The organism is Caenibius sp. WL, from assembly GCF_019803445.1.
In the GTDB taxonomy this organism is placed as follows: domain Bacteria; phylum Pseudomonadota; class Alphaproteobacteria; order Sphingomonadales; family Sphingomonadaceae; genus Caenibius.
Genome location: NZ_CP081844.1, coordinates 2984605 through 3041743 on the forward strand (window position 1 = coordinate 2984605; position 57139 = coordinate 3041743).

Genomic DNA, 57139 nt, shown 5'->3' on the forward strand with positions numbered 1-57139 from the left:
TGAGCGGCGAAGTCGACCCGATGTGCCGTTATCCTGCATGGTATCCCTCATAAATCTCGGCGTTCCGCCGAAAGTGCGAGATCCCGTTTGTCTGATTTTGTCGGGTTGCCGCTCGCACTCCAGCGGGATTGGACCATCGTCTATCCCAAGAGAGTGTTTTTTTGGTTAACGCGCACCTAGCGTTGCCGGAAACCCACAGGCGGCGCCGCTCTCGGGCCCGCAATCGCCCCCCGGTTTGCAATCCGCTTGCCGCATGGGCCGACATGGTATAGATGGCCGCCGTTCGCGGGTGCAGCATGCTTGGCATCGTCGGTCCCGCCCCCAACAACCGAAAGCACCGAGCCCACGCATGTCCGTAGAGAACCTGCGCAATATCGCGATCATTGCCCACGTCGACCATGGCAAGACCACGCTGGTCGACCAACTTTTCCGCCAATCCGGCACGTTCCGGGACAACCAGCGCGTGGAAGAACGCGCCATGGATTCCAACGATCTGGAAAAGGAACGCGGGATCACCATCCTGGCGAAGCCGACTTCGATCGAATGGAACGGCACCCGTATCAACATCATCGACACCCCCGGCCACGCCGACTTCGGCGCTGAAGTGGAACGCATCCTCTCGATGGTCGATGGGGTGATCCTGCTGGTCGACAGCGCCGAAGGCGCGATGCCGCAGACCAAGTTCGTCACCGGCAAGGCACTGGCTCTCGGCCTGCGCCCGATCGTGGTGGTCAACAAGATCGACCGCCCCGACGGCCGCCCGCAGGAAGTGCTGGACGAAGTGTTCGATCTCTTCGTCAATCTCGACGCCAATGACGAACAGCTCGATTTCCCCGTGCTCTATGCCTCGGGCCGCAACGGCTACGCCGGGGTCGATCAGGAAGTGCGCGAAGGCGATCTGACTCCGCTGTTCCAGAAGATCGTGGACCATGTTCCGGCCCCCGGCCTCGACACTTCGGGCCCGTTCTCGTTCCTCGCCACGCTGCTGGACCGCGACAATTTCATGGGCCGCGTGCTGACTGGCCGCGTGCAGTCGGGCACGCTCAAGCTCAACGATCCGATTCACGCGCTCGATGCCGATGGCAACGTGCTCGAAGTCGGCCGTGCGACCAAGCTGCTGTCGTTCCGCGGGCTGGAACGCGTACCGGTGGAAAGCGCGCAGGCGGGCGATATCATCGCCCTGGCGGGGCTTGAAAAGGCCACCGTCGCCAACACTATCGCCGATCCTTCCGTGCGCGAGCCGATTTCGGCCCAGCCGATCGATCCGCCGACGCTCGCCATGCGCTTCGCCGTCAACGACAGCCCGCTGGCCGGCCGTGAAGGCGACAAGGTGACCAGCCGCATGATCCGCGACCGCCTGATGCGCGAATCGGAAACCAATGTCGCCATCCGCATCACCGAAAGCGCCGACAAGGATAGCTTCGAAGTGGCGGGCCGCGGCGAATTGCAGCTCGGCGTGCTGATCGAAACCATGCGCCGCGAAGGCTTCGAACTGGGCATTTCGCGTCCCCGCGTGATTTTCGATACCGACGAGAACGGCCAGCGCACCGAACCGTTCGAAACCGTCGTGATCGACGTGGACGATGAACATTCGGGCACCGTTGTCGAGAAGATGCAGCGCCGTAAGGCCGAACTGACCGAGATGCGCCCGTCCGGCCAGGGCAAGACCCGCATCACCTTCTCCGCCCCTTCGCGCGGGCTGATCGGCTATCACGGTGAATTCCTGTCCGACACGCGCGGCACTGGGATTATGAACCGCCTGTTCGAGAAATACGCACCGCACAAGGGCGTGATCGAAGGCCGGATCAACGGCGTGCTGATTTCCAACTGCGCGGGCGAAGCCGTCGGCTACGCGCTCAACGCGCTGGAAGATCGCGGCATCCTGTTCGTGAAGCCGCAGGACAAGGTCTATGAAGGCATGGTGATCGGCGAGAACGCCAAGCCCGACGATCTGGAAGTGAACCCGCTCAAGTCCAAGCAGCTCACCAACTTCCGTTCGACCGGCAAGGACGATGCGATCCGCCTGACTCCGCCCACGATCATGAGCCTCGAACAGGCCATCGCCTATATCGATGACGATGAAATGGTCGAAGTGACGCCGCAATCGATCCGCCTGCGCAAGGCGATCCTGTGCCCACACGAACGCAAGAAGGCCAAGCGCAAGGAAGCCGCCTGATTTTCAGGCCGGTGCGGGATCGGGCTTATCGAAGCCGGTCCCGCGCTGGCCCACAGGCTTTGCGGCGGTTCAATCGTCCAGCGCAAAGCCGATTTTCAGCGTCACCTGATACTGGATGGCGCCGTTATCATCGACAAAGCCGCGCGCGGCGGCCATTTCGAACCAGCGAACTTTGCGGATCGTGTCCCGGGCCCGATCGAGCGCGGCCTTGACCGCCCCATCGATACCTTCGTTGGAGGTGCCGACGATTTCCACCAGTTTGAAGACGTGGTTTTCCATTTCGATCTCCTTTGCCGATTCAACCCGCCCGATGGTCAAGGCTACCTCTTGCCGGGTTTTCTCACAAGCTGAATGACTTACGCGGCATTGCTCCATGCGTTCCCGCTGGGCCGTCCCGGCGGGCCCCCCACGCCCCCGATGCGCGGCCGGTGCATTTTCGTCCCCAGCTCGCTACGGCAATTCTCTCGCCAAGCGGCTTCTGCATGCTTATGGGCCAAGGCGTGATGGAGATTTCGCAACTTCGGATTGCCCTGTTCAGCGGGAACTACAATTATGTCCGCGATGGGGCGAACCAGGCGCTCAACCGGTTGGTCGATTATCTGCTGCGGCAGGGCGCGCAGGTGCGCGTCTATGCCCCGGTGGTGGAAAATCCGGCGTTCGAACCCACGGGCACGCTGATCCCGATCCCCTCCATGGCGATCCCCAATCGCAAGGAATACCGTTTCCCGCTCGGCCTTTCGTCGCGGGCCCGCCGCGATCTGGAAGCTTTCGCGCCCAATGTGTTGCACGTGTCGTCCCCCGATATCACCGCGCACCGCGCCGTTTCCTGGGCGCGCGGGCGCCATCTGCCTATTCTCGCATCGGTGCATACCCGTTTCGAAACCTACATGCGGTATTACGGGCTGGGCTTCACCGAGCCGCTGATCGAAGCGATCATGCGCCGGTTCTACCGCCGCTGCGATGCCGTGGTCGCCCCTTCGGAAAGCATGGCCGAAGTGCTGCGCAAGGAACGGATGGGCTTCGATATTTCGATCTGGTCGCGCGGGGTCGATCGCGCGATCTTCCATCCCGCTCGGCGCGATCCCGCCTGGCGGCACGCGTTCGGGATTGCCGATGATGAAGTGGTGATCGGCTTCCTCGGCCGCCTGGTGATGGAAAAGGGGCTCGACGTCTTTTCCGACACCATGGACGAACTGCGGCGGCACGGGGTGCCGCACAGGGTGCTGGTGGTGGGCGATGGCCCGGCCCGGAACTGGCTCACCAACCGCCTGCCCGGCACCGCTTTCGCCGGTTTCCAGAGCGGGGCCGATCTCGGCCGCGCGGTCGCCAGCATGGATGTGCTGTTCAACCCTTCCACCACGGAAACTTTCGGCAATGTCACGCTGGAAGCCATGGCCTGCGGCCTGCCGGTGGTTGCGGCGGCGGCGACCGGCAGCGAAAGCCTGGTCGACGATGGCATATCCGGCCGCCTGATCACTCCCGGGGCGATCCACCAGTTCGCCCAGGCCCTGCGCGCCTATATCGAACAGCCGGAATTGCGCCTCCGCCATGGGCAAGCGGGCGAAGCGCGCAGCCGTGATTTCGATTGGGACAAGATCAACCACACCGTGGCCGAAACCTATCTGCGGCTCGTCCGCCAACGGCAGGGCCATGGCTGATCTCTTCGGAGACGATACACCCCCCACCCCCGCACGGGACGAACCGCGCGACGATGCGCCGCTGGCCGATCGCCTGCGCCCCCGCGCTCTCACCGACATTATCGGGCAAGAGCATCTGACCGGTCCGGAAGGGGCCATCGGCCGCATGGTGGCCGCCGGCCGCCTGTCCAGCATGATCCTGTGGGGGCCGCCCGGCACCGGCAAGACCAGCATCGCCCGCCTGCTGGCCGATGCCGTGGGGATGCGCTATGTCGCGGTCAGCGCGGTCTTTTCGGGTGTGGCCGATCTCAAGAAAGCCTTTGCCGAAGCGGAACTGGCGGGCAAGGCGGGCCAGCGTACCCTGCTGTTCGTGGACGAAATCCACCGCTTCAACCGCGCGCAGCAAGATGGTTTCCTGCCCTTCGTCGAACGCGGCACAGTCACTCTGGTCGGCGCGACGACCGAAAATCCCAGCTTTGCTCTCAACGCCGCCCTGCTCAGCCGGGCGCAGGTGCTGATCCTGCACCGGCTCGACGCCGCGGCCCTGTCCGTTCTGCTGGATCGGGCCGAAGCGCTCGAAGGGCCCCTGCCTCTCACCGGGGCCGCGCGCGAGGCGCTGATCGCCTCGGCGGACGGGGATGGCCGTTTCCTGCTCAATCAGGCGGAAACGCTCTATGCCGCGCGCATTCCCGAACCGCTCGACCCGGCGGGGCTCGGCAAGTTCCTGCAACGCCGGGTCGCCGTGTATGACAAGGATCGGGACGGACACTACAACCTGATTTCGGCCCTCCACAAAAGCCTGCGCGGTTCCGACCCTCAGGCTGCGCTCTACTATCTCGCGCGCATGCTCACCGCCGGGGAAGAACCGCTCTACGTGCTGCGCCGCCTGACCCGGTTCGCCAGCGAGGATATCGGGCTGGCCGATCCGCAGGCGCTGGTCCAGTGCCTTGCGGCCAAGGACGCTTACGAATTCCTCGGCAGCCCGGAAGGCGAGCTCGCCATTGCGCAAGCCTGCCTCTATTGCGCCGTGGCCCCCAAATCGAACGCCGCCTACGCCGCGCAGAAGGCGGCATGGGCCAGCGCGAAGGAAACCGGCAGCCTGATGCCACCCAGCAATATCCTCAACGCGCCGACCAAGCTGATGAAGGACATCGGCTATGGCGCGGGCTACACATACGATCACGATGCCGAAGAGGGATTTTCGGGCGACAATTACTGGCCCGAAGACATGGCGCCGCAAAGCTATTATCACCCGGTGGAGCGCGGGTTCGAACGGCAGGTGATCGAGCGCATCGCCTACTGGAACCGCCTACGCGAAAAGCGGCAAGGATAGCCGCCGATGCATCCGGGTCGGTTTCGCCACTTCGCGGCCATCGACTGGTCGGGCGCCGCCGGGGAGCGCCAGCGCGGTATCGCCCTTGCCCTCTGCGATGCGGAAGGCGGCCCCCCGCGCCTTGTCCGCCCCGGCCATATCTGGTCGCGCGAGGAGATTCTCGGCTGGCTGCAACACGATCTGCCCGCCGACACGCTGGTCGGGCTCGATCTGGGCATTGCGCTGCCGTTCAGGGATCGGGGGGCCTTCTTCCCGGGCTGGGAGGAAAGCCCGCCCGATGCGCGCAGCCTGTGGGCGCTGATAGACGGCCTGTGCGCACAAGAGCCCCATCTCGCCGCCAGCCATTTCGTCGATCATCCGGAGGCCAGCCGCCATTTCCGCCGCCACGGCGGGCGCGAAGGCGACCTGTTCGGCGGCGGACGCGGGCGTTTGCGCATAACCGAACACGCGCAGCAGGCGGCAGGGTGCAAACCCTATAGCAATTTCAATCTGGTGGGTGCGGCGCAGGTCGGCAAATCGAGCCTTACCGGTATGCGGGTGCTCCATCAGCTTGGCGGTGCCCTGCCTGTCTGGCCGGTCGATCCGTTGCCGGAAACCGGCTCTGCAATCGTCGAAATCTACACCGCGCTCGCCGCGATAGCAGCGGGCCGGTCCGCCCAGAAATCGAAGATGCGCACCCGCGCCGACCTCAATGCCGCGCTGATCGCGCTCGGCAGCCCGCCTTTCCACGGCCGGATCGCGATGTCCGATCACGCCGCCGACGCCCTTCTGACCGCCGCCTGGCTCCGCATCGCCGCCCCGCGCCCCGAATTGTGGCGCCCAAAATCGATGACCGACGAAATTGCCCGCACAGAGGGCTGGACCTTCGGCGCAGTTTGAAGCAAGGGAACCTTGCACACCGCGCTGCACAAGGGCCGGCTTAGCTCAGTTGGTAGAGCACCTGATTTGTAATCAGGGGGTCAGGGGTTCGAGGCCTCTAGCCGGCACCAAAAACCCCATATTTTGCAAGGGTTTGTGCAGAAGAAAACTTAATAAGCGCGCTTACATTCCAACATCGGGCCGGGGAACGGCGGACCGATTCACTTACTTACGGGCGGTTCATCCTGCGCTTTGCCCTCCGGCGGCCAGCCCGCAACGCGCATCGCACCAGCTGTTCTGATCCGGCCGCTGCTGAAGCAATCCCTTCTATTCCGCTTCGTCATCCATGTCCTCCTCGCCGTCGAATGCATCCATATCGATTTTTCCTGACCGCAACATTTCCTTCTGTTTCGAAACCAAATCCGGCACATCGCGGGGGACCACATCGGCGATGGCAGCGTTATGGCCGGGCTCGGTCTTATCAACCAAATCGGGATTCAGCGCATCCTGCGCTACATCCTGTGCTTGCGTGCCGTCTTCATTCTGTTCGGAGTTCTCTCGATCCGGGTCATTGAAATCGCTTTGGGATTTCCGCTGGCCTTGCGGGTGCCGCTGACGCTTGTCCTGCTCGCTTCGATTGGTCATATCCATGCTCCGCTATCCCCGTCATACTTCAGACGCCCATTCCCACGGTGTGTTCCCCACATCGCGCAGGTCGGAGCAGCATCGTTCCGGAAGGGATCAGCCAGGCAGGTGAGCGCGCAGCTTTTCTTCGAAAAACTTTGCGAAGCCTTGCTGGTCAGGCCCGATACCGGTCAGGACGATATGCGTGAAACCCGCATCGATATATTTCCGGATCGCTTCCATATGGATGTCGGGGTCGGGGCCTGCCGGAATCTTGTCCGCCAGATCATCTGGCCGAACATATTGGCTCGCCGCTTCAAACCCCTTCACCGCGGGAATTTCGCTGTTCACGGACCAGTCGAATGCGGAAAAGCGGAAGCGCTCATGCGCGAGCTTGCGTCCTTCCTCGACGCTCGGCGCATAAGCGAGCGTGATTTCGCCATAGCGCGGCCCGTTTTTCGAGAAGCCCTCTGCCAGCTCGGCATCCGGCTGTGTCGCCATGATGCCATCTGCCTTTTCATTCGCCAGCGCGAGGGAATGCGATCCGCTCACCCCGACGATCACCGGAATGGCATCCGAAGGACAGTCATAGAGTTGAGCGTGATCGAGAACGAAGTATTCGCCCCGGTGATTGTGCACTTCGCCATCCCAAAGCAGATGAAAAATGTCGATCGCCTCGGCCAGCATCGCGTGCCGCTCCGGGATTGAGGGCCAGCGCGCGCCGGTGACATGCTCGTTCAGCCGCTCACCCGCCCCCACGGCCAGACTGAAGCGATTGTCGCTCATGATCGCAACGGTCGCTGCCGCCTGCGCGATGATAGCAGGATGATAGCGAATGATCGGGCAGGTCAGACCGGTGGTGATTCCGATGCGCGAGGTTGCATGCGCGATCGCGCCAAGCACGCTCCATGCGAAAGGGGAGTGGCCCTGCGCTTCGAGCCAGGGATGAAAATGATCCGAGATCGACACGAAATCGAACCCGGCCTGCTCCGCCCTTACGGCATTTTCGACCAAGGCCTTGGGACCGTGCTCCTCGGTCATCAGCTTGTATCCATATTTTGCCATCGTTTGCGCCTATTTCTGTCCCGCCAACCATCTGACGCAGAAAAGACCGACTCGTTCCGTGACGCGGGAGCGTCGCGACGATCTGCTGGATTGGCGGGATGATCTCCCTCAGCATCGCTTGAGCAGACGGCCAGTTACCGATGGGATCGGGGGGTAGCGCACCAATTGCGCGCTGCCCGCGGAACAGTCTTGCGGGCAGAGCATTGGGAAGAAGGGATCGGCTCTGAAGGAGCTACCTGATGAAGATTGCCCAAGTCGCACCACTTGCTGAAAGCGTGCCGCCAAAGTTGTATGGCGGAACCGAACGCGTGGCCTCGTGGTTGACGGAAGAACTTGTTAGCCGCGGCCATGACGTAACGCTTTTCGCCAGCGGCGATTCCCGTACAAGTGCCCGCCTGATTTCCGTTACCGACCGGGCTTTGCGGCTAGACCCGACGATTGTGGAGCCTCTGGGTTATCAGATGATGATGCTGGAGGAAGTGCGGAAACACGCCGACGAATTCGATATCATCCATTTTCATCTGGAATTGCTGCATGCCCCTCTGGCCCGCAGCTTGCGCGTGCCTTCGGTCACCACTCTGCATGGCCGGCTGGATCTGCCTGATCTTGCCCCCTTCTATCGAGCTTTCGCAGAACTGCCGCTCGTATCGATTTCCGATTCCCAACGCCTTCCGATGCCGCCGGTCAACTGGGCCGCAACGATTTATCATGGCATGCCGGGCGACCTGCTGCGCCCCGGCCTTCAATCTCATGCCGGGGATTACCTGGCGTTTCTCGGCCGGATTTCACCGGAGAAGCGGCCCGACCGTGCGATAGAGATTGCCGCGAGAGTGGGGATCAAGCTCAAGATCGCCGCAAAAATCGACGACGTGGACAAGCGGTATTGGAATGAGGCGATTGCCCCATTGATCGCCCGACATGGCGATCTGGTGGAATTTATCGGGGAAATCGGCGACAGACAGAAGGCCGATTTCCTCGGGAATGCGCGCGCCTTGATCTTCCCGATCGACTGGCCTGAACCGTTCGGCCTGGTCATGATCGAAGCAATGGCCTGTGGAACGCCCGTCATCGCCTTTCGCCACGGATCGGTTCCGGAAATTATCGATCACGGCGTCTCGGGCTACGTGGTGGACGACGTGGCCGGCGCCGTCCACGCGGTAGGGCGTCTCGACAGTTTATCCCGCGCGGAAGTGCGCAAATGCTTCGACCGGCGGTTCACCGTCGAACGGATGGTTGACGATTATCTGCGCCTTTATCGCCAACTCGCGGACAAAAGACCGATCGCGCTGAAAAGCGCCCTGCATCTGCACGATCCTGCTATGATGATCGAATCCAAGATTGCCTGAAGGAGAACGTTACGGTGACAAACCGAACGGCCCCGTCTCCGCTCGCTGTCGGGATAGAACCACAGCCCGAGGATGGACATGATGAGTTCGAGATAGCGGCCACTGTGTCGCTGCACGAACAGCGCCCGCGCACTCTCAAGCACAATGATACGTTCGCGGTTTTCGACCACACGGGAAACGTTTCGGCCTATCCCAACAGTTCCGAAGGGCTCTACCATCGGGACACCCGGCATCTGTCGCAGTTTCACCTGACGATCTGCGGGGGTATCCGGCCGATCCTTCTGAGTTCCAGTCTGCGGGACGATAGCAGCACTCTGACCTGCGATCTCACTAATCCCGACATCGCGGGCGGGAACGGCAAGCTGATCCTTCAGAACGATCTCATCCATGTGCGCCGAACCCGGTTTATCTGCAACGGCAGGCTCTATGAACGGCTGACGTTGACCAATTATCAGGACAAGACCGGCATCGTCGCTTGTGAACTGCAATTCGCCAGCGATTTCGCGGATCTTTTCGAAGTGCGCGGCGCCGTTCGCAAACGGCGCGGCAGGACGCTACCCCCATCGCTCGAAGATGATCGTATCTCGCTGGGCTATATCGGGCTGGACGGCATCACGCGCTGCACCAGATTGCACTTCGACCCCGCTCCCGAGCATCTCACGCCGAACCTTGCGATTTTCAGGTTCGAACTGCCACCGCGCAAGAGCAGCACGGTTTCCATCGAGGTTGCTTGCGAAGAACCCGAAACGCATTGGCCGTTGCGCCATCGTCTCATCCATTCCTATCGCGCCGCGCGCAACGACCTGCGTGCCAATATGGCGCGCGCGCCTTCGCTTGTGTCTTCCAACGAGATATTCAACCAGACCGTGCAACGGTGCGTAACCGACATCTACATGTTGCTGACGCAGACCGATTTCGGGCCGTATCCGTATGCCGGCATACCATGGTATTCGACAGTCTTTGGACGCGATGCCCTGATTACCGCATTGGAAATGCTGTGGTTCGATCCCGCAATCGCACGTGGGGTCCTGTGCTATCTTGCCGCGAACCAGGCGCGCGATTTCGATCCCGACGCCGACGCCGAACCGGGCAAGATCCTGCACGAGGTCCGCCATGGCGAAATGGCCAATCTCAAGGAGGTTCCGTTCGGACGCTACTACGGCAGCATTGATGCCACACCGCTCTTCATTTTGCTTGCAGGGGCATATCTCGGGCGGACGGGCGATATCGAAACCCTGAATCAGATATGGCCCAATATCGCTGCTGCGCTCGCATGGATCGATCTGTACGGGGATCGCGACAGGGATGGATATGTCGAATATGGCCGCATGAGCGCGGAAGGCCTGATCAATCAGGGATGGAAAGACAGCCACGATTCAGTCTTTCATGCCGATGGCGCTATCGCCGCAGGGCCGATCGCCCTCGCCGAAGTGCAGGCCTACGTCTACGGCGCATGGCAGGCCGCCGCGGCTATTCTCGAACGGCGTCAGGACAGCGATCAGGCAGAAGTCTATCGCGCGCGCGCCGAGGATCTGCGCAGGCGCTTCGACGCCGATTTCTTCGACGAGGAATTGGGCACCTACGTGCTTGCCCTGGATGGAGAGAAAAAACCTTGCCGCGTGCGTTCTTCCAATGCCGGACAAGTTCTGTTTACCGGGCTGGCCCTGCATGAACGGGTGCCGCGCATAGTGGAAACACTCCTGGCGGTAACGTCTTTCTCCGGCTGGGGCATTCGCACGGTCGCGGCGGGAGAAGCCCGGTACAATCCGATGAGCTATCACAATGGCTCCATCTGGCCGCATGACAACGCGCTGATCGCCGCGGGGTTCGCCCGCTACGGGTTTCGCCGCGAAAGCGCGCGCATCTTCGAAGGCCTGTTTGCCGCTTCCACCTATGTCGACCTGCGCCGGCTGCCCGAACTGTTTTGCGGTTTCGTCCGCCGTCCCGCCAACGGCCCCACATTCTATCCCGTTTCCTGCGTTCCCCAGGCATGGTCGGCAGCCGCGCCGCTTTCGCTCATCCAATCCAGCCTCGGCCTCACGTTCGATGACGAAAAACGCAGCCTGCAGTTCGATCAGCCAATGCTCCCCCCGTTTCTGGATGATTTGACGATCAAGCATCTGGCCATCGGAAACGAATGGGTGGATTTGCGGCTCCATCGTTCCGGCGCGAAAGTTCTGGTGGAAGTGCTGGATCGCAAAGGCGATTTGCAGATTTTCGCCCGCATCTAGGGGCTCGCACCCACAGAAAGTAAACCCACGCCTGCTTGCCGGTTGGCGCCTCACCGCCCCTCTGGCGGCGGCACGGGAACGCAGCATGCAGCTTATGGATTCTCTCAGGCATGCGCGCGCACCGATTCCACCGGTCCTCGATGATTGATCGCATCGCTTATGACGATGACACCGATGTGCTGTGGATCTGGTTTCGGGATACCGGCAAATACGCCTATTACGCTGTGCCTCCCACACTTTTTGAAGCATTCTGCAAAGCGTCTTCGGCCGGGACTTTCTTCAACGAGCATATCAAGGGCCATTTTCGCTGCCAACGCGATCCGGCCCGGCGGGGTTTCGGGCCGAATGCCTGACTGCCCAGGCTTTCGAGCGTGCGATAAACCGGCATGACAGGAGGCAATGCAGCTATCGCTTGCTTTGCGGGTTCGATTTGCCGGTCAGGCCCGTTTGCGCGCCGGCGCTTTGCCTCCCGCCTTTTTTGTCGTCGCCTTGGCGCCAGCCTTGGTAGCGGGTTTCTTCGCGGGGGTCTTGCGCCCAGCCCCGCTTGCGCTTCCGAGCGATTTCTTGAGCGCCGCCATCAGATCGATGACATTCGCGCCGCGCGCATCGCCGCTCTTGGCTTCGCTCTCGATGTTCAGCGTCTTGCCCTTCTTCTTGCGCTCGATAAGTTCCTTCAGCGCATCGACATAGCGATCGTGGAAATCGGTCGCATCGAATTTGCCCGTCTTCTTGTCGATCAATGTCGTTGCGAGATCGAGCAGTTCTTCGTCAGGCTCGGCGTCGCTGATATCGCGAAAATAGCGTGACGCCTTGTTGACTTCGTCGGCATAGCGCAGCGTCTCCATGACCATGCCGCGCCCACAGGCCTTGATGGAAACGACATATTCCCGGCCGCGCATTGCCAGTTGCCCCAACCCGATCTTGCGCGTGCGCCGCAAAGCCTCACGCAGCACGATGAACGCCTCTTCCGCCAGGTCGTCAGCCGGCACGACATAGAAAGGCTTTTCGAAATAGATCATGTCGATGTCATGGGCATCCACGAACTGCGTCAGTTCGAGCGTCTTCCTGCTTTCCAGCCTGACCCCTTCTATCTCTTTCTCATCGAGCAGAACATATTCGCCCTTGGCATATTCGAAGCCTTTGACGATCTCATCGACATTCACCGGCCCGATGCCGGGCACGACCTTCTCATACTTGATCCGCTGGCCCGATGGCTCGTGAATCTGGTTGAAAGCGATTGTCGCCCCGCTCCTGGTCGCCGGGTAAATCTCCACCGGTATGGAAACCAGCGCCAGGCGGATCTGGCCTTTCCAATATGGGCGTGCCGCCATGCATCCTCTCCTTGGAACAGACTCTCTTAATCCTCGATCCTGCCCCTCGTTCCAATCCGCCTGCATATCGATCTATACGGATACGCCGGCAGCGGCGGCGGAACCGGTTTTGCCGGGCGCCGTTTTGTGGGAATGTCAGCTTCATCTTCCCATTCCGGCCCGGGCTGGCCGAGCGTATTGCAGGTTGCCCGTCAGGGTCGGAGCGCGGGCCATGGCGCGCATGATCTTGCCAGCCCCTCCGTTCGCAAGATCGAGACCGCCGAAGCATTGCGGGCGGAAGGAGGATACCATGCCGGCGAACGGCAGCGGGCGGGTGGCTTTCTCGCGCGTGCGCATGGGCCGTGTCGGTTGCGTGCCGTGCAGTTCTAGCAGAGGGGAATATGGTAGAAACCATGAGTAGATCGAACTACTCCCACGCAATGATGTCAGCCTTGCGCCTGCGCTTTCTGGATTCCGAAACTCTCCCGCTCCCGGTTTATCGGGACTTCGTGGATATGCTCTTCGGCATGCGGTTTCCGATTCTGGGCCTGGGCACCGTATTCGTCGGCATCTGCCTGCTCATCAGCCGCGCGCTGGATAGCAAGCTTCTGCTGCTGCTCGCGGTTCTGGGCATCTTCATAACGTTGCTGCGACTGGTAACGATCCGCGCCTATCATCGCGCCAGCCCTGTCCTGCGTATCAAAGACCTCCGCCGCTGGGAGAGCCGCTACGCTATCGGCAATTTCGCGTCGGCCGTGCTTCTAGCGCTGCTTAACGTGATTATCCTGCAGGAGCACAACCCGCTGCTGCATCTGATCACGATCAGCCTTGTCTTCAGCTTCGGCGCCGGAATCGTCGCACGCACGTCCGTCAGGCCCTTGGTATGCCTGACCGGGCTGCTGACAGCCACTGTCCCGACGGTGATTGCGCTCCTGCTTCACGCCACAAAGGCAAAAGTATTCCTTCTGCATCAGGAGCTGTTTCTCATCGAAGCTTTCATCGTCGCGGCGATCACCGGGCTCAGCATTCAGACGATGATCCATCTCTACCGTTCGGCTGTACAGCACCACACCGCCCGATATGAAATGGCGAAGCTTGCACGAACCGACGCGCTGACCGGCCTCTCGAACCGCCTGCTGCTCCGCGAACTCTTCCAGGAGCGCGCCGCAACGGCTGTTCGCGCGAGGAATATCATCGCGCTCCACTATCTCGATCTCGATGGCTTCAAGGCGATCAACGACCAATACGGACATCCCACAGGCGATGCGCTGCTTGAACAGGTTGCCCGGCGGCTTGAAGGCATGGTGCGGATCGATGATGTCGTGGCGCGCCTCGGGGGTGACGAGTTTATCGTCCTGCAGACGGGCATCAGCGATGACAGCGAGGCCGAACTGCTTGCCCGCCGGATCATCCGCGAAATCAGCAAGCCTTACTGCGTCGAGGACATATCGATGACGATATCGGTCAGTGTGGGTATCGCAACAGCGCCCAAGCAGGGCGTCGAACTCGAACGGCTGCTCACATGCGCGGATGCCGCGCTCTACCGGGCCAAGAAAGGCGGCAAAGCACGCGCCATGTTCTGTGTCGAGTCCGATGCGGCCGATGCCAAATTGCCAGCCTCGGCAGCCTGAAACCAGGGCCGGTCATGAACGCCGCCATCCAGCTGTCAGCCGTTGCTTGATCGAGCCCAGCCGATGAACGGACGGGCCCACGGTAAAGGCAGGCCGGGAACATTGTCGGATCGCATTCATTCCTCTTGAGCCCGTGCAGGCTGGCGCGAAACCCCTCGTGGGTCGACCGGCGAAGCGTTGCGTTCGATCGCAATGCTCCCTTCCTGAAACCAATCGCATATTTCACGAGCATCGAATGACTGTCACCAGAACACGACTCGATACCATGACCGGCCCTGAGAAGATGCTGGCGGACCTGAACGAGCTATGGGTTTCGACTGTTTTCTGGCTGCAGAACAACTGGTTGCAAATCATTGTGGCGTCAGTCCTGGCCGCCGCAATCGTCGCGGCGCTTTATGCGCTGCGCCGCTTTGGCAAGAAATGGTGCCTTTCCGAACACAGCAGCGGAACCTGGTTGACGGTTATCGGGCAGACCATTTCCAGGACGACCAACTTTTTCATTCTGATGGTCGCGATCAGGTTGGTGGACGGCTACGCGCAAACGCCGCGGGCGCTGGACAATGCAATCGTGTTTCTGTTCACTGTCGCCGCCGTCTTGCAAGGCGCCATCTGGGCCCGCGAACTTGTCCTTGGCGCGATCGAACACCGCACGATGGATAGCCATTACCGCGGCGAAACCATCATCAACGCGATGGGCCTTATCCGCCTTCTGGTCAGCGTTGTCGTGTTTGCGATTGCGGCAGTCGTCCTGCTCGACAATCTCGGTGTCAATGTCACCGGCCTCGTTGCCGGATTGGGGGTCGGCGGCATTGCTATCGGCCTGGCGGCACAAGGGATTTTCGCCGATCTCTTCGCCGCATTGGCGATCATTTTCGACCGCCCGTTCAGCAAGGGCGATGCGATCAGTTTCGACAACAGTTCCGGTACGATTGAAGCTATCGGCCTCAAATCCACGCGGATACGCGCATATACGGGCGAGCTGAGGATTATCGCCAACAAGAATCTGCTGGATAAGGAAATCCTCAACGTCACCGGGCGCAAACACATCCGGCTGCCGTTCACCATCGGGGTCGCTTATGAGACTCCGCCGGAGATGCTCGCGAAAATCCCCGGCATTCTCAAAGAACTCGTCGAAGCAGAAGGCGGGGAAGCCGCACGGGCGGGTTTTGAGGCTTTCGGCGCAAGCTCGCTCGATTTCGCCCTTTTGGTCGATGTGCCCGGTAACGACTGGTCGGTGGCCCACCCCCTGCGCGATCGCCTTCTGATAGCGATCATGAAACGCTTTGCGCAGGAAGGTATCTCCATCCCCTATCCCACGCAAACCACGTTCACCGCCGCTCCAGACGGCCGCCTGATCATGCCCTATCCCGGCGATCCGCAGTGAACCCGTAGAAAGCCGCCTGATAGATTGCCGTTCTGGATACAACGCCGAAAACTGTGCGATCTTCGCGGGGTGAACCGACCGTTCGGCGATGTCTTCCGGGAGTTCGATAGCCATCCAGGATAGAGGTCTGTTTGTCGGATTACTGCCGAACGCCCCAAAGTCGACACCGGACCCGGCTATATCCGCCAGTTCCAGATGTGCGCCGAGCAGACCGTCACCAGGACAGGTGACGATGAAACGCGTTTGCTCATCGCCAGCGGCGAGCAAGCGTCCGGTCGAGCCGGACGAGCAATTCGCTGGCCGCGATGAAGCCGGCGGCGAGGATCGCGGACGTGATGATAACCGCCGGCCATCCCCGCTCCGTCACATCGATGAACGGATAGGCGTAAAGTCCTTCAAGGTGTCCGCGGATCAACGCATAGACAAGATACGCGAGCGGATAGAGCGCCCATCGGAACGGATCGCTCCACCGCAATCGGCCTTTCGGCGTGAAGGCGAGCCAGTATAGGGCGGCAAGGATCGGATTGAACCGGTGAAGCAGGAAATCCGCCAGTACGGCCGTGCCCTCCAGCGTGCGGACGTCTTGCAAAAAGAGGGCGAACACCACACCGACAAGAACGATGGCGCTGACAATGCCCCCGGTCAGCCGGGCGAGATCGGAGCGAATGCGCCCAAGCGCGAGGATACCGAACACAATCGCAAGCAAAGCGTTGGTTAGAATCGTAAAGTATCGCGCGAGGATGACGGCCGAAGTTCCAATCGAGAAACCGTTCGCCAGCAACGCCGTCAGTTCGAGCCCTATCCCGGCGATTGCCGACAGACAGAGGACGGCAGCAAAGAGCCGGCCGGTGACAGGCAACGACATCATCCTGGCGCCCTCACCCCCGTTCATGTTCCTGGCCTGCTCCGAATGGACCGGGGGGCCGGCCGCCTCGCGCCGGCCTGCCGGTGTCGAAGAACGGAGGCAAGAAACAGGCCGATCATCGGCGCTTCTTGGCCGTGGTTGCAGTGAAATCGGGGTCCTTGTTGGCCACCCAGTCGACAAATTTGCGCACGGCGGGGTTGGCCAGAAGACCTTCCACATCCATCCCGTGGCGCTGCAGTTCGGAATTGGTGAAATTGGCGATCAGCGTTTGCTGGCAAATAGGGTGCATAGGCACGACATCGCGCCCACCTCGGCTTTTGGGAACGGGGTGGTGCCAAACGACGGTCTTGCCAGTCGGTCGGCCACAGAGCCAGCAGAGGACTTCCGTCGCTGGAGCTTCCTCCTCGCCCTCCACATCAAGATAGGAATCGCGTTTCGAATGTTTGCGGGCCATGAGTCTGCCTGATTGCCTGAATGTGCGCGGTCAACATGACAGCGGGTGCGACCGGCATTACCACACGACCACTCCAGGCTGAAAGTGCGCCATCGGGCTGAGTCCTGACTGTGCGCTTTCGGCCAAAAGCCGCGAATTTCCCGCTCTGGTTCTACGATCCGTTCTGAATGCGATAGTGGCTCGGCGGCACGCCCAGAACACGTTTGAACATCGTGGAAAAATTGCCCGGCCCGTCATAGCCCAGATCCAACGCAACGGCCGTGACGGAGTCACCTGCCGCCAGCTTCGGGAGTGCCACCGAAAGGCAGGCCTGCTGGCGCCACTCGGCGAAGCTCATGCCGGTTTCGCGCCGAAAGATGCGCGTGAAATTGCGTCTGTTCATGGCGAGGGCATCGGCCCATTCGTCGATCGTCGCAGTCGCATTCGGCCGGGCGAGAAATGCGTGGCATTTACGGGCCAGTACCGGATGAGCAGGAAATGGCACCGCCAGCGGGATCAGCGGGGCGCAGTCGACTTCCGCCAGCAACAACCGCATCACCAAGCCATCGCGACCGTCCTCTTCATATTCGATCGGCACGTCGGCGGCCGCTACCAGCAGTTGCCGAAGCAAGGGCGAAACGCCGACCACCTGGCAGGACTTGCCCCGGTTTGGACAAGCGTCCGCTTCAATCAGAACGCTGCGCGTTTGCACCGCGCCCACCATACGCACGGAATGCGGCATGCCGCCGGGTATCCACACCGCCCGTTCAGATGGGGCGACCCACGCGCCTTCGGGCGTGCTGACAGCCATGACTCCACTCTTCGCATAGAGGAACTGGCTGCGGCGATGCCAATGCTCCGCCAGTTCGAACGACGCCGGATAGGTATCGCCGATGGCGAGGACCGGGCGTTGCACATCTTCATTCTGATTCGCGAACAGAGTCGCCATATTGTCCCACTCTCAGAAGCGAATGGCTCATATAGCAAAGCGGGCACCCGATGTCGCCGTTAGAAACCCCGCCGGAATACAGGCCAGCATCTATCTCAGTGATGCTGCCGAGTTAAGTGAGCCTCGATTGTGAACAGCTACAGCAACCATCTGAAAATCACCGAGTTGGCGCCGCCAGCCTCGGACATGTCCAACCAGGCGCCCAAGTTCGTCACCGGGATTGTCGGCGCGGTGGCCGCGGCTCATCTGCTCAACGATCTCATTCAGGCGACGCTGCCAGCGATCTATCCGTTGCTGAAAGACAAATATCACCTGACCTTCGCGCAAATCGGAATGATGGCAATGGTCTATCAGATCACCGCCTCGCTCCTTCAGCCATTGGTGGGAATCTATACCGACAAACGCCCGATGCCCTATCTCCTGCCTTTGGGCATGGTCACCACTCTTGTGGGGGTAGCCGGTGTTGCCCTGGCCGGCAGCTATATGACGCTGATCCTGGCATCGGCGGTGATTGGCATAGGCTCCGCCTCCTTCCATCCCGAAGCTTCGCGCGTCGCACGGATGGCATCGGGCGGCCGCTTCGGGACCGCGCAATCCTGTTTTCAGGTGGGTGGCAACAGCGGCTCCGCGATTGGCCCGCTGGTCGCCTCGGCCATCATTCTGCCCTTCGGCCAGACGGCATTCGGTTGGTTGGCCATCGCCGCAATCGCCGCGATCTGGACCTTGTTCTTCGTCACGCGCTGGCGGCTGCATCATCCCCAAGCGCAAATGAGCAAGGGCACCGCTTCACACCCGGCGCAGCATAGCCGCGCCACCATCGTTCGCGCTTTGGCGGTGGTCGCCGTTCTGATGTTCGCGAAGTTCATCTACATCGGAGCCATCACCAACTATTTCACCTTCTACCTGATTGACCGCTTCGGTCTGACGGCGCGAGAATCGCAGTTCTATCTCTTCTGCTTTCTCGGATCGGTGGCAGCCGGTACTTTCTTCGGCGGCCCGGTTGGCGATCGGATCGGCCGCAAGGCGGTCATCTGGGTGTCGTTTCTGGGTGTAGCCCCCTTCGCTTTGCTGATGCCGCATGCGAGCCTGTTCTGGACCGCGATCCTCGCGATCATAATCGGGCTGGTTCTGTCCTCCGCATTCGCCGCTCTGGTCGTCTATGCGCAGGAACTCGTGCCCGGCCGGGTCGGGTTGGTGTCCGGTATGATGTTCGGCCTGATGTTCGGCATCAGCGGCATCGGGGCCGCCGGAATGGGCGAGCTAGCTGACAGCTATGGCATTGCCTGGGTCTTCGGAGTCGTTGCCTATCTGCCCTTACTCGGCTTTGCGACGGGATTGCTGCCAAGCACGAAAGAACAGCGCCCATAGCATGTCAGGTAATCGTGGCCGCGTTCACGCAAGGCGGCACCAACTGGCTTTATGAATGCGCACATTCATGCGGTAGCGGATCGATGGGCTTGAGACTGGCGATGCGATTGCGGATCACACCAAGGCTTGATCGAGACCGCCCACCCCGCCTCACAATCCCCCGGGTGCGCCCCGGAGCAGGCGCGATTTGAGGTGTTCGGACTTTCCGTTGCCGCTTTCGATAGTGAGATCGTCGTCGGCAATGCGCAGCAGGGCGCAATCCTTGCCTTGATCGGTTTCGGGAGGTCCCGAGAGACACAGCCTTTCACGCTCGTCGACGGACCATTGGAGGCGAACGCGCTTGGCGTTCTGCCGGATTTCACGCAATTCGGCGGTCCCGTCCGCTGTCAGGTAGAGATAGCCGAATGCCTCGCCCGTCTGCCCCGGTTCGCGCACCACGAGCGTGTTGCCGGTCAGCAAAGCGATCAGAGCACGCCCGGACGCGTCTTCAATCCTGATCGCCTCCGCCGCCGATGCGGTGGCCGGGGCGGCAAGAGCCGCGCAGGCAAGACCAAAGACGGTTATCGGACGCAACGGGCGGAGCGCGCGCGCCTTTATCGGGCAGCCCTTGCTCACGAGGCGCTGGCTTCGAGCGTGAAATGGGTGACGATGCCGTTGCCCGACAGAGTGAAGCTGCCGTCATCGCCGCGCGCTTTCTCCTCAAGGCACAGGTCGTTGCCGGTGTTGTCCGGTTTCAGGCAAAGCTGCCCGCTGCGGCGAAACCATTTCCCCTGCCCCGCCGGCTTGGGCTGATTGTCCACCATATCGGAGTAAGTGCCATCCTTGCCGAAGACCATGCGGTGCCGGGAACCGTCAGGCGCTTCGAAAGCGTAGATTCCGGGCTTCATCGGCCCTTCGCCCTGGGCATCCCCGCATCCGGCCAGCAGCACCGCAAGAAGCACAGCGGAAGCCGATGAGAACTGGCGCACATTCATCTCCTGTCAACGGCCTTGTCCCGGCGAAGCAATGGCCGCAACCGGACTGTCCGGTCTGCGGCCATGTTCATGGGCGTGTGCGTCAGCGGACGCGCTGGACGCGGTTGGCGGCACCCTGGATCGACAGGCGTGGGCGGCTGTTGTTGCCCGGCATCGACCAGCTTACCTGATTGCTGGCGCCCTCGATCCTGACCGGCGCGCCGGGGGCGAGATCGATCCGAATGATATTGGCCGCGCCTTCGATCGTCAGGCTGGAACAGGCGCCGGTGATGGTCAATTCATTGCTGGCCCCCTGGATATGCGCGCTTCCCCCATTGCAATCGAGATAGTGGTTTTCCTGCCCCGCCCCTTCGATATGCACGCCATCGCCGCCATGGGATGGCTTGGCCTGAACGGCGGCGGGCAGCGCCACGGCCGCCAGTGCGAGGAAGAAAGTGTGCGCAGATCGTTTCATAGACATTCCATTTCCTGAACAATGCCGTTTGCGGGAAACACCCGACATTTCAGGACAATGCAACGACCGAGGAACGGAAAACGACATATGCGGCGACCGGGTTTCCACGCGCGGCCAGCCGTGCCGGAGCAGCGCCGCAAGGCCCACCGATAACCCGGGCGGGGACAGAATCACCGTTCGCCGGCGGCAGCCGCTTCCCGCAAAGGGCGCCAGTCCAGCCCCAGAAGGAAGGCGGTGATCGCCTTGTGCGCTTCCGCCTCGCGGTTGGCGGGGTATTCCGTTTCGGCGCGCACGCCCCAGTTGCCGAATTGCGCCGTAATCAGTCCTTCGACTTCGCGCCCGTTGGTGAAGCGCCCGTAGAAATTGTCGAAATCCAGCTCGTCCAAGGGGGCTTCCGTCAGCGGCCGGGGGCGAGCAAGGCGGTTCAACACGATGGCGCGGCGGCTGAGGTAGTGTTCGCGCGCCGCCATGCCCGGCAATTCGACCATGCCGATCTGCACCAAAGCGGACGCCCGGTTGCTGAGCGGCACGCGATAGCGCACGCCGACATAATCCCCCGCATCGCTGAACACGCGCTCGGACACGCGCCTGACATTGCCGACCTCGGCCGGGAACGTCATCCCCGATGCCCGGTGGACCAGCAGATCGCCGCGACGTTCGAATGCACCGGCCAACGCGCTGGCGGGGCCCCGGTCTGCAGGCCGCACGGTGTCCGCCCGAAGCGGAGCGACAGGGGCCAGCACGCCCGCCGCCAAACACGAGGCGGCGAGCGTGCGGAACGCAGGCAGATGGCGCATGGCGACAGTCCCCGAAAACAAAGTGCTTCGGGCCATATCGTGTCCGGCCGGCGCAGGCCAGCCTTGCGGTTTACTGCGGCAGTTTGGCCAGTTCGGCGTCGATCTGGTTCAGCCGTTCGTCGGTCAGATCATCGGGCGCGAACGCCTGGATCGCGCGCAGAGTCATCCCCCGAGCCATTTCGATCTGACCTTGGCTGGTGAAGCCGGGCACCGCTTTCTCGACAATCGCCTTGGCCGCCGGATCGTCCAGCAGATCGCCGATGGTGGTATCGGCAGTGGTGTATTTCGCGGCGCGAACGGCCGCCGCAGCGGGGGCATCGGCCGCCGCAGCGGGGGCATCGGCCGCCGAGGCAAGCGCGGGGGCGACGGTGAGCGCCAGCAATGCCACGGCAGAGCCAGCCAGAATATGACGCATGGACAATCCTCTTCCCTATTTTTCGCTGCCATGGGTGGGCAACGCGGCTTTATCGAACAGTACCGTTCGAATAGCAAGCGCTGGCTACCACGCGGCGCGGGCGGCCATGGCGAGTTCGATCGTCCGGTCCGCATGGGCGAGGAATTGTTCCACCGTCAGCTTGCCGCTGGTCACCGCATAGAGATCGAACCCGCCGATGGCGGAAACGATCGTCAGCGCCACCCCTTCGGCGTCCTTCACCGGCCTGCCGTCACGCTCCGCCGCCGCGAGGATATCGCCGCGTATGATATCGACGATATGGCGGTATCCGGCCCCGGACACCGCATCCGCCAGTTGCGGAAAGCGATGCTTGATCCCGCGCAGGACCCGCTGGAACGACACCACATCGGGCCGCAACATGCTGCGCACCATCAAATGCGCATGGTGGCGCAGACGTTGTGCGATATCGTCGGTCAGCAGGTGATCGTATTGCGCGGCGGCCTGGGCCCACTGCGCGATCAGATCGAGCGTCACCGCCGTGAACAGCGCCTCCTTGGAGGAATGGCGGGCATAGAGCGTGCCTTTGGATATCCGGGCGGCGGCGGCCACCTGCTCCATCGCCACGGCATCGAACCCTTCGGCGAGGAAAAGCGCGCGCGCATGTTCGAGAATCAGCCGGTCGATCGCGCTCGCCCGGGCGGGGCTCGGCCGCCCGCGCCGCGATCCGCTGTTGTCCTTGCTGCCTGCCATGCCGCTATGCTCGCTCCCGTTCGCGCATGGGAGTGCCTCAGGCGGGCGGGCGCTTCAAGACCCGGATCAGGCGAAAACCTGCGCCCGCACCCAATCGACCGAGCTATCGCCGCTTGCCAGCCGCGCCCGGCCCAACAGTCGGTTCCAGTAACTTTCCGAACCGTCGGCCAGCCGCCATTCGTGCAGGCGGCGGGTGTAAAGCTGGAGATCGTATTCCTCACTCACCCCGATGGCCCCATGCACCGCGTGGGCGGTGGCCGCGATGCGCGCGGCGGATGCGCTGGTCACCGATTTGGCGGTGGCCGCCGCCGCGAGCGTGGGCACCACCCCGCCCGCACAGCCAAGCTGCGCGGCAAGGCGGCAGGCGACCGTATCTTCCGCCATCACCGCCAGATTCTGCTGCAGCGCCTGCTGGCGGCCGATGGGCTTGCCAAACTGCACCCGTTCGTTGGCGTAGGCGGTGGTCATATCGAGCAGCCGCGCCGCCGCGCCGGCCATCGCCGCCGCGCGCAGCACCGCCGCCATGGGGCGCAGGCCATGTTCCGGCGCGGGCGGGCCCGGCCCATCCGGCACCCGGTCCCAGCGCATCCGCGCGGCAAGGCTGCCGGCAACGCCGGTAGGCTCCGCCTGGCCCGAAGCCACGGACGCCAGCACCATGCCATCGCCCAGATCGACCAGCACATGCTCCGCCACCAGACCGAACGGCACGATCGCATCCTGCCCCGGCCGCGCCGCGGCAAAAGCAATCGGCCCTTGCGGCGCATCCACGCCCGCTTCGGCCAGCAGGAACCGCGCCGCCATGGTTTCCGCCACCGGCACGGGCACGGCATGGCGGCCGAGCGCCCGCCACAGCGGCTCGACATCGGCCAGTGCCAGCCCCGCCCCGCCCGCGCTTTCAGGCACCAGCGCATCGAGGAAACCCGATTGCACCAGTTCATCCCACAGCGACGCGGCGGATGCGCCCTGTTCCACCGCGCGCACCTGCGCCGGGCTGGAAATCGTCTCCAGCATCCGTTCGAAGGGTTCGAGCAGTTCGTTGCTATCCATGGTCCGCCTCCTTTCTCAACGCAGGCCCAGGCCGCGCGCGATAATCCCGCGCAGGATTTCCCGCGTGCCCCCGCGCAACGAGAAGCTCGGCGCGACCTGCGTGACATAGAGTAGCGTGCGGTAAAGTTCGGTGGAGGCCGGCTCATCCGGGTGGCCGGCCAGATCGTCACCGATCGCCACTGGCAGTTCCTGTTCGAAATGGGTGCCGAGGTCCTTCACCAGCGAGGCTTCGACCACCGGGCTTTCGCCCAGCGCCAGCCGCGCGGTGCAGGCGATGGACATCGCGCGCAATGTGGCCAGCCGCGCGGTGAACCCGCCGACCATGGCCAGCGTAGCGTCATCCGCCCGACCCGTTTCCCGCAGATGGCGGACCCAGGCATCGAGCAGGACGACGCTGGAATAGATCCGTTCCGGCCCGCTGCGTTCGAACGCCAGTTCGGCGGTGACCTGCTTCCACCCTTCGCCCTCGCGCCCGATCAGCGCATCGTCCGCCAGTTCGACATTTTCGAAGAACACTTCGGCGAAGTGGGCATCGCCCGTCAGATCGACGATCGGGCGGATGGTGACGCCGGGCAGCCGCAGATCGACGATCAGTTGCGACAGCCCCGCGTGCCGGTCTTCCGGTTTGCCCGAGGTGCGCAGCAGCGCGATCATGTAATCGGAATGGAGCGAATTGGTCGTCCAGATCTTCTGCCCGTTGAGCAGCCAGCCCGTGGCGGTCTTTTCCGCGCGGGTGCGCACACTGGCAAGGTCGGAGCCGGAGCCGGGCTCACTCATCCCGATGCAGAACAGCGCTTCCCCCTTGCAGATGCGCGGGATGTAGAATGCGCGCTGCGCCTCGGTGCCGTAATTGCAGATCAGCGGCGCGCTCTGCCGGTCGGCGATCCAGTGGCCCGCCACCGGGGCCCCGGCGGACAGCAGTTCTTCCACCACCACGAACCGGGCGAAAGGCCCGCGCTCCTGCCCGCCATAGCGCTTGGGCAGATTGAGGCCGAGGAACCCCGCCTGCCCCAAGCGGCGGCTGAACGCGGCATCGAAACCCTGCCAACTGCGCGCGCGCCGGTCCACCGGCATATCCGCCACCGCCCGCGCGACGAGTTCGCGAATGGCGGGGCGCAGCGCCTCATCCTCCGGCGGCAGGCTGGCAAGGGCAAGCGTATCGAACACGGGTCGTCTCTCCGCGAATGGTGCGCGCCCAGATGCGCCACCCCGCCGCTTCTGTTCAAATATTTATTTCCGCAATTCCGATAGTGTTTGCGTATCGCTCTGTTCGCGGGCCACCGCGATGAAATTGCGCACCAGCACTTCCGCATCGGGCCGGCAGGCGATTCCCATTTCGATGGCGATGGGTTCCGTCAACGGCATCAGATGCACCGCTTCGGGCGCGAAGCGGGCCATGCGCGCGGGCACCAGCCCCACCCCCAGCCCCGATTGCACGAGGCTGAGAATCGTCTGCACCTGTGTCGCTTCCTGCGCCACGCGCGGGGCGAACCCAGCCTTCTGGCATTCCAGAATGGTGATGATGTGCAGCACGCTGATCGCGCTGTGGATGATGAACGGCTGGTCGGCCAGTTCGCGCAGCGCCACCGATTTGCGCCGGGCCAGCGCATGATCAGCGGGCACTGCGGCCACCAGTTCATCATGCTCGATCACGTCCAGCATCAGCGGCACCCGGCGCATGATCGGCAGGCGCACCAGCCCGGCATCAAAATTGCGCGCTTCGATCTCCTCCACGATTTCGGCGCTGGTCATTTCGCGCAGTTCCAGTTCCACCCGTGGAAACTGCGCGCGATAGGCGGAAATGATCCGCGGCAGCCGTTCGCTGACAGCGGAACCGACGAACCCGATCCGCAGGCGCCCCAGTTCGCCTGTCGCCCCCTGCTGCACCGCGTCGCGCACGGCCCGCGCCTGCGCCTGCGCCTCACGCGCGGGGCCCAGCGCGGCCTTGCCCGCCGCCGTCAGCCGCACGCCGCGCACGCCGCGTTCGAACAGCGGCGCGCCCAGTTCCGCCTCCAGCTTGCGAATCGCCACCGTCAACGGCGGCTGCGACATGTTCAGCCGCTCCGCCGCGCGGTGGAAGTTCAAGGTTTCGGCAAGCGTGGTGAAATAGCGAAGCTGGCGCAGATCCATGATATGCAAAAACTATCGATTGGCGATAATTCAATATTAGCAGTGCCGTGCGGATCGGCCTAGCACAAACCCATGATCGGCCCGGACACGATCCGGCCTGCACGGAGAACCCGCATGTCCCCCTTCCTCCAGATCGCGCGCGATGGTGCCGTCGTCACCGTCACGCTGAACCGCCCGGACGACCGCAACGCGATCACCGAAACATCGCAGAGCGAGGAATTCGCCGCGTTTTGCGCCGATGCCACGCGCGACCTGTCGATCCGCGCGATCATCCTGACGGGCGCGGGCAAGGCGTTCTGTTCGGGCGGCAATGTCAAGAACATGCGCGACCGCGAAGGCATGTTCGCGGGCACGCCCTATCAGCAACGCAACGCCTATCGCACCAGCGTGCAACTGATCGGCAAGGCGCTGATCGAACTGGAAGTGCCGGTGATCGCGGCGATCAACGGCCCGGCCATCGGCCTCGGGCTCGATATCGCCTGCATGTGCGACATCCGCATCGCGGCGGAACGGGCGGTGATGGCGGAAAGCTACGTCAAGCTGGGGATCATTCCCGGCGGCGGCGGGGCATGGCTGCTGCCGCGCGTGATCGGCATGGCCCGCGCCAGCCAGATGACGCTGACCGGCGATGCCATCGATGCGGCCAAAGCGCTGGAATATGGGCTGGTGAGCGAAGTCCTGCCGGATGCGGAACTCCTTCCCCGCGCCCGCGAAATCGCCGGCAGCATCGCGGCCAATCCCGGCCACGCCACCCGCATGGCCAAGCGGCTGATGCGCGAAGGGCAGCATATGCAATTGCCGCAACTGCTCGAAATGGCGGCGGCCTATCAGGCCCTGGCGCACCATACCGAGGATCACCACGAAGCCATCGGCGCGTTTCTCGACAAGCGCGCGCCGCAATTCCAGGACCGGTGATCCGCGATGGCCGATGATATGCAGAACATCGGCCCGCTGGCGGGCCTTCGGGTGCTCGACCTGTCGCGCGTGCTGGCCGGGCCATGGTCCTCGCAGGCGCTGGGCGATCTCGGCGCGGAAGTCATCAAGGTGGAACAGCCGGGACAGGGTGACGACACCCGCCGCTGGGGCCCGCCGTTCCTGGAGGACGGCTCCAATGACGCGGCCTATTACCTTTGCGCCAACCGCAACAAGCATTCCATCGCGGTCAACATGGCCGATCCCGAAGGGGCCGCGCTGCTGCGCCGTCTGGCCGCGCAGTCGGATATCGTGCTGGAGAATTTCCGTGTCGGCGGGCTGGCGAAATACGGCCTGGATTACGAATCGCTGCGGGCGGTGAATCCCGGCCTGATCTATTGCTCGATCACCGGCTTCGGGCAGGATGGCCCCTACAAGGATCGCGGCGGCTACGACTTCCTGATTCAGGGGATGAGCGGGCTGATGAGCGTGACCGGCCATGCCGATGGCGAGCCGGGCAGCGGGCCGATCAAAGTCGGCGTGCCGATCAGCGATCTGGTGACGGGGCTTTATGCCACGATTGCGATCCTCGCCGCGCTCAACCACCGCAACGCCACGGGCGAAGGGCAATATATCGATTGCGCCCTGCTCGATACGCAGGTGTCGCTGCTGGTCAATCAGGCCTCCAATTATATGAACGGCGGGATGGTCCCCCGCCGTCTCGGCAATGCTCATCCCAACACCGTGCCCTATCAGGATTTCGCCTGCGCCGATGGCGAGATTCTGGTGGCGCTGGGCAATGACCGGCAGTTCCGCGCCTTCTGCGCGCTGCTCGGGCGGGAGGATCTGGCGGACGATCCACGCTATGCCTCCAACGGCGGGCGAAGCACCCACCGCCACGATCTGATCCCGGCGATGCAGGAAACCATCGGCACCTGGCAATCGGACGACCTGATCGCGCGGATGGAAGCGGCGGGCCTGCCCGGCGGCAAAGTCAACACGATCCCCGAAATCCTCGCCGATCCGCAGATCGCGCATCGCGGGCTGGTCAAGGATATGGAACGCTCCGACGGGACGCCGGTCAAAGTGCTGGGCTTCCCCGGCAAGCTGTCGCGCACTCCGGCCAGCTACCGCAAGGCCCCGCCGCGCTGTGGCGAGGACACCGCCGCCGTCCTGCGCGCCGCGCTGGGCCTCGATGACGCGGACATCGAACGTCTGCGCACGGCGGGGGTGATTGCGGAAACGCTGTGATCGGGCGCGCTGGCCGCCAGAGTTTCACCCCCCGGCGGCCTGTCGGCAATCAGTATCCCCTGCTCCATACCTGAGCGAAGAACGGGTTGACGCTGGCGGCGGTATCGTAAGTCGCGGGGTCCACCATGGACGTGGGGCACCAGTGCCCGCCGCGCAGCATCAGGCGCGGGGTCATGGTGAATTCATGGCCCATGGCGCTGCGCCAGCGGGCCGGTTCCCCTGCGCCGATCTCCCCATCGGACAGCAGCGTGGCGCCGCGAAATTCCGCCGCGCCGAGAAGGTCCGCCCGGGTCCACGCGCTTTCGTGCTTCGTCGTGTCGTAGCCGTGATCGAGTTCGGTCGGCGTGCGCGAGGGCTGTTCGAGCGGATAGCTGGCCCAATCGCGCGGAAGACGTTCCCATTCCTCGCGCGAGCCGAAGAACGGGCGGATATGCGCCTGGTCATCGTTCGCCAGCCAGTTGAGCGTCCCGCCCGGCCCTTCCGCCAGCTTCTGCATCCGGCGCAGGCCCGCCTTGCCCGCGAAGCGCGCGCCGAGCTTGATGTAGAACGGCACCGAGCGGGACAACGCGGCGAAGAAGTGGTCCAGGCTTTCGCGGCGGTAGGGGACCAGCGCTTCCAGCCGGTCGGAATCGGTGTACCACTGGCCGTGAAAATTGCGCGTGGCCGACCAGTGCGGCAACTGCGTGTCACGGAAATCCTTCGCCCCCACCGCCCGGGCCGTGGCGGCGGCGAATTCGTGCGTGACGGTGCGCATCTTCGCGCCCCCCCCGATGTTGTAGAACCCGCGCCACAGTTCCTCAGGCACGCTGTCTTCGCAGGTATTGGCCGCCAGCCGCCCGGAATCGCCCACGGTGGCCCATTCGAACACCCCGTTCCACGGATTGTGGAAGACGATGGGATCGTGGATTTTCCACATGTTGGGGTGCAGCATGCCCGTCTGCCGCAGCGAAACCCAGCGCTTCAGCCCCGATTCCGCGACGATCGCTTCGGCCATGGTCTTGCTGACGGCGTATTGATCGAATGTGCTGATCTTGATCGGATCGCCCGTGCGGCCCCAATGGATCGGCGCGCTGCGGTCGCCCGTCTGCGCCACCGTGCCGATATAGACCAGCGCGATCCGGTTCGGTTCCGGCTGCGCCTTGATCGCATCGACGATATTGCGCGCGCCGCCGACGTTCACTTTCATCGTCAGTTCGGGATAAGCATCGGCATAGGGCGAGACCATCCCGCCGATATGCAGCACCTGATCCACACCGGTGACGCCGCGCAGGATATCGTCGTAATTGGTCAGATCGCCCCAGACCACTTCGAAAGCGGGATGGCCGGCGTAGCGTTTGAGGATCGGGTGCGCCTTCTCTTCCGGCCGGACCAGCGCGCGCACGCGAAAACGGTCGGTGCGCTGCATCAGTTCGTGCAGCGTCGCCCCGCCCATGTTGCCGGTCGCGCCGGTGAGGAAAATCGTTTTCTTGTCCATCATTGCCATCCTGTCCCCCAAAAGGACCGCCACTTTCGCGGCAGCGCCGCCCTGATGCATTACTTTATACCAAAAGGAAAACCCGAATTCCGCTTGAAACTCCGCCCGATCAATGTAAGTGTGCACTCACATAAGTTCATTCGGAAGATTCGGGAGCCTGCATGTCCACCAATGAAAAGCTTGCCAACGCGTTGAAATCCCTGCCGCTTGCGGACAGCCCCGAACTTGCGGGCGCACTGGCTGAAGCGAATGTGCCGACATTGCTGGCCGCCTATGTCCACCTGTCGCGCGATACGGCGATGCTTGATCGCTTCGCCCCGCACATCAAGCCCGCCTTTTCCGGCGAACCGACCGTTATCCCCGACGATCTCTCCGCTGAACTGCGCACGAAGATGCACCGCCTGCTGACCACCGGCGAAGGGCTCCACCGCGACACCCCTTCCGATGCGCTGATGCAGCAGATCATGTCCGCCACCGTGGGCGAAAAGGTGGAGGATGAATTCGTCGACGTGGTGTTCGACCAATGCGGTTTCCGCCCGTGGATCGACCGTTCCAAAGTCGAAAGCCGGCCCACCCCGCCCACGAACTTCAAGGTTCTGGTGATCGGCGCCGGGCTGACCGGCATGGCCGCCGCGACCAAGCTGCGCGAAGCGGGCTACGATTACGTGGTGATCGAAAAGAACGGCGATGTCGGCGGCACCTGGTACGAAAACCGTTACCCCGGCGTCGGTGTCGACACGCCCAGCCACTTCTACAGCTTCAGCTGGGAAATCTGGCCCGACTGGACGCATTACCACCCGCAGGGCGCGGATATGCAGCGCTATCTGCTGAGCGTGGCGGACAAGTACGACCTGCGCGACAAAGTGCGCTTCAACACCGCTGTCGAAACGCTGGTCTATGACGAGAAATCCGCCACCTGGACGGTGACGGTGCGCAATCCCGACGGTTCGCACGAGGATATCGTCGCCAATGCGGTGATCAACGGCCATGGCCCGGTCAACCGCTTCAAGTGGCCCGATATCCCCGGCCTGCACGATTTCAACGGCCCGGTGGTCCACACCGCCGCCTGGCCTGCCGATCTCGACGTGACGGGCAAGCGCGTGGCCGTGATCGGCACCGGCGCCAGTTCGGCCCAACTGGTCGGCGCGATCGCCCCCAAGGTCGCGCAGATGAACGTCTATCAGCGCACGCAGCACTGGGTGCTGTTCAACCCGGAAATCGCCCACGAGGTGAGCGACGGGATGAAATGGGCGCTGACCCATATCCCGACCTATCTCGAATGGTTCCGCTTCCGCGTGTACTGGTTCGCGGCCGACGGGCTGTTCGGCAACGTGCTGAAAGATCCGGAATGGGAAGGCAACGATCTGGCCGTGTCCGCCGCCAACGAAGGCATCCGCCAGTATGCGCTGCAATATCTCAACACCAAGCTGGCCGACCGCCCGGACGTGATCGAAAAGCTCACGCCCGATTTCCCGATCTTCTCCAAGCGCATCATCCTCGATAACGGCTGGCTCGATGCGCTGGCGCGCGACAACGTCCATCTCGAAAACGGTGGCATCGCCCGCATCCTGCCCAATGGCGTGGAAGCCAAGGACGGCACGTTCTACGAATGCGACGTGATCCTCTGCGCCACCGGTTTCGATGTCGCCAAGATGATCGGCAATCTCACCGTCAAGGGCGTGGGCGGCCGCGATCTGGGCGAGGAATGGGGCGATGAAGACGCGCGCTCCTACATGGGCATGGTCATGCCGGGCTATCCGAACCTGTTCTGGACGGTCGGCCCCAACAGCGCGCCCAATCACGCCGCCGGGCAGAACATGATTTCGGAATGCCAGGTGAACTGGATCGTCGAGGCACTGGATCGCATCGTCGCGGCCGGCGCCAAGGCGTTCGAGATCAAGCAGGAAGCTTTCGATGCGTGGAACCGCAAAGTAGACGAACGCATGCCGCAGATGATCTGGACCCATCCGAAAGCCAACAGCTACTACAACAATTCCAAGGGCCGCGTGTATCTGTCGTGGCCGTGGCGTCTGGTCGATTTCTTCGTCGAAACGCGCCAGCCGGAAGAAGGCACCTATACGCTGCACAAGTAAGCATGCGGGCCGGGGCGCACGGCCGCGCCCCTTCGCCGCACAGGACGGCCGCCCCGCGCATCACCGGGGCGGCCGTCTTTTTGCGTGCGGTGCGGGAAACCGGAAAGCGCATGGCGGGCGCCCGGCGAAGCTGTTACAGGCCCGCGCAATCAACTGAGGAAGCGGGACATGCTGGCGACAATTCAACCGGGTACGACGTTCAAGGACAATCTTCAGCACTTGCCGCCCGTCGACGGCGTGGAACGCATCGACCTGATCGACGAGAACGGCGCCGTGGCCGCCAGCATCGAGAACCAGCCGGGCAAGCAAGGCTCGCTCGCCGTCTATCACTATCTCAAGCAGGCTTTTGGCGCTCTGAATGCGGAAGCGGCCGAACACGGCCTGGCCGTGTTTGCCGAACACACGGCGGATGCGCGCAACCGCCCGGGCGCACATCCCAATGTCGATCGCCTGCTTGCCATCGCCGCCGGCGGGGCGCCGCTGCGGATCGAAGTCATCGCCGCCAGCCGCTGACCGGCTTCTGGCGCCCGATGCGTGCGAACACCCCACCCCGTTCGTCCTGAACCTGTCGAAGGCCACGCGCCGCCATTGGCCCCATGCGCTGGTGGCATAGCCGCTATCGTGGGGCGCGTCCTTCGACAGGCTCAGGACGAACGGATGGGGGACTTGGGGGCATTGGCTTCGCTCCCGTATTTCTGGTCGGCTTGCCATGCAGGCTGGCCTGAAACCCCCTTCGTCATTCCCGCGCAGGCGGGAATCCAGTTCTACGGTTGCGGCTGGATTCCCGCCTGCGCGGGAATGACGAGGTTTGGGCTGCATGGGAATGGGAACGGCAGTATCCCCCCGGCAAAACACTTTCCTACACGCCCGAAATCTGCCCTAACCTGCCGGATGACGCAGCGCAGAAACCCGTCCGCCCGTTCCCGGCAGGCAACCGCCCGGAAAACCCGCTCCCGTAAATCATCGGCCCGTCCCTTGTGGCCCGCTTACCGCCGCCTGCCCGCATTCGTGCCCGTGTCGGTGCGCGCCCGGCGCGATGGGTGGGATGCACAGCGGCAGGGGCGGTTTATCGGCTGGCTGGCGCAGACCGGTTCTGTTTCCGAAGCCGCCGCGCGGGTGGGGCGTTCGCGCGAGAGCGCCTATCGCCTGCGCCGCCGGGCCGATGCCGCAGGGTTCGCCGCCGCATGGGATGCCGCGCTGGCCGGGCGGGCCGGTATCAGGATACCGGCGCGGAAAGTCACACCCGACGATCTGCCCGCGCTCGCATTTGCCGGGCCGGTACGGGTGCGGATGTATCGCGGACGCTTTGCCGCGGTCAGCCGCCAGCCCAGCGATACCGCGCTGTTGCGGTTGCTTGCGCAATATGATCGGCTTTGCGCGGGCATGATCGGAGTGTGTGGTGGTGACGGTGCAGGGGCCGCACTTTCGGGCCGTTCTGCGTCAACCTGCGGGGTGGGGAGATGAGAGGGGCAAAACCCACCCCCGCTCGTCCTGAGCCTGTCGAAGGACACGCGCTAGGGTGTGGCTGAAGGGGCTGCCGTTCGCGCGCATCCCCTTCGGCTGGCTGCTTGCAGCAGCCGCTCAGGACAGGCTTCGGCTGGCTCAGGATGAGCGGACGGGGGAGAACGGAAGGAGGTGCCGAAGGGCGCAGTACCGAACGGAGACGGAGATGCCTGTGCAACCACCCCAAAAAAAGGGGGCCAATCCTTGCGGACGGCCCCCGGATCACCACAGACAGCGCTCAATAACGCAGGCCGATCGCTCCATCGTGGTAGATCGAAGCCCCGGTCATGAATTTCGATTCGTCCGAGGCGAGATAGACGAAGGCATGGGCGGTATCCTCCGGCTGGCTTGAAATGCCGAGCGGGCCCATCGCGGCGAGCGCGGCTTCGGCCGCTTCGGGCGATTCCCACAGGCCCTGGCGGACATAGTCCTCGAACCCTTCGCGCAGGATCGGGGTCATCGTCATGCCGGGGTGGATCGAATTGACGCGGATGCGCTTGCGGCCCAGTTCCTGCGCGGCGCAGATCGTCAGCATCCGCCCCGCCGCTTTCGACACGTGATAGCCGATGTTGTTGGCGTTGGGCATGTAGGACGCCATCGACAGATTGTTGACGATGGCCCCGCCGCCGGGGAACCGCTGGATAGCGGATTCGAGATGCGGCACGGCATGCTTGATCCCGAGGAACAGCGCATCGTGATTGACCGCCATCACGGTGCGCAGATCCTCCAGCGAGGTTTCCATCACCCCGCCGTGGATCGACAGCCCGGCGTTGTTCACCAGCACATCGAGCTGGCCGAACGCCGCCACCGTATCGCCGATGACGCGTTGCCAGTCGGCTTCGCTGGTCACGTCCTGCTGCCTCAGGCGAAACGCCCCGGCATGGCCGTCACCCGCCACGGCGGCGGCAATCGCGTCCGCCTGTTCGGTGCGCATGTCGGTGCCGACCACCGCTTTCGCCCCTTCGCGCAGCAGCGCCCGGCAGACCGCCACGCCGATGTTCCCTTCGCGCCCCGCCCCGGTGACGATCGCGACTTTGCCTTCGACTCTTCCCATTGTGCTTGTTTCCTTTTCCGGTCAGGCGATGAACTGGCGGAACATCGGCCACGGCACATCGGAGGTGTACATCGAGGCATCGTCCATCGAATCCTTAGGGATTTCGAAGCTTTCCGTGCTGAACGCCGTATCGAAATTGGCCATCGCGTCCTCGATGGTCCAATCCTTGTCGGTGGCGCGATAGCCAGTCGAAACCCCGGCGAAGACACGGGCATACCCGCCGCCGCCCACCGTGAACATCTCGCCGTTGCAGGGCACGTCTTCGTGGGCCAGCATCGCGACCACCGGGGCCACCGCGTGCGGCGGGAAATCGCGGTGCATCAGCGCGTTGATTTCCGGGCCCATCAGCTCGGTCATCCGGCTGCCGGCAATCGGCATGATGCAGTTGACGCGGATGTTCCAGTTGTTGGCCGAACTGGCCGAACCGAGGCAGCGGGTGATCGCCCACACCGCGCCCTTGGCGGCGGGATAAGGCACGCCCGAGCCCATGCCGAACCACGAGCCGGAACAGACGTTGACGATGCGGCCATAATCGTTGGCTTTCATCTGCGCCCAGACTTCGCGGCAGAGATAGAACGTGCCGCTGGCGGCAACCGAAATGTCCTTGTCCCACTGTTCGTCGGTCAGCGTTTCGAGCGGGCCGCCCCCGCTGACGATCCCGGCGTTGTTGACCAGGATATCCACCCGGCCCCAGCGCTGCATCGCATCGGCGACAATGGCCTTGGCCTCGCTGGAAGTGGCGACACTGTTGGTGTTGGCTTCGGCGATCCCGCCCCTGGCGCGGATTTCCTCGGCCGCGGCGGCGGCATAGCCCGCGTCAGCCCCGGTGCCGGTGAAATTGCCGCCCAGATCGTTGACCAGCACTTTCGCCCCGCGTTCGGCCAGCAGGCTGGCATAGGTCTTGCCCAGCCCCCCGCCCGCGCCGGTGACAATCGCCACTTTGCCGTCGAAATTCATCTTGTCCATGTCCCGTTCCTCTCACTTGCCCGTGTGTTGTTTCAGGAAGCGCGCGGCATCCTGCAGCGCTTCGCGCGCGCCGGGCAGGAAGCCCACCCACGAGGCGAAGCCGTGAATCATGCCGGGGTAGCGCTTACGCGCCACCGTCACCCCGGCATGTTCCAGCTTGGCCGCGAACGCTTCGGCATCGTCGCGCGAAGGATCGCATTCGGCGGTGGCGACGAATGCGGGCGCCAGCCCCTCATGGCTCGCCGCGCGCAAGGGCGAGGCCAGCGGATCGTCCTGCTGCGTGGCGGGATCGGTGAGATACTGTTCCCAGAACCAGTCCACATCGTCGCTGGTCAGCAGCGGCCCATCGGCGAATTCCTCGGCCGACGGGCTCTTGGGCCAGGGATAGTTGCACGATCCGTAGAAATTGATCTGCGCCCGCAAGGCAGGCCCGCCTTCATCGCGCGACCGCAAGGCCAGTGCGCAGGCGAGATTGGCGCCCGCGCTGTCCCCCGCCACGGCAAGCCGCGCGGGATCGCCGCCCAGTTCGCCCGCATGGGCCGCTGCCCATTGCAGCGCGGCCCAGCAATCGTCGGGCGCGGCGGGGAACGGATGTTCGGGCGCCAGCCGGTAATCGACCGAAATCACCAGCGTTTCGCCCCACGCGCACAGCGCCCGGGCGATCATATCCTGCGTGTCGAGATCGCCGACCACGAAACCGCCGCCATGCATATAGAGCGTAACCGGAAACGGCCCTTCGCCCTGCGGGGTGTAGATCCGCAGCGCCAGATCGCCGCCCGGCCCGGCAATCGTCCGGTCTTCCACCCCGGCGACCACCGCATCCTGCGCGGGCGGGATCGCGATCGAACTGTCGCGCACCGACTGCCGCAGCATGGCCAGCGGAATGTGGCGCACACCGGGCCAGGGCGGCATGCTGGACAGCATGGCATCGATTTGCGGATCAAGCGGCATCCTTCGGGCTCCTTTTTCGTGTTCCATCGTCGCGCCCGCCGCGCCGGAAGGGCGGCCGGAATGCGCGATGCCTGCCAATTTCATGACAGCTTGCAACGGAATACAACAGCCCGCGCCCCACGCAATAAGTATTTACTCACTTTTGCCCCGGCCATAGAGTGCCCGCCAAACATCTTGAGAGGAGGATTGCCGGTGAAAGCGATGGTTCTGGATAGCTTCGGCGGGCCCGAAGTGCTGCATCTGGCGGAAATCGAAAAGCCCGTCGCCACCCCCGGCAATGTCGTCGTCCAGATCGCTTACGCCAGCGTCAATCCGGCGGACTGGAAATCGCGCGAAGGCTGGCTGGCCCGCTATTTCGATTACACGTTCCCCTTCGTCGTCGGCTTCGATGCGGCGGGCGTGGTCGCCGAAGTGGGCGAAGGCGTCACCGGCCTCGCCGTGGGGGACCGGGTGGTGACTCCGGGCAATCAGGGCATCGGCGAACGCGGCTCCTATGCCGAATATGTCCGCGCGGCAGCCGAACGCGTCATCCGCCTGCCCGACACCATCGGCTTCCGCGAGGCCGCCACCTTGCCCACCGCCGGGATGACCGCATGGGAAGCGACGCTGGACGTGGGCCAGGCAGGGGCAGGCAAGACGGTGGTGGTCAATGGCGGCGCGGGCGGCACCGGCAGTTTCGCCATCCAGCTCGCCCGGATGGCCGGCGCGCGCGTCGCCACCACCTGCAGCCCGCGCAATTTCGACTATGTCACCGCACTCGGCGCGGAATGCGCGATCGATTACCGGCAGGGCGATCCCTACGCCCGGATTCGCGAATGGGCGCCCGATGGCGTGGATGTGGTGGTCGATACGGTCGGCCAGGGCACGTTCGTCGATGTGGTCGATGTGATGAAGCGCGGCGGCATCGTCGCCCCCATCGGCACGCTGATCGCGGATGAACCCGCCATCGATCCGGCCCGCGCCGCCGCCGCCGGAATCACGGTCGTGCCAACGATTTCCCAGTTCGCCAACCAGCCGCGCCAGTTGCGCGCACTGGTGGAAGCGCTGGCGGCGGGTTCCATCGTCGCGCCCGAATATACCGTCATGCCACTGGCCGAAGCGGGCGAAGCGCACCGCCGCGTGCAAGAAGGCCATGTGCGCGGAAAAATCCTGCTGGAAGTGAACGCCGCGCTGGAGAACTGACGGGGTTCGGCGTATGCACAGGCGTTCTGCCGCGCGCGTGCGGAAAAATTCCCCTGCACCGTGGGCATCACCCATTTGGGTTATGCGGGGTGCCTGGGCGCGGGATAGACAGTCGCGTTCCAACCTTTAAGGCCTCAGAGCTGGGAGAGTGCAGCATGAAATTTTCGATTATCTACGAAGCGCAGATGGTGGACACCTCGCGCGAAAACGAACAGGCCGTGTTCCACCAGATCGTGGATCAGGCGAAGTACGCTGAAGAAATGGGCTTTGACTGCATCTGGTGCGTCGAACACACTGCCCTCACGCAGTATGCCCACATGTCGGCGCCGGAAACCGTGCTCGCCTTCATCGCCGGCGCGACCGACCGCATTCACGTCGGCCACGGCGTGGTCTGCCTTCCCCCCGCGATGAACCACCCGGTCAAGGTCGCCGAACGCATCGCCACGCTCGACATCCTGTCGAAGGGCCGTCTGCACTTCGGGGTCGGCAAGGGCGGCACGCAGCAGGAAGCGGGCACGTTCGGGTACAATCTCGAAGAACTGCAGCCGATGATCGACGAAAGCATGTACCTGATCCCGAAGATCATGGTGCAGGACGAAATCGAACATGACGGCACCTACGTGAAGATTCCGAAGCGCCCGATCCACCCCAGCCCGTATCAGGACCCGCATCCGCCGATGTACATGGCCTGCACCCGCGAACACACGCTGGTCGCCGCCGGTGAACGCGGTATCGGCGCGCTCGTGCTCGGCTTCTCCGGCCCGGACGAAATCGCCAAGAAGAACGCGATCTACCGCGAAGCCTACCGCAACCGTAAGCCTGAAGATCAAGTCGGTTTCCGCCCGACCGAACACCTCGCCGCGCTCTGCGCCGCGACCGTGCTCGAAGATCGCGAAAAGGCCCGCAAGATCGGCCTGCGCGGCCAGCGCTTCTTCGCCGAATCGATCGCCTACTGGTATCAGGGCGGCCCGCTGCCCACGATCGACGAAGATCTCTCGGCCGAGGAACAGGAAGCCATCCTCAACAAGGAAAAAGAACAGACCATCGCGTACCTCTCGGAAGAAGCCATTCCGGTGGGTGACGAACACCTGTCGAACTACAACGTCGCACAGGACGCATACGGCACGCCGGAAGACTGCATCCGCTACGTGCAGCGCCTGATCGACGCCGGTGCCGACGAAATCCTGTTCCTGTTCCAGATGGGCGGTATTCCGCACGACGTGATCATGGAAACGATCCGCAACATCGGTGAGAAGGTCATCCCGCACTTCCGTGCGCAGGCAGCAGCCAAGCAGGCTGAAACCGTTTGATGCCATAAGGGTGCGCGCGGCGGGGTTCCGAACTTCCGCCGCGCGCACCCAACTTTCCGGCCACGCGCATAGCGTGAGCCCTCCGCTTTTCCGCACGATAGCCATGCCGCGCGGCCCCGCGTCGCCTTGATGCGCAAAAGCATTACCTACTTTTCCCCATGATGCTCTAAGGCATCGGGGATGGACACGCCTGTCGATCCGCAATTCTCCGACCTTCTGGTGCGCCTTTATGGCGACCTCGACAGCGAGCATCCGTGGGATGCCTTTCTCGAAGCGCTCGCCAAATGGCTGGAATCGAGCTTCGCGACTCTCATCATCACCGCCCCCGGCACGCATATGCCGGGCACTTATGTCACCCCGGGCGCCGATCCGCACTTCATGGCCCGCTATATCGAATCGTTCTTCGCGGAAGATCCGTTCAAGGATTTGCCCGATGGTAAGGTGACATCGTTCACCGAATTCATAAGCCAGATGGCGATGGAAGATTATTCCGAATATCGCGACTATCTGGATGTCGCGGGCGGCGAACAGGTGCTGGCCGTCGACATGCGTTTCAGCGGCCAGTTCGAAGCGCGTTTCCGGGTCTCGCGCGACAAGAGCAAGCCTGATTTCGCGGCGGCGGAACGGACCGCCTTGCAGGCGCTGGTGCCGCATCTGCGCATCGCCGTCAGCCTGTTCGAGAGACTGCAACTGGCCGGCGCCGAACACGCCATGTTCGAAAGCGCGACCGAAGGGCTGGGGCTCGCCCTGCTGGTGCTCGACCGCAATGGCCGCATCATCAGCAGCAATGCCCTTGCCGAACGTTTCCTCACCGAAGGCGAAGGCGTCCGGCGGGCGGGCGGTTGTCTGGCGTTCGACACGGTGGAACCGCGCAAGATCATCGCCGATCTTCTCGCCAGACCGGTGGGCCAGACCAAAGTCACCCGCTTCCGCATCGAACGGCCCGAGCGGGGCGACCTGATCGCCACCGCCCGCGCCATGGATCTGCCCGCGATCCATTCGGGGACGGGCGCGCTCGCCCTGTTCCTCGCTTTGCCGGGCGACGAATCCTCGCTCGAACCCGAAACCGCGCGCGAACTGTTCGGCCTGACCATGGCCGAAGCCCGCCTCGCGGTGACGCTGACGCAAGGGGTCTCACTGGTCGAAGCCGCCCGCCGCCTCGGCATCACGCACAACACCGCCAAGACGCAGCTGCGCGCCATTTTCGCGAAGACGGGCGCGCGCCGGCAATCACAACTGGTCAGCATTCTCGCCGCGACCGGCGCCTGATCCTGCCCCCCGCATCGCTTTCAAGTGAGTGCCCCGTAGATTTGGGTAAGTGCGTGGGCCCGGCAGTTTTCTGTTCATACCGCTGGAAACGGCGGCTTTCAGCGCAGAAGGAAAATTGACATAAGCCCGCAGAAAAATAAGTAAGCACTTATGACACGAAAGCGGATTTCCGGCCCCGAGCGCCGCGCCCTGATCCTCGCCGCGGCGCGGCGCATCTTTTCCCAATATGGGTATGAAGGGGCGAAGACTCTCCAGATCGCGCGCGAGGCGAAAGTGTCCGAAGCGCTGGTCTATCGCCATTTCCCATCGAAACTCGCGCTGTACCGCGCCGTGATGCGGCAGGTGTTCAGCGAGCAGGACAGCCATTTCCAGCATCTCGGCCTCCAGGAAACCAACGCCGCCGGTCTGGTCCGCACGCTCAAGACCTATTTCCTAACCTCGATCGCCGAAGGCGCCCCGGACGAGGAGCAGCGCTTCCGCATGACTCTGGCCAGCCTTGCGGGTGACGGCAATTTCGCCAGCCTGATCTATCGCCGGGCGCAGCGGCTGAATGCCAAGCTGGTCCACGAAGCGCACCAGAACGCGCGCGAAAGCGGCGAAATGACCGGCAAGGCGCTGCGTCCGGCCAACACCGCGATGTTCGTCGAACATATCGGAATCATGATCAGCGCGATCCAGGCGCTGGCCCCGGCCTCGCGCCCCTATGCTTCGGACGGCTACGATCTGGCCATGGACGCCGTGTGGTTCTGCTGCCGCGGCCTCGGCCTCTCGGACGAAACGATCGCCCGATATATCGATGACGAGCCGCACATCCCCGCCACCGCATAAAAAAGGGGCCATATGGCCCCTTTTCCATTTCACCACGGTGAAGCATCGGCACATGCCGCGCGGCCCCTGCGGACCGCGCGCGCATGGCTTATTGCACCACGTAGTCTTCCATCTTCGGCGCCGCCATCGCTTCGGCGAAAGCATCGTAGCTCCACGGCCAGCTCGAGGGAACGCCCGTGGCGTCGAGATACCAGCTCGCGCAGCCCGAACCGAAAATGGTGTTCTTCGCGGCGGCGATCCGGCGTTCTTCGTAATTCTCGTGCGCAGCGGTGCTGGGAACCACGGTCGTCGCCTCACCCTTGCGCAGCAGGCCGATCAACTGATCGATATAGTCCCACTGCCGTTCCGCGATGTCGATCAGCGAGAAGTTGCCGACCGGCCCCGTCGGCCCGTTGAGCATGAAGAAGTTCGGGAAGCCCGGGATGGTGACCGCATAGTAAGCGGTCGGGCGCGTGGCCCACACGTCATCCAGCGAAACCCCGCCTTCGCCCAGCACGGTGGTCGGCCGGATGAAACGATCCGCCTTGAAACCAGTGGCCAGAATCAGCGTATCGAGTTCGTGGAACGTGCCGTCCTTCATACGCACGCCGTTGGGTTCGACCCGTTCGATGCCACCCGTTTCGACATAGACCGACGGGTTCTGCACTTCGTCGTAATAGGACCAGGAATAGACTAGGCGCTTGCACGCGGCGCGATAGTTCGGCGTCAGCTTCTGCTTGAGTTCCGGATCGGCGATCTTGGCGTCCAGATACTGCTGGCAGATTTCCTCGATCTGCTTGATTTCCGGGCTGTGGAAATCGGTGATCGCGTCGGTGAAGCGGCGCACATTGCCGATATATTCATCGCTGAAACGGATCGCATCCATCAGCGCCGGGTCCTTGCGGAACGCTTCGCGATCAGCCTCCGTGTATTCGAACTGTTCGACCGGCATGATCCACTGCGGCGAACGCTGGAAATGCACCAGCTTTTCGACTTTCTTGTTGATCGCGGTGACAATCTGGATGCCGGTGGACCCGCAACCGATAAGGCCGACCTTCGCGCCTTCGATCGGCGCTTCGTCATCCCAGCGCGCCGTATGGAACGCATGGCCCTTGAACGTTTCGAGCCCCGGAATTGCCGGGAGATTCGGGTGGTGCAGCACGCCCGAAGCGGCGATCACCACATCGGCTTCTGTCTGTTCGCCGTTGACAAGACCCAGTTTCCACACCGCGCGATCCGCGTCCCACACGGTCGAAACCACTTCGCTGTTGAAGCGGATGTGCGGCATCACGCCGTACTTTTCAGCGGTCTTTTCGAAGTAGGTCTGGATTTCGTCGCCCTTGGCGTAGAACGCTTTCCATTCCGGATAGGGTTCGAAGCTGTAGGTATAGGCGTGCGCCGGAACGTCGCAAGTCAGGCCCGGATAGCGGTTTTCCCGCCACGTACCGCCCAAACGCGCCGCCTTTTCATAGACAGTGAATTCTTCGCCACGTTCCTTGAGCTTGATCGCAGCGAGGATACCGGCCATCCCGGCCCCAACCACCGCATACCGCAACGCCTTGCCTGCACCGTTGTTATCAGAGGACATGTTTTACCTCGTTCCCTTTCCAGTTATGAAAGGACAATCGCACAAGCGCCCGCTCTCCACATCACCCGATAGGGTTACGTGACAGGATGAATACAAATTCTTGTCCGGCCACCGTTCAGGGCATCAGCGCCCCGCCGTTGACATGCATCACCTGCCCGTTGATCCAGCGGCCATCCTCCGACAGCAACAGGGCGACCATCGCGGCGATATCCTCCACTTTGCCCAGCCGCGTGCTGTATACCCCGGTCAGGCATTGCTTGATGAAGTCTTCAGGCACCTGCCCGCCCGCAATCATTTCAGGGGTCATCACGAAACCCGGCGCCACGCAGTTGGAAGTGATCCCTTCCCGTCCCCAGCGGCTTGCCACGTGGCGCATCAGCGCATTGAGGCCGCTTTTCGAGGCGGCATAGGATGGGCGGGTAGGTTCCGCCGCATCCCCTGCGGACGAGGTCGTGTACACGATTGCCCCGCCGCCATTGGCCAGCAGGTGCGGCAGCACCGCTCTGGTGCAGCGCAAGTGGCCGCGCAGATTGACGTCGATCGTGCGGTCGAACACCGCCATATCGACATCGAGCGCATCGCTGTCCTGGAAGATCACCCGCAGGTCCGCCGCGTTGACGTGGGCACCGTCGAGCTTGCCCAGCTTGCCGACCGCCTGTTCGATGGCCGCACCGATCGATGCTTCGTCGGTGATATCGACCGGAACCGCGAAAGCATCCCCGCCGCCGGCCACCACGCCGTCTGCCACGGCCTTGGCGGCATCGCTATTGATATCCGCCACGCAGACGCGCGCACCCTCGCTCGCCAGCCGCTTTACCGTGGCCGCGCCGATCCCGGTGCCCGCGCCGATGACAATGATGCATTTCCCTGCCAGACGTTCGCTCATTCCCGATCTCCTTGTTATGCGCAGGAGCTAACTTGCGGGCAGGAACCGCGCAAGCAGCGCCCGAGCCACGCGCGCAATCGGAGACGCGGCTGGTTAGAACTGGCCGACAAGGTTCCGTGCCGTGGCGATGACCAGTTCAGCCGCCGGCGAAAGACTGCGCCCCGCATGCGAGGCGATGACCAGTTCGATGGATGCAGGGACGCCCTCCACCTCGACGGGCAGAACCGCGAGCCGCTCCGGCGCCTTGTGCACCAACGCTCCCGAAGCCAGCCAGATCACATCCGAATTGGCGGTGAGTTCGAACAACACCTGGCAATCATCGCACAGCACCGAAATTTCCCGGTTCTGGAACCAGGGTGCGCTTTTTTCATCGCTGGCCACCTGAATATCAGTGGTGATGCAGGCAAGGGCATAGGCCGAAAGATCTTCTGCCCGGACAGCCGCCTGCTGCAGGAGCGGATGCCCTGCCCGCACGATGAAGTTCATCGGCAATTGGGCGAAAGGCAGGACGTCCAGTTCATCGGCATCGCACAGCGGGTGACGCGCACCCACGAAGAATTCGATGGCATCGGCTTCGAGCTGGGCCATCTGCTCGGACACCGCACCCACCGATGCGACCGCACCGATACCAGGGTGATCACGGGCCAGCGCGCCCAGGACATCCGCCAGCCAAAGCGTCGCCGGCAAGGGCGCGAAACCGAAGCGCACATCGCCGCCGGCAGTCTGCGCCAGGGCTTGCGCGTTGCGCTTCAGCGTCGTCGCTTCGCGCAGGACATTGCGGGCATCGCGCAGCAATTGCGCGCCGACGATGGTGGGCTTGGTCCCGCTCTTGTTCCGGTCGAGCAAGGTCAGCCCTACTTCCTCCTCCAGCAAGCGGATGGCGTGGCTCAGCGCGGATTGGGAAATGTGCAGCACCTTGGCGGCGCGGACGAAACTGCCCTGCTCCACCAGGGTGACGAAGTATTGCAGCCGCCGCAGGTTCATATGTGAAAACTATTCATGCATTCCCGGAAATCAATTCATTTTTCCTATTCATGGGCTTTTGGTAATCAAACCGAAACCAGAAAGGATACCTTGCCATGACCGGCGGAGCTTTGGATGGCCTCGGCAATTACGGGCTGTTCTACCTGATTTCCGGCCTCAGCGTTCTAGCCCTAGAGATCATCGCCGGGCGGCATCGCGGAATCTATTCGCGATCCGAATGGCTGATCAACCTGCTGTGCGCGGCCATCGGCATGGCAGCTATCCGTCCGTTGCTTTCCATCGCGGGCGCATTGGTCTTCGTCATACTCTTGCCCGGACGGCAGGGGATGCTTGCGCATGCTTCGGTCGGCCTCACCTTTGCCATCGGATTGCTGGTAACGGAATTCCTGTTCTACTGGGTTCACCGCCTGGCGCACGAAGGGAAAGGCAAACGGGGAATGGACTGGCTCTGGCAGCTTCACCGCACCCACCATTCCGCTCGCTATATGAACATCATCCTGCTGATCCGCCAACATCCGCTGTGGCCCATCGTGCAGCCGCAAACCTGGGTCGTCGCCTTCCTGCTCTATGCAGAACAACCGGTTGCCGCCGCGTCGATCGCCGTATCGGTCTATGCCTGGAATCTCATCACCCACAGCAACTTCCGCTGGGACGATCGCGTGCGCGCCATGCCAATGATCGGCCCCATGTTCCGCGCCATGGAGCATGTGCTCGTCTCGCCGGGTATCCATCACACACATCACGGCTATGGCAAGGACGGTGCGAACTACCGCAATTTCGGCCTGATCTTCTCAATCTACGATACGCTGTTCGGCACCTTGCATATTCCGGAAGGGCGGCCCTGGAAATACGGTCTCCCCGGCACCGACGCTTCCTGGAAGGAACAGGTTCTCTATCCGCTGGTACGGCCTCCCGCAAAAAAGCGCTGAGAGCCTTTCAGGCCCCGCCCCGCTCCATCTCGCCATGGAGGAAGTGGTGCAGCAGGTCGGCCATCGCGGCCACGCCCGCCGCGGGATCTTTCGGCCACTGGCGCACGCCGAGATAATAGCACGACCGGTCAAGCTGGCTCAGCACCAGCCCCACGCGCATGCGCGCATCGGCATCCCCGCGCAGATGGGCAAGGCGCGGTTCGCCTTCGGCCAACAGGTCGATCAGCACTTCCTGATAGCGCGCCGTCTTGCCGTAGATTTCCTGATCCAGCAGCACCGCATGCGCCAGAATCACGCAGATCGCCTCGTTCTCGCGATAGAAGCGCACCATCTGCCCGCACCAGTCGCGCAACTGTTCGCGCGTCTTGCCCGGCATACGCGCCAGTTGCGCGTAATAAGGCTGCCAGACCGGGGCGAAGCGATCCGCGATCTCCTCCACCAGCGCCTGCATCGATGAAAAATGGGCGTAGAACGAAGCCCGGCTGACCTGCGCCTCCTTCAGCACATCGGCCACCACGCTGGCGGCATAGCCCTTGCGCGTGAACACGCGAATCGCGCCTTCCACCAACCGGTCGCGCGTCGCTTCGCGCTGGGCCGCCTGCAGGGCGTTGCCCCGGCTTTCGCCGGAAGGCTGCCTGCCGTTGTCCATCGCGATTGCATTGCCCATACAAACTGTATAGTCAGGTTCCGACACTGGCGGCAAGTCTCCTCAATCATGGCTTTCCTGCTGTCAGTCATAAACATAATCCGGAGCCTGACCCATGTCGTCCAACCGTTATCCGCATCTGCTTTCCGCCGGCCGCATCGGCACCATGGAATTGCGCAACCGCATCGCCGTCACCGCCATGGGGGTCAGCCTCTCGGAAGACGATGGCACCGTCGGCGAACGTCTGATCGCCTATCATGAAGAACAGGCCAAGGGCGGCGTCGGCCTGATCATTTCGGGCGTGGCCGGCGTGGCCTGGCCGACCGGTTGCGTCGCCTGGCAGCAGACCGCGATTTCGGACGACAAATTCATTCCCGGCCTCAAGCAGTTGACCGAACGCGTCCATGCCCATGGAGCCAAGATCGCGGCGCAGCTTCATCACGGCGGCCTGGTCGCCGGTTATTCCGCCGCGCGCTGGGGCCTGCCGCTGTGGGCGCCCGCCATTCCCCCCGCCGCCAAGGGCAATTTCACCGACTATTTCCTGATGGAGGAACTGGCCGGTCTGGCCGGAATGAAGCAGCCCGAAATCAAAGTGCTGGAGCAGGCCGATATCGATCTTGTGGTGCAGCAATTCGCCGCCGGCGCACGCCGCGCCAAGGAAGCCGGGTTCGATGGCGTGGAAGTCCACAGCGGCCACGGCTATCTGCTGTCCTCGTTCGTTTCCCCGATCACCAACACCCGCACCGACCAATACGGCGGCCCGCTCGAAAACCGCATGCGCCTGACGCTTGATGTCCTGCGTGCGATCCGGGCCGAAGTCGGGCCCGATTTCCCGGTCTGGGTGAAACTCGATTCACGCGAAGTGGGCAAGGACGGCGGTATTACCGTGGAAGACGCCAAGCGTTCCGCGAAGATGATCGAAGAAGCCGGGGCCGATGCGATCACCATGACCACCTATCACGACACGGGTGACGGCAAGCTCCATTCGGAATCGCACACCCCGCATATCGATGCATGGAACCTGCCCGCCACGGCGGAAGTCAAGAAAGCCGTCTCGATCCCCGTGCTCGGTTCGGGCCGTGTCGAACCCGAAGTGGGCGACAGCGCGATCGGCAAGGGCGAGGTCGATTTCATCGCCATGGGGCGCAAGCTGCTGGCCGATCCGCACCTGCCAAACAAGCTGGCGGCGGGCCGCCCCGATCAGGTCCGCCCCTGCATCTATTGCTACACCTGCATCAGCGCGATCTACATGGGCAGCCATGCCCGCTGCGCGGTGAACCCTGAACTCAGCTTCGAATTCGAACAGCGGGTGGAGCCCAAGGGCAAGCAGCATATCGCCGTGATCGGCGGCGGCCCCGGCGGCATGGAATCGGCCCGCCGCCTCGCCGCGCAGGGCCACAAGGTCACGCTGATCGAAAAGGGCGACCGGCTGGGCGGCACGCTGCGCTTCGCCTCGCTGGCTTACGAACCCAACGAACGGCTGCTCAACTGGCTGCGCGCGGAAGTGGCCGAAGCCGATATCGATGTGCGCCTGTCGACCGAAGCCACGCCCGACCTGCTGCGCCAACTGGGTGTGGACAAAGTGATCGTGGCCACCGGCGCGATCCGTGGCATGCCCGATATTCCGGGCAACGATCTGCCCAACGTGTTTTCGGGCGACGACATGCGCAGCATGATGCTGGGCGAAACCACCACCGAACTGAAGCGCAAGACCGGGCTGCTCACCCGCATGGCGACGAAAATCGGCGCGGCCACCGGCGCCACCTCCAATCTCGCGCTGGTGCGCAAGGCGACGCATAGCTGGATGCCGCTGGGCCAGAACATCGTCATCGTCGGCGGCGAACTGGTGGGCATCGAACTGGCCGAATTCCTCCACGAACGCGGCCGCACGGTGACGGTGGTCGACGAAGCGCCGCGCTTCGGCAAGGGACTGCTGCTGGTGCGCCGGATGCGCATCCTTGCCGAACTCAAGGAACACGGCGTTTCGCTGCAACCGGGGGCGAGCGATATCGTCATCGAAAAGGATGCGGTGCGTTTTACCGATGCCACTGGCACGGCCCAGTCCGTCCCCGCCGATCACGTGATCGTGGCGAAGGGCGCGGAAGGCAATCTGGCGCTGGCCGAACGGCTGCGCGCGGAAGGCTTCACCGTGGAGACCGCAGGCGATGCAAACGGCGTCGGTTATATCGAAGGTGCGATGCGCGGTGCGGCCGAAGCTGTTAACGCAGTTAACGCAATCTAGCTATTGCCCCGCACTCCCATTCGAGGCTACGGGTGGGAAGTCATGGTTCCGCTTCGGCTGGAACCTTGCGAACATTTTACCCTGTTGGGCGGAGGCGAACCCTCCGCCCCTTTTTTTGCAACACCCATGCACAGCATGGCATTCAGTGCTGGCTATCGGTGCGGAAGCGGTGCGGGGTGATTCCTTCCGCCTCGCGGAAAGCGCTGGTGAAACTGCTGACATGGCTGAACCCGCAGCGGTAGGACACTTCCTTGATCGGGAGGCCCGTTTCCCGCAGCAAATGCCGCGCCTCCCGCAGCCGCAGCGAAGCCAGGAACTGATTGAAGCCCAGCCCCGTCGCCTGCTTCAACGCTGCCGCGAACTGGCGGGAAGAAAGGGCGCACACCCGCGCCGCCTCGGTCAGATTCGGCCTCGTGCGTAGCGTGCCGATGCAATAGCGTTCGACCCGGCGCATATCATCCTCCGACAGGCCGCTGCCCGCCGAACCGGTTGCCAGCCGGGCAAGGTCCACCGCCAGAGTGGCGGCCAGACCGCCGACGAGAGCCGCGCTGTCAGGGCCGGGACTGCGCGTTTCCTCGGCAATCCGCTCCAGCGCGCGAACGATATCGCGATTGCGGATATCGGTGCAGCGCTCCAGCCGGGCGAGATCGAACGCGGCCACATGGTCGGACAAGTGCGGGTGCACGTGCCGTTCGAACCGGCACATCAACATAGCCGCCCCTGCCTCCTCGCCGATCAGATGCATTCCCACCCCGGCGGGGACGAAGCTCACCGGGCCGAAGCGGCGGTAATCGCTGCGGGCCTGCGGCGCGATATAACAGGCGCGGATGTCCACCGGCACCCGCGCGACGTTGAACGCGATCACATGCTGGTTGCCCGGCGGCATTTCCATCTCGCTGCCGAAACGCGCCTGTTCGATCGCCACACTCAAGCCGGGAAATTGATATGTCACACCGCCAGCCTCTCCTGCACCGGGTATGCTCCCGGCCTTGCGCGCCCCGCCCGTTCGGGCACAGGTTCGTGCATCTTTCCCTAATTCGCCGAAATCGGCCTAACCCTTGGGCCCTGCACCGCGTGGCGAAATGCTATAAACAATCGCGCCATGGATCAACATACCAACCATGCGCCCGCCAATCCGCCCAAGCCGATCCGGGTCGGCATTGTCGGCGCCAATCCGGATCGCGGCTGGGGATCGGGCGTGCACCGGCGGGTGATCGCCCTGCTGCCCGAATTCGAACTGACCGCCGTCTGCACCACGCGGCAGGATACCGCGGAACGCGCCGCGCGCCAGTTCGGTGCGCGCCATGCCTTTACCGATCCCGCCGCGCTGGCTGCCCACCCGGAAGTCGATCTCGTGGCGATCTGTGTGCTTGCGCCGCATCATCACGCAGTGGCCCGTGCGGCGCTGATGGCCGGTAAGCATGTCTATTGCGAATGGCCGCTCGCCGTCACGCCAGAACAGGCCGCCGAACTGGCGGAGCTGGCAACGCAGCGGGGCGTGAAGGCGATTATCGGCCTGCATCTCAACGGCGCCCCAGCCCTGCGCCACGCGGCGCGACTGGTGACGGAGGGTTATATCGGCTGCTTACAGGCGATCAATCTGCGGGTGCGCGTCCCCGGATCGATCACCCGCACCATGGCCACCCGCGCGCACGGCACGCACCTTCTGTCGATCTACGGCGGGCATCTGCTGGGGGCGATCACCAGCCATTTCAGCGCGATCATCGAATGGACCACACGCGGCGCGATCCATCTGCCCCCGGTGGACGAGACCGGCGCGCCCTGCCCACGCGATGCGCCGGATCATGTGCTGGTGCACGGCAGGCTGGCGAACGGCGCGCTGTTGAGCCTCGATCTCGGGAGCATGACAATGGCCGACATGGGCTGCGAATGGCGTATCGCGGGCAGTGCGGGCACGCTCCACCTGCGGTCCGCCGCGCCCGACATGCCCGCGATGGAAGCGCTGATACTCTCCGGCGCGCCGGCGGGCGAAGCGATGCGCGATCTGCCTTTGCCGCCGGAACTCGATTGCCCCGCGATCCCGCCGGAACCGCTGCGCTATTCCGCCTATCCCGGGGTGGAGGCATCGCGCGATGCGCTGGTTGCGATCGGCACCCTTTACCAGAATCTGGGTGAGGCGATCCACAACGATGGCCCGGTCTTTCCCGACTTTGCCCACGCCCTCGCCATTCAGCGGCTGGTTGCGGATATCGATGCCGCGCTGATCGCAGACGGAACCTGACACCGCCAACAGAACCGCATTAGGAGAGCCACCATGGATGCCATCGTGCAAGAGACCGCCGGGGACGGCGCGGACGTCACCTCCGGCAACGCCGTCACCTACATGAACAACCGTAAGCTGATCCGCACCGAAAGCAGCGTTCTGGTCAGTTCCTCCCCGTGGCTTAACGAACCGCGCCTGCGCGAATGGATCGCCACCGAAAGCCTGCGCCGCAACGGCCCTGACTATCCGCTGCTCTATGGCATGTCGGCGATGATCCACGGGCTGGACGACACGCGGGATCACGAACGGATCGACGCACTGATCAAGGCAGAGCGCAAGATCAATCCCAAGCTCGACGCATGGTTCGAAGAACGCTTCATTTCCACGTTCACGCTGGACGATCTCGGCCAGAATCCCGCGGGATCGGTCGGCCGCCTGCTGTTCGACCACATGACCCAGCTCGGCCTGTCGCCGGAATTGCTGCATCAGCGAATGGAAGACCCGAACTGGGCCCCGGAAAGCGATTTCGACTATTTCACGCTGCGCACCGGGCAGACCCACGATCTCGATCATCTGCTGGGCGAAGTCGGGTTCGACGTGATCGCCGAAATCTTCCCCACCGGCCTGCGCACCGGCAACATGTTCGCCCATGTCAGCCCGGAACTGGCGGGGGAACTGCTGACCACCAACACCATGGTGATCTTCCCGTGGTTCATGCGCTGCATGCTGAATTACCCGCAGGCCTGGCCGATGATGTGGCACAATCTCAACCACGGTTACACAGTGGGCCAGCAATCGGACATGCTGTTCACCGCGAAGCTGGAGGACGTCTGGCACCTCTCCCCCGCCGAAGCGCGCGATGCGCTGGGCGTGCGCGGCTGGCAAGGCCCGAACGACAGCCGCGCCGCCTCGCGCATTTTCGGCGAAGGTTACGAGATCATCTGAACGGAGCCCCCACACCGCGCAACGTGAGTGTCCGCTTACATTTGAGTTGACACGCCGCGCCCGCAATCGGAGGAAGGCATGTCCGGGCAGGTTGCGTTGCAAGGCGCAGGCAGCCGGGATGCATAACCACGATTTCAGGGAACGGGATAGAAGAATGGGCAGCTACAAAGTCACCGATGGCGTCGTCGAACTGGGCAATATCAAGCTGCCCCTGCCCGATACCGTCAGCCCCGAAGCGCGGGCCTATCTCTGTTTCGATCCCAATCAGGGCCAGCCCGAAGGCGCTGCTCCGCTGCCGATGTGGAAAATGCGCGATGCGCTGGTGCCCGCGTTCGAAATGCTCAACGCCCAGGCGCAGCAGGCCTATCCGGTCACGATCGAGGAAATGGAGATTGCCGGGGTGCGCTGCCACCACGTCAAGCCGATCGATCCCCCTGCCGCCAATACCGGCAAAGTGCTGATCAACATGCATGGCGGCGGATTCGTGCTCGGTTCCGGTTCACTGGTGGAAGCGATCCCGATCGCCAACGAGACCCAGTGCAACGTGATTTCGATCGATTATCGCCTTGCGCCCGAACACCCCTTCCCCGCCGCCGTGGACGATATCGTTGCGGTCTATCGCACTGTGCTGGAATATCACGCGGCACAGGATGTGGCGCTGTACGGCGCTTCGGCGGGCGGTTTCCTGACCGCCATGGCGATCATGCGCTTCAAGCAGGAAGGGCTGCCCCTGCCCGCATGCTGCGGCGTGTTCACCGCTGGCGGCGATGTCACGCAACTGGGCGATACGTTCAATTATCTCACACTGGCGGGCTTCTACGGCCATGTCGGTGTATCATTCGACGATCCGATGTCCGAACGCGGCGCCTTTGTGGGCAGCGCCGATCCGAACGATCCTCTGGTGGCGCCGATCAAGGGCGATCTGTCGGATTTCCCGCCCACTCTGCTCGTCACCGGCACGCGCGATGCGGTGCTCAGTTCCTCCGCGATGTTCCATCTCGCCTTGCGCAAGGCGGGCCGCGATGCCGAACTCTACGTGTTCGAAGCAATGGCGCATGGCTTCTGGTACAACGTCGCCATGCCCGAATCCCGCGATGCCATCGCGATCATGGCGCGCTTCTTCGAAAAGCATCTGAAAATCTGATTCCCGATGCAAACGCCGCCTGCATGCGATTTGCAGGCGGCTGCCGTGCCTCTTATTGGTGTATCACCAAAGAAATCGGCTTACCCTTTTCCGTAAACACAGAATTCCGCGCAAACAGTGAATCAAGTAACATCCTCCGCGCTACCGATCTTGACCGGAAAGCGATTATGCGTAGCATCGTATAGTATCGGGGGATGGCAGTTACACGGCAATATACCGGGACCAGCCACTTAATATCCAATTAGAACTCCCCCCGACAAAGCTGTTCTCTGCAGGGAGGGGTAATTCAATGGCATACAATCCCACAATCTGGAAAAGTGCGCTCTATGCCTCGGCGGCCGGCAGCATGGCGTGGCTGGCACAACCCGCATGGGCCCAGGACGAGCGCACTGCGGACGACAAGGCGGAAATCGTCGTCACCGGCACTTTGCTGCGCCAGACTGTCAGTTCTTCGCCGCTGGCGGTGGTCAGCTCGGAAGATATCACTGCCCGCGCGCTCACCAATGCGGCCGAACTGGTCAACACGGTGACGGCCAACTCCGGCTCCGAAGCAGGCACCGATCAGTTGGGCCAACCGCTGACATCGGGCACCGCCCAGTTCAACCTGCGCAATCTCGGGCTCGGCTCCACGCTGGTCCTGCTCAACAACCGGCGGCAAACGCTGTCCGCGGTGGCCAACAACGACGGCAGCACATTCGTCGATATCAACTCGCTCGTCCCTCTGATCGCGGTCCAGCGGCTGGAAGTGGTGAAAGACGGCGCGGCCGCGACATACGGTTCGGACGCCGTGGCGGGCGTGGTCAACTTCATCACCCGCAAGTCGGTCGATCGGCCGGAAATTTCCGCGCGCGTCAATTTCATCGACGGGGCACAGCAATACAATCTCGATGGCATCGCCGGCTTCGAAGTCGGCGGCGGCGATCTGGTTCTGGCCGCCTCCTATTACAAAAGCACGCGGCTGGCTTCCTACAAGCGCAAGTTTTCGACCGCATCGACTTTCGGCCGTCCTGCATGGCATTCGGTTTCCAGCTACGGCATGCCGGGCTCGTACTTCGTGCCCAGCCTGGGCGGCTATCGCCCCGATCCGGATTGCACCAACGCCGCCTTTCCCGAAAGCTACAAGCTTTCCCCCAACGATTTCTGCCGGTTCGACTTTTCCGGTTATTACGACCTGATCCCCAAGGAAGAACGGATACAGGTCTTCGGCAGCTACAACGCCACACTGGGCAACGACATCAATCTCAATCTCGAAGCGGCCTACGCCAAGACCAAAAACACCAACACCTCGTCCCCCTCTTTCCCCATTCTGGCGATCTCGCCGACTGTTCCCGGCACGCATCCCGACAATCCGTTCGGCCAGAATGTCACATTCCGCGGCCGCCTGCTTAATGGCGACTACGGGCCTTCGATCACGCACAACAATTATGAAACCTTCCGCCTCGCAGGCGGGCTCGATGGGGAGTTCGGCAAGGGCTGGCACTGGTCGGTCAACGCTGCTTACAGCCAGCAGACCGCGCTCTACAACAAGCCCGACACGATCAAGAGCAAGCTCATCAATGCACTGAACGGCTTGGGCGGGCCGGGTTGCAATCCGGCCACGGGCACGCCCGGCGTCGGCAGCTGCCACTATTTCAACCCGTTCGGTTCCGCCTATCTCGGCACCGGGACGGCGAACAGCCCTGAACTGATCCGCAGCCTGATCGGCTATTCCGACATGCACGGCAAAGCCTCGTTGATGACGGTGGACGGGCTGGTTTCGGGCGACCTGTTCCAACTGGGCGGTGAAACCGTGCAGGCGGCTCTCGGCGTCCAGTACCGCCGCAGCACTTTCCGCCATGACTGGAGCGATCTCATCAACGCCGGCGAACTCATCACGCTCGGCCAGGCCCCCGATTTCTCGGGCTCGCAGGAAACCTATTCGGTGTTCGGTGAAATCAAAGTGCCGCTGGGCACATTTGCCGAAGCGAATTTCTCCGGCCGCTATGAAAAGTACAAAAGCAGCTTCGGGCGCTTCACGCCGAAGATTTCGCTGCTGGCCCACCCGGTCGATTCGCTCACGCTGCGGGCCAGTTGGGGGCAGGCCTTCCGTGCGCCCGGCGTCTATCAGCAGTTCGCCGTGCAATCGGCCCAGCCGGGCGTGACAGATCCGAAAACCAATGCCTTCGTCTTCGTCAACACCCAGACTTTCGGCAACCGCAATCTCGATCCCGAACGCTCCACCAACTGGAACCTGGGGCTGACGTTCAACCCGGTGCGCAATGTCGAACTCAATTTCGACTACTACAATTTCCGGTACAAGCACCTGATCGTTAAGGAAAATCCGCAGCCCTTCATCAACCAGGCCCATCTGGACGATCTGGCCGGGCTAACCAACACCCCGGCGCAACAGCGCGTCCACCGCGAGATCAACGGCAACCTCCAGCAGGTCGATCTCAATTTCATCAATGCTTCCTCGGTCGAAGTGGAAGGCTTCGACGTCGGCGCCCGCGCCTGGGTCGAAGGCGGCTTCGGCCGGCTGGAACTGCGCGCCGATTGGTCGCATGTGGTGAAGTACGACATCCGCATCGCCGCCGGTGGCGCGGTGATCGATGGCCTGGGCAGCGTGAACTTCAACAATCTCGGCCGTTCGATGCCGCAGGATCGCGTGGAATACGGCCTCAACTGGTCGCTGGGGGCACACAATCTCGATATCCTCGGCCACTATATCAGCGGTTACAAGAATGACCGTCCGGGCATCACCAACACCCGGATCAAGTCGTTCAACACTTACGATATCCAGTACCGCGTCGATCTGGGCGAAGCTGTCGGGCTTGACGGAACCACGCTCTCCATCGGCGCGGTCAACGTGTTCGACAAGCAACCGCCTGTGGCTCAGCTCTTCCTCGGCTTCGATCCGATGATCCACGATCCGCGCGGGCGTGTGGTCCATGTCGGGCTGAACCAAAAGTTCTGATTCTCCCGCCCCTGTCCGCCTCCGGGCGAACAGGGGCATTTCCCCACATTTTCCGCACGCTGGCATATTCCCAAGCGTGAGAAACTCGGCATAGAACAGTCTAGGAAAGAGCGGGACAATCGGCGCGGACTCACCGCGGGCACAGCGCCTGATTTGGGGATGACGAAATGACGGAAACAGACGCGCAGCCGGCACCTGCCCTCACCTCCCGGCAGGCGAATTTCGCTCTGGTGGTCTTTCTCCTCGCTTATGTCCTCTCGTTCGTCGACCGGCAGATCCTGGCGCTGATGGTCGATCCGATCCGGGAAGATCTCGGTCTCAGCGACATCCAGATCGGGCTGCTCCAGGGGTTTGCCTTCGCGATCCTCTACGCCGTCATGGGCCTGCCTTTCGGGATGCTGGCCGACCGCGTTTCGCGGCGCAAGATCATCGCCGCCGGGGTCATATTCTGGAGCTTCGCCACGGCGATGTGCGGCCTTGCCCGCAGCTTCGCCATGCTGTTCCTGGCACGGATCGGGGTTGGTGTCGGCGAAGCGGCCCTTTCGCCTGCGGCCCACTCCTATCTCAGCAGCGCCTTCCCGCGCGAAAAGCTGGGCCGCACCATGGCGATCTACAATCTCGGTGTGACCGGGGGCACGGGTATCGCGCTGATCATCGGCGGGGCGGTGGTCCAACTCATCGCCAACAGCGGCAATGTCCATCTGCCCATCTTCGGGGAACTGCGCGCGTGGCAGACGGCATTCCTCGTGGTCGCCGCGCCGGGTGCGCTCATCACTTTGCTGGTGCTGGCAACAAAGGAACCGCCCCGGCAGGTCAACCGGGAAACCGGCAAGCACTCCGTCCCGCTGGGCGATGTCTTCCGCTATCTCTGGGCCAACCGCCGCACGTTTCTCAGCATCTATCTGTCCGCCGGGATGTTCGGCATCTACGGTTACAGCCTTGCCGGGTGGTATCCCGCCCTGATGCAACGCAATTTCGGGCTCACCGCCGGGGAAGCCGGAACGATCCTCGGGCTCGCCTATGCGGTGATGGGCAGCGTGGGGCTGGTGACGGGCGGAATGCTGGCCGATCGGTTGGCCAAGAAAGGGTATTTCGATTCCAACCAGCGTGTCGTCGCCTGGGTCGGCGCGGCAGTGGTAATCCCGGCGGCCATAACGCCGCTGATGCCCAATATGACTCTGCTGACCCTGCTGCTGATTCCTTCCATCTTCCTGTTCTACAATTTCTTCGGCTGCTCCATCGCGGCGGTCCAGCTCGCATCGCCGCCTTCGATGCGCGGAACCAATTCCGCGATCTATCTGATGATCAACAGCTTCATCGGCCTTTCGGTCGGTTCGGTCGCCGCGCCGCTTACCAACGCCTATCTGTTCGGCGGGAAAGAACTGGCACTGTCTCTCGCGGTTGTCGCGGCCATCGGCTGCGGCTGCGCCGGGCTGTTCGCGCTCTGGGGCCTGCGTTCTTATGGCCAGCTTGCCGAACGGCAGGCTGTGCTGATTGCACAGCAGACGCAGGCGGTCGCCGCGACCTAGCGCCTTTCGCCAGCGCCGTTCAGGCGGTGTGCGCCAGTTCGTGCTTCAGCACTTTGCCCGCCGCGTTGCGCGGAAGATCGTCAACGAAGGCAACACTGCGCGGCACTTTGTAATTGGCCATATTGGCGCGCGACCAGGCGATGATGTCCTGCTCGCTCGCGACGGAATCGGGCCGCAGGACGATGAAAGCCTTACCCACTTCACCCAGCCGCTCGTCCGCCATGCCGATCACCGCCACCATGGCGATCGCGGGATGGCGCGCCAACAGGCTTTCCACTTCCGCCGGATAGACGTTGAAGCCGCCGGAAATGTACATGTCCTTCAGTCGTCCGGTGATGCGCACATAGCCCGCATCGTCCATCGATCCGACATCGCCGGTATGCAGCCAGCCCTCGCCATCGATCGCTTCGGCGGTGGCCTGCGGATCGTCGAGATAGCCCACCATCATCGCCGGGCCGCGCACGCGGATTTCACCGCTTTCACCGCGCGGCAATTCCTGCCCGTCCGGCCCCGCGATAATCACTTCGTTGCCCGGCAGCGC

The 57139-nt window shown here is 63.1% G+C and carries 53 protein-coding genes and 1 tRNA gene (2 of these 54 running past the window's edge); 27 read left to right on the forward strand and 27 right to left on the reverse strand.

The features are described 5' to 3' along the window. Positions 1-51: the 5' portion of a TonB-dependent receptor gene (locus K5X80_RS14365; RefSeq protein WP_222558394.1), read on the reverse strand. Its footprint begins 2577 nt before the window's first position; 51 of the gene's 2628 nt are visible here — the first part of the coding sequence; its start codon is at positions 49-51; its stop codon lies beyond the left edge, outside the window. A 298-nt stretch (positions 52-349) separates the two neighbouring features. Here K5X80_RS14365 and typA point away from each other — a divergent pair, with 298 nt between their 5' ends. Next, positions 350-2176 (forward strand): translational GTPase TypA, encoded by a 1827-nt coding sequence (gene typA, locus K5X80_RS14370; RefSeq protein WP_222558395.1) that lies wholly within the window; start codon positions 350-352, stop codon positions 2174-2176. A 69-nt stretch (positions 2177-2245) separates the two neighbouring features. On the opposite strand, the gene K5X80_RS14375 is transcribed toward typA, so the two are convergent. Continuing rightward, on the reverse strand, positions 2246-2455 hold the full coding sequence (locus tag K5X80_RS14375; RefSeq protein ID WP_222558396.1) for a dodecin: 210 nt from the start codon (positions 2453-2455) through the stop codon (positions 2246-2248). A gap of 224 nt (positions 2456-2679) precedes the next feature. Between K5X80_RS14375 and K5X80_RS14380 the strand changes: the two genes are divergently transcribed. The 4 genes from K5X80_RS14380 (at position 2680) to K5X80_RS14395 (ending at position 6135) form a co-directional block, all read left to right on the forward strand. Beyond that, the gene (locus K5X80_RS14380) at positions 2680-3834 is read left to right on the forward strand and encodes a glycosyltransferase family 4 protein (RefSeq protein ID WP_261390718.1); all 1155 of its coding nucleotides are present in this window, start codon (positions 2680-2682) and stop codon (positions 3832-3834) included. Next, positions 3827-5146: a replication-associated recombination protein A gene (locus K5X80_RS14385; RefSeq protein ID WP_222558398.1), complete on the forward strand. Its 1320-nt coding sequence runs from the start codon at positions 3827-3829 to the stop codon at positions 5144-5146. The genes K5X80_RS14380 and K5X80_RS14385 overlap by 8 nt, the downstream gene beginning before the upstream one ends. A 6-nt stretch (positions 5147-5152) precedes the next feature. Further along, complete coding sequence (locus K5X80_RS14390; protein ID WP_222558399.1) at positions 5153-6025, forward strand: hypothetical protein; 873 nt, start codon at positions 5153-5155, stop codon at positions 6023-6025. A gap of 34 nt (positions 6026-6059) precedes the next feature. After that, positions 6060-6135: transfer RNA gene (locus K5X80_RS14395), tRNA-Thr, on the forward strand. Between the two features lie 196 nt (positions 6136-6331). Here K5X80_RS14395 and K5X80_RS14400 read toward each other — a convergent pair. Both K5X80_RS14400 and K5X80_RS14405 read right to left on the reverse strand, forming a co-directional pair. After that, positions 6332-6655, reverse strand: coding sequence for a hypothetical protein (locus K5X80_RS14400; protein ID WP_222558400.1), 324 nt, complete (start codon positions 6653-6655; stop codon positions 6332-6334). Positions 6656-6745: 90 nt separating this feature from the next. Next, positions 6746-7693: a TIGR03557 family F420-dependent LLM class oxidoreductase gene (locus K5X80_RS14405; protein ID WP_222558401.1), complete on the reverse strand. Its 948-nt coding sequence runs from the start codon at positions 7691-7693 to the stop codon at positions 6746-6748. A gap of 239 nt (positions 7694-7932) precedes the next feature. On the opposite strand from K5X80_RS14405, the gene K5X80_RS14410 reads away from it, so the two are divergent. The 3 genes from K5X80_RS14410 to K5X80_RS14420 all read left to right on the forward strand — a co-directional run bounded on the left by K5X80_RS14410 (position 7933) and on the right by K5X80_RS14420 (position 11623). Beyond that, positions 7933-9039: a glycosyltransferase family 4 protein gene (locus K5X80_RS14410; protein WP_222558402.1), complete on the forward strand. Its 1107-nt coding sequence runs from the start codon at positions 7933-7935 to the stop codon at positions 9037-9039. Positions 9040-9053: 14 nt separating this feature from the next. Next, positions 9054-11270: an amylo-alpha-1,6-glucosidase gene (locus tag K5X80_RS14415; RefSeq protein WP_502778372.1), complete on the forward strand. Its 2217-nt coding sequence runs from the start codon at positions 9054-9056 to the stop codon at positions 11268-11270. Between the two features lie 140 nt (positions 11271-11410). Next, the gene (locus K5X80_RS14420; protein ID WP_222558403.1) at positions 11411-11623 is read left to right on the forward strand and encodes a KTSC domain-containing protein; all 213 of its coding nucleotides are present in this window, start codon (positions 11411-11413) and stop codon (positions 11621-11623) included. Positions 11624-11707: 84 nt separating this feature from the next. Here K5X80_RS14420 and ku read toward each other — a convergent pair whose 3' ends face one another. Then, a complete protein-coding gene (gene ku, locus K5X80_RS14425; protein WP_222558404.1) occupies positions 11708-12601 on the reverse strand; it encodes a non-homologous end joining protein Ku in 894 nt (297 codons plus the stop codon). 380 nt (positions 12602-12981) lie between these two features. On the opposite strand from ku, the gene K5X80_RS14430 reads away from it, so the two are divergent. Together K5X80_RS14430 and K5X80_RS14435 are read left to right on the forward strand one after the other, a co-directional pair. Then, entirely contained in the window at positions 12982-14211 is a 1230-nt protein-coding gene (locus K5X80_RS14430; protein WP_222558405.1) for a GGDEF domain-containing protein, read from the forward strand. 235 nt (positions 14212-14446) lie between these two features. Further along, a complete protein-coding gene (locus tag K5X80_RS14435; RefSeq protein WP_222558406.1) occupies positions 14447-15595 on the forward strand; it encodes a mechanosensitive ion channel family protein in 1149 nt (382 codons plus the stop codon). A gap of 247 nt (positions 15596-15842) precedes the next feature. On the opposite strand, the gene K5X80_RS14440 is transcribed toward K5X80_RS14435, so the two are convergent. From K5X80_RS14440 to K5X80_RS14450, 3 genes are all read right to left on the reverse strand, one after another. Beyond that, positions 15843-16487, reverse strand: coding sequence for a Pr6Pr family membrane protein (locus K5X80_RS14440; protein ID WP_222558407.1), 645 nt, complete (start codon positions 16485-16487; stop codon positions 15843-15845). A gap of 88 nt (positions 16488-16575) precedes the next feature. Beyond that, the gene (locus tag K5X80_RS17230; protein WP_222558408.1) at positions 16576-16914 is read right to left on the reverse strand and encodes a hypothetical protein; all 339 of its coding nucleotides are present in this window, start codon (positions 16912-16914) and stop codon (positions 16576-16578) included. A gap of 151 nt (positions 16915-17065) precedes the next feature. After that, a complete protein-coding gene (locus K5X80_RS14450) occupies positions 17066-17842 on the reverse strand; it encodes an AraC family transcriptional regulator (RefSeq protein ID WP_222558409.1) in 777 nt (258 codons plus the stop codon). A gap of 129 nt (positions 17843-17971) precedes the next feature. Between K5X80_RS14450 and K5X80_RS14455 the strand changes: the two genes are divergently transcribed. Beyond that, entirely contained in the window at positions 17972-19210 is a 1239-nt protein-coding gene (locus tag K5X80_RS14455; protein ID WP_283249182.1) for an MFS transporter, read from the forward strand. 150 nt (positions 19211-19360) lie between these two features. On the opposite strand, the gene K5X80_RS14460 is transcribed toward K5X80_RS14455, so the two are convergent. The 9 genes from K5X80_RS14460 to K5X80_RS14500 all read right to left on the reverse strand — a co-directional run bounded on the left by K5X80_RS14460 (position 19361) and on the right by K5X80_RS14500 (position 25756). Then, positions 19361-19825, reverse strand: coding sequence for a hypothetical protein (locus tag K5X80_RS14460; protein ID WP_222558410.1), 465 nt, complete (start codon positions 19823-19825; stop codon positions 19361-19363). After that, positions 19822-20178, reverse strand: a complete 357-nt coding sequence (locus K5X80_RS14465) for a hypothetical protein (protein ID WP_222558411.1) — start codon at positions 20176-20178, stop codon at positions 19822-19824. The genes K5X80_RS14460 and K5X80_RS14465 overlap by 4 nt, the downstream gene beginning before the upstream one ends. A gap of 88 nt (positions 20179-20266) precedes the next feature. Continuing rightward, complete coding sequence (locus tag K5X80_RS14470) at positions 20267-20638, reverse strand: DUF3060 domain-containing protein (protein WP_222558412.1); 372 nt, start codon at positions 20636-20638, stop codon at positions 20267-20269. A 170-nt stretch (positions 20639-20808) separates the two neighbouring features. Beyond that, positions 20809-21435 carry a hypothetical protein gene (locus K5X80_RS14475; RefSeq protein WP_222558413.1) on the reverse strand — a complete coding sequence of 209 codons (627 nt, stop codon included), beginning with the start codon at positions 21433-21435 and terminating at the stop codon, positions 20809-20811. A 70-nt stretch (positions 21436-21505) separates the two neighbouring features. Beyond that, positions 21506-21850, reverse strand: coding sequence for a hypothetical protein (locus K5X80_RS14480; protein WP_222558414.1), 345 nt, complete (start codon positions 21848-21850; stop codon positions 21506-21508). An 84-nt stretch (positions 21851-21934) separates the two neighbouring features. Beyond that, the gene (locus K5X80_RS14485) at positions 21935-22579 is read right to left on the reverse strand and encodes a TetR/AcrR family transcriptional regulator (RefSeq protein WP_222558415.1); all 645 of its coding nucleotides are present in this window, start codon (positions 22577-22579) and stop codon (positions 21935-21937) included. A gap of 66 nt (positions 22580-22645) precedes the next feature. Then, complete coding sequence (locus K5X80_RS14490; RefSeq protein WP_222558416.1) at positions 22646-23626, reverse strand: acyl-CoA dehydrogenase family protein; 981 nt, start codon at positions 23624-23626, stop codon at positions 22646-22648. Positions 23627-23641: 15 nt separating this feature from the next. Beyond that, positions 23642-24793 (reverse strand): acyl-CoA dehydrogenase family protein, encoded by a 1152-nt coding sequence (locus K5X80_RS14495; RefSeq protein ID WP_261390553.1) that lies wholly within the window; start codon positions 24791-24793, stop codon positions 23642-23644. A gap of 63 nt (positions 24794-24856) precedes the next feature. Next, positions 24857-25756 carry a LysR substrate-binding domain-containing protein gene (locus tag K5X80_RS14500; protein ID WP_261390719.1) on the reverse strand — a complete coding sequence of 300 codons (900 nt, stop codon included), beginning with the start codon at positions 25754-25756 and terminating at the stop codon, positions 24857-24859. Positions 25757-25870: 114 nt separating this feature from the next. On the opposite strand from K5X80_RS14500, the gene K5X80_RS14505 reads away from it, so the two are divergent. Further along, on the forward strand, positions 25871-26671 hold the full coding sequence (locus K5X80_RS14505; protein WP_222558418.1) for a crotonase/enoyl-CoA hydratase family protein: 801 nt from the start codon (positions 25871-25873) through the stop codon (positions 26669-26671). Between the two features lie 6 nt (positions 26672-26677). Further along, the gene (locus K5X80_RS14510) at positions 26678-27919 is read left to right on the forward strand and encodes a CaiB/BaiF CoA transferase family protein (protein ID WP_261390554.1); all 1242 of its coding nucleotides are present in this window, start codon (positions 26678-26680) and stop codon (positions 27917-27919) included. Positions 27920-27968: 49 nt separating this feature from the next. Here K5X80_RS14510 and K5X80_RS14515 read toward each other — a convergent pair whose 3' ends face one another. Next, a complete protein-coding gene (locus K5X80_RS14515; protein WP_222558419.1) occupies positions 27969-29393 on the reverse strand; it encodes an NAD-dependent epimerase/dehydratase family protein in 1425 nt (474 codons plus the stop codon). 161 nt (positions 29394-29554) lie between these two features. Here K5X80_RS14515 and K5X80_RS14520 point away from each other — a divergent pair, with 161 nt between their 5' ends. From K5X80_RS14520 to K5X80_RS14530, 3 genes are all read left to right on the forward strand, one after another. Continuing rightward, on the forward strand, positions 29555-31486 hold the full coding sequence (locus K5X80_RS14520; protein ID WP_222558420.1) for a flavin-containing monooxygenase: 1932 nt from the start codon (positions 29555-29557) through the stop codon (positions 31484-31486). Positions 31487-31654: 168 nt separating this feature from the next. Continuing rightward, complete coding sequence (locus tag K5X80_RS14525) at positions 31655-31999, forward strand: DUF2322 family protein (RefSeq protein WP_222558421.1); 345 nt, start codon at positions 31655-31657, stop codon at positions 31997-31999. 378 nt (positions 32000-32377) lie between these two features. Beyond that, positions 32378-32950, forward strand: coding sequence for a helix-turn-helix domain-containing protein (locus tag K5X80_RS14530; protein ID WP_222558422.1), 573 nt, complete (start codon positions 32378-32380; stop codon positions 32948-32950). Between the two features lie 277 nt (positions 32951-33227). Here K5X80_RS14530 and K5X80_RS14535 read toward each other — a convergent pair whose 3' ends face one another. The 3 genes from K5X80_RS14535 to K5X80_RS14545 are packed head-to-tail and all read right to left on the reverse strand — an operon-like array spanning position 33228 to position 35960. Beyond that, entirely contained in the window at positions 33228-34043 is an 816-nt protein-coding gene (locus K5X80_RS14535) for an SDR family NAD(P)-dependent oxidoreductase (protein WP_222558423.1), read from the reverse strand. Between the two features lie 21 nt (positions 34044-34064). Beyond that, entirely contained in the window at positions 34065-35009 is a 945-nt protein-coding gene (locus tag K5X80_RS14540) for an SDR family NAD(P)-dependent oxidoreductase (protein ID WP_222558424.1), read from the reverse strand. Positions 35010-35021: 12 nt separating this feature from the next. Beyond that, on the reverse strand, positions 35022-35960 hold the full coding sequence (locus K5X80_RS14545; protein ID WP_222558425.1) for an alpha/beta hydrolase: 939 nt from the start codon (positions 35958-35960) through the stop codon (positions 35022-35024). 201 nt (positions 35961-36161) lie between these two features. Here K5X80_RS14545 and K5X80_RS14550 point away from each other — a divergent pair, with 201 nt between their 5' ends. From K5X80_RS14550 to K5X80_RS14565, 4 genes are all read left to right on the forward strand, one after another. Beyond that, complete coding sequence (locus K5X80_RS14550) at positions 36162-37142, forward strand: quinone oxidoreductase family protein (RefSeq protein WP_261390720.1); 981 nt, start codon at positions 36162-36164, stop codon at positions 37140-37142. 155 nt (positions 37143-37297) lie between these two features. Further along, on the forward strand, positions 37298-38452 hold the full coding sequence (locus tag K5X80_RS14555) for an LLM class flavin-dependent oxidoreductase (protein ID WP_222558427.1): 1155 nt from the start codon (positions 37298-37300) through the stop codon (positions 38450-38452). A gap of 180 nt (positions 38453-38632) precedes the next feature. After that, positions 38633-39721, forward strand: a complete 1089-nt coding sequence (locus K5X80_RS14560) for a helix-turn-helix transcriptional regulator (RefSeq protein ID WP_222558428.1) — start codon at positions 38633-38635, stop codon at positions 39719-39721. Positions 39722-39871: 150 nt separating this feature from the next. After that, entirely contained in the window at positions 39872-40549 is a 678-nt protein-coding gene (locus K5X80_RS14565) for a TetR/AcrR family transcriptional regulator (protein ID WP_222558429.1), read from the forward strand. Positions 40550-40637: 88 nt separating this feature from the next. On the opposite strand, the gene K5X80_RS14570 is transcribed toward K5X80_RS14565, so the two are convergent. The 3 genes from K5X80_RS14570 to K5X80_RS14580 all read right to left on the reverse strand — a co-directional run bounded on the left by K5X80_RS14570 (position 40638) and on the right by K5X80_RS14580 (position 43986). Next, positions 40638-42116, reverse strand: coding sequence for a flavin-containing monooxygenase (locus tag K5X80_RS14570; RefSeq protein ID WP_222558430.1), 1479 nt, complete (start codon positions 42114-42116; stop codon positions 40638-40640). Positions 42117-42231: 115 nt separating this feature from the next. Then, positions 42232-43002: an SDR family NAD(P)-dependent oxidoreductase gene (locus tag K5X80_RS14575; protein ID WP_222558431.1), complete on the reverse strand. Its 771-nt coding sequence runs from the start codon at positions 43000-43002 to the stop codon at positions 42232-42234. Positions 43003-43095: 93 nt separating this feature from the next. Then, positions 43096-43986, reverse strand: coding sequence for a LysR family transcriptional regulator (locus K5X80_RS14580; RefSeq protein WP_222558432.1), 891 nt, complete (start codon positions 43984-43986; stop codon positions 43096-43098). Positions 43987-44081: 95 nt separating this feature from the next. Between K5X80_RS14580 and K5X80_RS14585 the strand changes: the two genes are divergently transcribed. Continuing rightward, positions 44082-44915 (forward strand): sterol desaturase family protein, encoded by an 834-nt coding sequence (locus K5X80_RS14585; protein ID WP_222558433.1) that lies wholly within the window; start codon positions 44082-44084, stop codon positions 44913-44915. A gap of 7 nt (positions 44916-44922) precedes the next feature. On the opposite strand, the gene K5X80_RS14590 is transcribed toward K5X80_RS14585, so the two are convergent. After that, positions 44923-45582: a TetR/AcrR family transcriptional regulator gene (locus K5X80_RS14590; RefSeq protein ID WP_222558434.1), complete on the reverse strand. Its 660-nt coding sequence runs from the start codon at positions 45580-45582 to the stop codon at positions 44923-44925. Positions 45583-45676: 94 nt separating this feature from the next. Here K5X80_RS14590 and K5X80_RS14595 point away from each other — a divergent pair, with 94 nt between their 5' ends. Beyond that, entirely contained in the window at positions 45677-47803 is a 2127-nt protein-coding gene (locus tag K5X80_RS14595) for an NAD(P)/FAD-dependent oxidoreductase (protein ID WP_222558435.1), read from the forward strand. Positions 47804-47945: 142 nt separating this feature from the next. Here K5X80_RS14595 and K5X80_RS14600 read toward each other — a convergent pair whose 3' ends face one another. Then, positions 47946-48755, reverse strand: a complete 810-nt coding sequence (locus K5X80_RS14600) for a helix-turn-helix transcriptional regulator (protein WP_222558436.1) — start codon at positions 48753-48755, stop codon at positions 47946-47948. Between the two features lie 150 nt (positions 48756-48905). Here K5X80_RS14600 and K5X80_RS14605 point away from each other — a divergent pair, with 150 nt between their 5' ends. From K5X80_RS14605 to K5X80_RS14625, 5 genes are all read left to right on the forward strand, one after another. Further along, complete coding sequence (locus tag K5X80_RS14605) at positions 48906-50045, forward strand: Gfo/Idh/MocA family protein (RefSeq protein ID WP_222558437.1); 1140 nt, start codon at positions 48906-48908, stop codon at positions 50043-50045. A gap of 33 nt (positions 50046-50078) precedes the next feature. Continuing rightward, on the forward strand, positions 50079-50972 hold the full coding sequence (locus K5X80_RS14610) for a hypothetical protein (protein WP_222558438.1): 894 nt from the start codon (positions 50079-50081) through the stop codon (positions 50970-50972). 154 nt (positions 50973-51126) lie between these two features. Beyond that, complete coding sequence (locus tag K5X80_RS14615; protein WP_222558439.1) at positions 51127-52116, forward strand: alpha/beta hydrolase; 990 nt, start codon at positions 51127-51129, stop codon at positions 52114-52116. A 289-nt stretch (positions 52117-52405) separates the two neighbouring features. Then, entirely contained in the window at positions 52406-55069 is a 2664-nt protein-coding gene (locus K5X80_RS14620) for a TonB-dependent receptor domain-containing protein (protein WP_222558440.1), read from the forward strand. 167 nt (positions 55070-55236) lie between these two features. Beyond that, positions 55237-56598 carry a spinster family MFS transporter gene (locus K5X80_RS14625; RefSeq protein ID WP_222558441.1) on the forward strand — a complete coding sequence of 454 codons (1362 nt, stop codon included), beginning with the start codon at positions 55237-55239 and terminating at the stop codon, positions 56596-56598. A gap of 19 nt (positions 56599-56617) precedes the next feature. Here the strand turns inward: K5X80_RS14625 and K5X80_RS14630 are convergent, their stop codons facing one another. Continuing rightward, positions 56618-57139: the final stretch of an AMP-binding protein gene (locus tag K5X80_RS14630; protein WP_222558442.1), read on the reverse strand. The gene runs 1020 nt beyond the window's last position; the window shows 522 of its 1542 coding nt (coding positions 1021-1542); its start codon lies beyond the right edge, outside the window; its stop codon occupies positions 56618-56620.

Excerpts from the sequence above, each read along its gene's own strand:
- typA (WP_222558395.1), top strand. The coding sequence starts at position 350 with ATGTCCGTAGAGAACCTGCGCAATATCGCGATCATTGCCCACGTCGAC.
- K5X80_RS14375 (WP_222558396.1), bottom strand. The coding sequence starts at position 2,455 with ATGGAAAACCACGTCTTCAAACTGGTGGAAATCGTCGGCACCTCCAAC.
- K5X80_RS14380 (WP_261390718.1), top strand. The coding sequence starts at position 2,680 with ATGGAGATTTCGCAACTTCGGATTGCCCTGTTCAGCGGGAACTACAAT.
- K5X80_RS14385 (WP_222558398.1), top strand. The coding sequence starts at position 3,827 with ATGGCTGATCTCTTCGGAGACGATACACCCCCCACCCCCGCACGGGAC.
- K5X80_RS14390 (WP_222558399.1), top strand. The coding sequence starts at position 5,153 with ATGCATCCGGGTCGGTTTCGCCACTTCGCGGCCATCGACTGGTCGGGC.
- K5X80_RS14400 (WP_222558400.1), bottom strand. The coding sequence starts at position 6,655 with ATGGATATGACCAATCGAAGCGAGCAGGACAAGCGTCAGCGGCACCCG.
- K5X80_RS14405 (WP_222558401.1), bottom strand. The coding sequence starts at position 7,693 with ATGGCAAAATATGGATACAAGCTGATGACCGAGGAGCACGGTCCCAAG.
- K5X80_RS14410 (WP_222558402.1), top strand. The coding sequence starts at position 7,933 with ATGAAGATTGCCCAAGTCGCACCACTTGCTGAAAGCGTGCCGCCAAAG.
- K5X80_RS14420 (WP_222558403.1), top strand. The coding sequence starts at position 11,411 with ATGATTGATCGCATCGCTTATGACGATGACACCGATGTGCTGTGGATC.
- ku (WP_222558404.1), bottom strand. The coding sequence starts at position 12,601 with ATGGCGGCACGCCCATATTGGAAAGGCCAGATCCGCCTGGCGCTGGTT.
- K5X80_RS14430 (WP_222558405.1), top strand. The coding sequence starts at position 12,982 with ATGGTAGAAACCATGAGTAGATCGAACTACTCCCACGCAATGATGTCA.
- K5X80_RS14435 (WP_222558406.1), top strand. The coding sequence starts at position 14,447 with ATGACTGTCACCAGAACACGACTCGATACCATGACCGGCCCTGAGAAG.
- K5X80_RS14440 (WP_222558407.1), bottom strand. The coding sequence starts at position 16,487 with ATGAACGGGGGTGAGGGCGCCAGGATGATGTCGTTGCCTGTCACCGGC.
- K5X80_RS17230 (WP_222558408.1), bottom strand. The coding sequence starts at position 16,914 with ATGGCCCGCAAACATTCGAAACGCGATTCCTATCTTGATGTGGAGGGC.
- K5X80_RS14450 (WP_222558409.1), bottom strand. The coding sequence starts at position 17,842 with ATGGCGACTCTGTTCGCGAATCAGAATGAAGATGTGCAACGCCCGGTC.
- K5X80_RS14470 (WP_222558412.1), bottom strand. The coding sequence starts at position 20,638 with ATGAAACGATCTGCGCACACTTTCTTCCTCGCACTGGCGGCCGTGGCG.
- K5X80_RS14475 (WP_222558413.1), bottom strand. The coding sequence starts at position 21,435 with ATGCGCCATCTGCCTGCGTTCCGCACGCTCGCCGCCTCGTGTTTGGCG.
- K5X80_RS14480 (WP_222558414.1), bottom strand. The coding sequence starts at position 21,850 with ATGCGTCATATTCTGGCTGGCTCTGCCGTGGCATTGCTGGCGCTCACC.
- K5X80_RS14485 (WP_222558415.1), bottom strand. The coding sequence starts at position 22,579 with ATGGCAGGCAGCAAGGACAACAGCGGATCGCGGCGCGGGCGGCCGAGC.
- K5X80_RS14490 (WP_222558416.1), bottom strand. The coding sequence starts at position 23,626 with ATGGATAGCAACGAACTGCTCGAACCCTTCGAACGGATGCTGGAGACG.
- K5X80_RS14500 (WP_261390719.1), bottom strand. The coding sequence starts at position 25,756 with ATGGATCTGCGCCAGCTTCGCTATTTCACCACGCTTGCCGAAACCTTG.
- K5X80_RS14505 (WP_222558418.1), top strand. The coding sequence starts at position 25,871 with ATGTCCCCCTTCCTCCAGATCGCGCGCGATGGTGCCGTCGTCACCGTC.
- K5X80_RS14510 (WP_261390554.1), top strand. The coding sequence starts at position 26,678 with ATGGCCGATGATATGCAGAACATCGGCCCGCTGGCGGGCCTTCGGGTG.
- K5X80_RS14515 (WP_222558419.1), bottom strand. The coding sequence starts at position 29,393 with ATGGACAAGAAAACGATTTTCCTCACCGGCGCGACCGGCAACATGGGC.
- K5X80_RS14520 (WP_222558420.1), top strand. The coding sequence starts at position 29,555 with ATGTCCACCAATGAAAAGCTTGCCAACGCGTTGAAATCCCTGCCGCTT.
- K5X80_RS14525 (WP_222558421.1), top strand. The coding sequence starts at position 31,655 with ATGCTGGCGACAATTCAACCGGGTACGACGTTCAAGGACAATCTTCAG.
- K5X80_RS14530 (WP_222558422.1), top strand. The coding sequence starts at position 32,378 with ATGACGCAGCGCAGAAACCCGTCCGCCCGTTCCCGGCAGGCAACCGCC.
- K5X80_RS14535 (WP_222558423.1), bottom strand. The coding sequence starts at position 34,043 with ATGGGAAGAGTCGAAGGCAAAGTCGCGATCGTCACCGGGGCGGGGCGC.
- K5X80_RS14540 (WP_222558424.1), bottom strand. The coding sequence starts at position 35,009 with ATGGACAAGATGAATTTCGACGGCAAAGTGGCGATTGTCACCGGCGCG.
- K5X80_RS14545 (WP_222558425.1), bottom strand. The coding sequence starts at position 35,960 with ATGCCGCTTGATCCGCAAATCGATGCCATGCTGTCCAGCATGCCGCCC.
- K5X80_RS14550 (WP_261390720.1), top strand. The coding sequence starts at position 36,162 with ATGGTTCTGGATAGCTTCGGCGGGCCCGAAGTGCTGCATCTGGCGGAA.
- K5X80_RS14555 (WP_222558427.1), top strand. The coding sequence starts at position 37,298 with ATGAAATTTTCGATTATCTACGAAGCGCAGATGGTGGACACCTCGCGC.
- K5X80_RS14560 (WP_222558428.1), top strand. The coding sequence starts at position 38,633 with ATGGACACGCCTGTCGATCCGCAATTCTCCGACCTTCTGGTGCGCCTT.
- K5X80_RS14565 (WP_222558429.1), top strand. The coding sequence starts at position 39,872 with ATGACACGAAAGCGGATTTCCGGCCCCGAGCGCCGCGCCCTGATCCTC.
- K5X80_RS14570 (WP_222558430.1), bottom strand. The coding sequence starts at position 42,116 with ATGTCCTCTGATAACAACGGTGCAGGCAAGGCGTTGCGGTATGCGGTG.
- K5X80_RS14575 (WP_222558431.1), bottom strand. The coding sequence starts at position 43,002 with ATGAGCGAACGTCTGGCAGGGAAATGCATCATTGTCATCGGCGCGGGC.
- K5X80_RS14580 (WP_222558432.1), bottom strand. The coding sequence starts at position 43,986 with ATGAACCTGCGGCGGCTGCAATACTTCGTCACCCTGGTGGAGCAGGGC.
- K5X80_RS14585 (WP_222558433.1), top strand. The coding sequence starts at position 44,082 with ATGACCGGCGGAGCTTTGGATGGCCTCGGCAATTACGGGCTGTTCTAC.
- K5X80_RS14590 (WP_222558434.1), bottom strand. The coding sequence starts at position 45,582 with ATGGGCAATGCAATCGCGATGGACAACGGCAGGCAGCCTTCCGGCGAA.
- K5X80_RS14595 (WP_222558435.1), top strand. The coding sequence starts at position 45,677 with ATGTCGTCCAACCGTTATCCGCATCTGCTTTCCGCCGGCCGCATCGGC.
- K5X80_RS14605 (WP_222558437.1), top strand. The coding sequence starts at position 48,906 with ATGGATCAACATACCAACCATGCGCCCGCCAATCCGCCCAAGCCGATC.
- K5X80_RS14610 (WP_222558438.1), top strand. The coding sequence starts at position 50,079 with ATGGATGCCATCGTGCAAGAGACCGCCGGGGACGGCGCGGACGTCACC.
- K5X80_RS14615 (WP_222558439.1), top strand. The coding sequence starts at position 51,127 with ATGGGCAGCTACAAAGTCACCGATGGCGTCGTCGAACTGGGCAATATC.
- K5X80_RS14620 (WP_222558440.1), top strand. The coding sequence starts at position 52,406 with ATGGCATACAATCCCACAATCTGGAAAAGTGCGCTCTATGCCTCGGCG.
- K5X80_RS14625 (WP_222558441.1), top strand. The coding sequence starts at position 55,237 with ATGACGGAAACAGACGCGCAGCCGGCACCTGCCCTCACCTCCCGGCAG.